The sequence below is a fragment of the Staphylococcus marylandisciuri genome, assembly GCF_025519785.1.
In the GTDB taxonomy this organism is placed as follows: domain Bacteria; phylum Bacillota; class Bacilli; order Staphylococcales; family Staphylococcaceae; genus Staphylococcus; species Staphylococcus marylandisciuri.
Genome location: NZ_JAOPKZ010000010.1, coordinates 57672 through 108446, shown reverse-complemented (window position 1 = coordinate 108446; position 50775 = coordinate 57672). Strand labels below are relative to the sequence as shown.

The window sequence follows — 50775 nt, the reverse complement described above, 5'->3', positions numbered from 1 at the left end:
AATTAGATTTCTGTCCCGCTCCCTCTTTCAGCATCTTGGCAGTAGATGACTGATTTAAAAATGCGCTTGTATCAAGCTTTTTTTAATTCTAGTCATCCTTGCCGGGGCGGGACTACGAAATCTTTTTATTCAAATTAGATTTCTGTCCCGCTCCCTCTTTCAGCATCTTGGCAGTAGATGACTGATTTGAAAATGCACTTGTATCAAGCTTTTTTAATTCTAGTCATCCTTGCCGGGGCGGGACTACGAAATCTTTTTGTTCAAATTAGATTTCTGTCCCGCTCCCTTCAACATCTCGGCAGTAGGTGACTGGTTTGAAAACGCGCTTGTATCAAGATTTTTCAATTCTAGTCATCTTTGCCGGGGGCGGGACTACGAAAATTTTTATTCAAATTAGATTTCTGTCCCGCTCCCGAATCGTGAGCGTTTCTGTTGAAAATCCTGCTTGTGGAACGTCGTTAATCGGTTTCCTATAGCACAGAAACTTTATGTCTCAATCTTAAATATACAATAGGTGGAGGGGTGTCATATTTATAATGCGTAAAAAGTTGAATGTTTACAGGATTGATACAATTGTTTTTAGGAAGAGTTGATAGGAAGAGACTGAGTGCAAGTGTATTTATCGCATCTTAATATTTACGATAAATCTATAGAGAAGTAAATGAGTAGGAGAGGGTAGTTATAATTTTCTACAGATGAGTCAGTTAAAATTCGTATTTAACTGGGAGTTAGATAATGAAACGCTGTTCGACTCCCAGTTTATTATTTATAAATTTTGTTGAGCAGATAAGAGGTTATCATAAACCGATTTAAATTGTTGTTCTGCTTTCGACGTAGTTTTCGGCTCATAATATATTCTGTTTTTAAGTTTAGTGGGTAAATATTGTTGAGGTACAAAGCCACCTTGATGATCGTGAGGATATTTATATCCCTGCGCACGTCCTAATTGTTTTGCACCGGTATAATGCCCATCACGAAGATAATTAGGAATTTGACCGACCTGGCCGTTTCGAATATCACTTAATGCAGCATCAACTGCTTTAATTCCTGAGTTAGATTTAGGAGATAAACTTAGTTCAATAACCGCTTGACTTAGAGGAATTCTAGCTTCAGGTAAACCTAATCTCTCTGCAGATTCGATAGCAGCAAGTGTCCGTTGGCCCGCACTGGGAGATGCTAAACCGATATCTTCGTAACTGATAACAAGAAGTCGTCTCGTTATTGTAGGCAAATCTCCAGCTTCGATTAAACGAGCAAGGTAGTGTAATGCAGCATTCACATCACTGCCCCGAATCGATTTTTGAAACGCACTCATAACATCGTAATGCATATCTCCATCCTTATCACTCAAGAATGCTCCTCTTTGTAAACAATCTTCAGCATCGTCAATAGTGATGTGGCGGTGGTCGTCTTTAACCTCACTACTGAGTACAGCTAATTCTAAAGCGTTTAGAGCGCTACGCACATCCCCTTGACTTTGGGTAGCAAAATAATCTAACGCTTCACTATCAACTTGTGGTTGGTACTCTTTAAGACCTCGCTCTGAATCCTCTAAAGCTCTTTCTAATGCCTGATAAATATGTTCATGATTTAATGGATAGAGTTCAAAAATTTGTGCTCGAGAACGTATTGCAGGGTTGATTGCATGATAAGGATTAGAAGTTGTAGCACCAATTAATACAATTTTACCATCCTCTAGATGAGGTAATAGGAAATCTTGTTTCGCCTTATCTAAACGATGGATTTCATCTAACAATAAGATGACTCGACCAGACATTTTTGCCTCATCGACGATCATTTGCATATCTTTCTTTGAATTTGTCACTGCATTTAATTGTCTAAATTTATAATTAGTGCTTCCCGCTATAGCTTTTGCGATACTCGTCTTGCCGATGCCTGGTGGGCCGTATAAGATCATCGATGATAGCTGCTTAGTATTGACCATGCGTCGAATAATACCTTTATCTCCAACAAGATGTTGTTGCGAAATGATCTCATCAATATTTTTTGGCCTCATTCTATAGGCTAGAGGTTCCCTTGCCATATTTCTCACACCTTTCTCGCTTAAATTCTAACATAATTGTTTCGGTTAAAGTGATCTCTTATTATCCAATTATCATTTGAGTATGATACAGAGATACACTATACTAGATGATTAAGAAACTTAATAGTATGTTTATTATTTTGATTTCACTGTTATTTTATAAAAATAGAAGCCACTTAAGGGATTGAAATGTTATAATAATTAGGAAATGGTAAAATAATAGTAATAAACAGTATTTGAATTAAGCGAGGTATAAATATGAAAATATCAACTAAGGGTAGATACGGGCTAACATTAATGATTTCCCTTGCTAAAAAAGAAGGTCAAGGGTGTGTTTCACTCAAGACAATAGCTGAGGAAAATAACTTGAGTGATCTTTATTTAGAACAACTTGTAGGGCCGTTAAGAAACGCTGGTTTAATTCGAAGTGTGCGTGGTGCCAAAGGCGGTTATCAATTACGTGTTGCAGCAGAAGAAATAACTGCTGGTGATATTATTCGTCTATTGGAAGGACCCATAACTTTTGTTGAAAGTATTGAATCTGAACCACCAGCTCAAAAACAACTGTGGATTCGCATGAGAGATGCAGTAAGAGATGTATTAGATAATACTACTTTAAAATATTTAGCAGAGTATAGAGAAACTAATAATTTAGATGGCTATATGTTCTATATTTAATCTTGCTTAAAAAATTTAATATAGATGTTTAAGGACAAGTAAAGGTGGTATAATTTAAATACATCATCTAAGGAGGAACATAATTATGGCCAATGAGAATAAATTCGAACAAGCTAAAGGTAACATCAAAGAAACTGTAGGCAACGCTACAGATAATAAAGATCTTGAGAATTCTGGCAAAGAAGATAAAGCATCTGGAAAGGCCAAAGAATTTGTCGAAAATGCTAAAGACAAAGTGAATGAAGCAATCGATAAATTGAAAAAATAACTTTTAATTTGAGGAAGGAGTTTTTTCCATGAGTGAAAATTTCTTAGATAAAGCAAAAGATGCAGCTAAAGATGTTTCTGACAAATTAAAAGACACTGATAATGATAAAGCTAAAGAAGTAAGCGATAAAATCGATTCAGTGACTGGCGAAGATAAAAAAGACGATAAATAAAGTCGTTAATATAAGGGAGCGGGACAGAAATCTAATTTGAAAAAAGATTTCTGCCCCGCTCCCTTCTTTTACATATTATGAACTAAAAATGTTATGCAGTCGGCGATAAGATTCATCTTGCGCGTTTCGATCATAGATATAACTTACAGCCATCAATTCATCGATTTCTCCATAATATGATTTAAATTGCTCGAATTGTTCTCTTACAGTTGCTTCAGAACCAATGAGCGAGTGTTTAAATCTTTCTTCTACCATAGCGTACTCTCTAGGTGTAAGTATCTCCTGTAAATTATCAGTTGGTGGTTGAACAGGTTGCATACGGCCCCGTAGGATACTAACCATCACTTGTGCTTGCGTTGAAGCTAAATACTTAGCTAAGTCATCTGTTTCTGCCACAATCGCATTTAAACAAACGATCACATACGGTTTATCAAGATAGTCTGAGGGTTCAAACAGCTCTTTATAAATTTCAAGCGCTTCTTTCATTTGTTGAGGTGCGAAGTGTCCGGCAAACACATATGGCAATCCTTTTCGTGCAGCAAGATGAGCAGAATCAGTTGAAGAACCTAATATATAAAGTGGGACTTTTTTACCGACAGCTGGATAAGCCCTTACATATGCTTGTTGCTTAGCAGGACCAAAGTACGTTTCAAGTTGAGCTACATCTTCTGGGAACTCATAAACACCGTTGTGCTGATCACGGCGGAGAGCGCTAGCTGTCATCATATCAGTACCTGGAGCTCTTCCTAGACCGAGGTCTACACGGTTAGGGAATAGAGTTTCCATCGTTCCAAACTGTTCAGCTACAACGAGGGGAGAATGGTTAGGTAACATGATACCACCAGAGCCAACACGTATCTTTTTAGTATGCTCTAACGTTCGTTGAATGAGTAGAGCTGTAGCAGAACTGACTAAATTAGGGGCGTTGTGATGCTCAGCGATCCAATAACGTTCATAATTGAGGTGATCGAGATGTTGTGCCAGTTCCACCATATCCTCTAAAGCATCTTTATCTGTTTGTCCTTCACGAATTGGAACTAGATTCAATGCCGACAGTTTCATATTAGACATACTTGTCCTCCTATACTTATATATGTACACATATTCTAACAGCTCAATTTTGACACTAGTAGAGAAACGCTCAAATGATTTACTTTTCATAAACAGGTAGGTAGAAATTTAAATTTTTAGGTGCTATCATTATAGCGTTAAGATTAATGATTGGAGTGTTACAGACATGGGAATTTATCTTGATTACGCCGCCACTACCCCAATAAAACCAGAAGTGCTAACTCAAATGATAGATATTTATGAAAATCATTATGGAAATCCTTCATCAATTCACAGTATTGGCAGGGACGCTAGAAAATTCTTAGATGAATCTCGTAGGACTGTAGCAACTTCATTAGGAGCACAGCCTAATGAAGTCATATTCACTAGTGGCGCAACAGAATCCAATAATACTGCTATCAAAGGTATCGCTTATGCTAATCAACACAGAGGTAGACATTTAATTACTACTAAAATAGAACATCATTCTGTCTTACATGTATTTGAACAACTTGAAAAAGAAGGGTTTGAAGTCACTTATCTCGATGTGAATAAAGCGGGCATCATCGATTTAGAGCAGTTGAAAAATGCTATTACAGACGAGACTATATTAGTTTCTATTATGTTTGTAAATAATGAAGTAGGTACTGTGCAACCTATGTATGATATCGATTATATTCTGCAAGATAAAAATATTCTTCTTCACGTGGATGCTGTTCAAGCCATAGGTCATTTACCTATTGATTTCCATGAACTAAACATCGACACGATGAGTATCACAGGTCATAAATTCGGTGGTCCTAAAGGGATAGGGGCTCTGCTAGTAAAGACTGACACTCCAATTCACTATAATCAGTTAGGTGGAGAACAAGAAGTCAAAAGAAGAGCAGGAACTGAAAATCTTCCTCAAATTATCGGCTTAGCCCAAGCTATTAAAAATGTATCAAGCCAGATAGATGAAAATAACCTTCATTTAATGACGCTAAAGAATCAACTTCTAGTATCTTTACAAGAACGGTCAATACCTTTTGAACTTAATGGTTCGATGACCGAAACCACTGGTCACATCGTCAATCTTTATTTTCCATTCATTGATGTGGAGACCATGCTTACACTTTTAGATTTAGCAAATATATATGTTTCATCAGGATCTGCTTGCACAGCTGGTTCAACGGATCCTTCACACGTAATAACTTCAATGTATGATAAGAACCGTGCGTTTCATTCAGTTCGTTTTAGTTTTAATGAGCAAACAACAGAGACAGAAGTTAAGCAGGTTGTAGCAGAAATTCACAAAATATATCACCGTTTTAAAAAGGAGGAAGCATAGTTGAACAGAAGTGATACAAGAGTAATAGTCGGTATGTCGGGTGGTGTTGACAGCTCTGTAACTGCTCATCTTCTCAAAGAACAAGGTTATGATGTAATAGGAATATTTATGAAAAACTGGGATGATACCGATGAGAATGGTGTATGTACAGCAACTGAAGATTATAATGATGTTATAGCAGTGTGTAATCAGATAGATATTCCTTATTACGCTGTGAATTTTGAGCAAGAATATTGGGATAAAGTATTCACTTATTTTCTTGATGAATATAAAAAAGGGCGCACGCCTAATCCAGATGTTATGTGTAATAAAGAAATTAAATTTAAAGCCTTTTTAGATCATGCGCTCAAACTAGGTGCTGATTATGTCGCCACGGGACATTACGCTCGAGTACGTAGAAATGACAATGGACGTGTAGAGATGCTTCGAGGCATTGATAACAATAAAGATCAAACATATTTTTTAAATCAACTTTCTCAAGAACAGCTCTCTCATGTTATGTTTCCGATTGGAAATATGGACAAAAAGGAAGTGCGACGTATCGCAGAAGAACAAGGCCTAGCTACAGCTAAAAAGAAAGACTCCACGGGAATATGCTTTATAGGTGAAAGAAACTTTAAAGACTTCCTATCTCAATACTTGCCCGCTCAAGCAGGAGACATGCGTACACTCGACGGAGAGTTAAAAGGGAAGCATAGTGGATTGATGTATTACACAATAGGACAGCGTCACGGTCTAGGTATTGGAGGTGACGGGGATCCATGGTTTGTAGTAGGTAAGAACTTACAAGATAATGTTCTCTACGTAGGTCAAGGGTTCCACAATGAAGCGCTATATAGTGATTATCTCATCGCTTCTGATGTCTCATTTGTTAACCCGGTTGATATCAAAAATGGTTTCAAATGTACAGCTAAATTTAGATATCGTCAAAAAGATACTGAAGTGTTTGTTCAGCAAGTATCGCCAAACAGCATTCGCGTGTCATTTAATGAGCCAGTGCGAGCGATTACACCAGGGCAAGCTGTAGTATTATATGAAGGCGAGGTTTGTCTAGGTGGTGCTACCATAGACGAGGTCTTTAAGGAAAGCGGTCAATTAAACTATGTTATTTAAATATCGAAACTAAACTTAAATAAAGGGAGCTAGGCTTGTACGCATATTAAAATAATAATGAGTCTTGTCTCCCTTTCTTTAGATTTATTAGTAAAATAATTATAATAATAGTGATAAGAAAAGAGGGTAGTTTAGTGGAACAAGAACAGATTTACGACTTGATTAAAAAGGGAGAAGTTGAACAAGCACTTCAGGCTTTATTTAACAATATTGAAAGACGTCCTAAAGAAGTAGAGAACTATATCAATGCAGGCATACTTATAGCTGAAGCAGGAGAAGTAGAAAAAGCTGAAAAATTCTTTCAACGGGCACTAACATTAGATTCTGAAAATAGTGCAGTCTTCTATAATTTAGCGAACATATATTATAACGAAGGGCGTTATAATGAAGCTATTAAATTATACCAACAAGCTTTGCAACTACCTCATGTCCATCAAGTTGATGTGAATTACATGATTGGTATGTCTTTCAACCAACTTAGTGCTCACAAAGAAGCATTACCCTATCTCATGCGTGCAGCAGAATTAGATGACGATAAAGATGTAGAGGTACATTTTCAATATGGTTTAGTGCTGTGTCATCTTGAAATGTATGAACAAGCAGTAAATCAATTAGATAAAGTGTTAAATGAACAATCTGATCACGTTGATGCTTTATATAACAAAGGGTTAGCACATTATATGTTAACTGAGAACAAAGAAGAAGCGATGAGGTATTTCAAGAAAGCAATAGATATAAGTCCTGATCATCATATGAGTCAACATGCGTTACAAACGTTTAAGCAATTATAACCTAGGGAGGAGGCGTAAATTTTGACCGACAACACACTTTTTAATTATTCGATGATTAAGGGTACAGTAGAAGCCATACTATTTCAAAATAAAGAAAATTTCTACACTGTCATAAAAGTTGAGACTATTGAAACTAACGAAGATTTAGAAGAAATGGCTACTGTAATAGGTTTCTTTCCAGATATCGTCGAAGGAGATATCTATACTTTTAAAGGTCAAATCGTCTCACATCCTAAATACGGTAAACAATTAAAAGCTGAAACTTTTCACAAAGAATTGCCTCAAACTAAAGAAGCAATTATAAATTATTTATCGAGTGAACTTTTTAAAGGGATTGGAAAGAAAACAGCTCAAAAAATAGTGAATAAACTCGGTGAAAATGCTATTAGTGATATTCTAGAGGATGCTACAGTGTTAGAAAAAGTCCCTAGTTTGTCTAAGAAGAAGCAAAAACAGATAGCAGATCAAGTATATGCTAACCAAGAAACTGAGCAAATCATTGTGCGCTTACATGATCTAGGTTTTGGACCTAAACTAGCTATGAATATTTATCAGACCTACAAAGGGGACACGTTAGAACAAATTGAAAAGCATCCCTATGACTTAGTTTATGATGTAAAAGGTATCGGTTTTAATAAAGCGGATACATTAGCGAGAAACCTAGGTATTTCATTTGATGATAACGAACGTTTAAAAGCCGGTATATTGTACGTGTTAGAAGAAGAATGTATTAAGCAAGGACACACGTACTTAACTGTCCCATTTGTAATAGAAACATCTATTTCAATGTTGTCAAAGCCACCCGAAGAAACTGTTAATGAGGATCAAATTATTCAGATGATGAGGGAACTTGTTGAAGAAGGTAAAGTCATAGAACAAGATAATGAAATTTCTGTCCCTAGTCTGTATTACTCTGAATTAAAAAGTGGCCAGAATTTGTTTCGCAATTATACATACGTCGAGCAACTACAACAATTTGAGAAATCAGACTTACAAATACACATAGGGGAAATAGAAGAAGCTCAAGGTGTTAATTATGCTTCCTCTCAAAAAGAAGCTCTGGAAACATTTATAAACTCCAAAACGATGCTCTTAACGGGGGGGCCTGGGACGGGTAAGACTACGGTGATAAAAGGTATTGTCGAACTTTATGCCAAGGTACATGGTCTATCGCTCGATTATGATGACTACGATGAAAGTGACTATCCCGTAGTTCTTGCTGCCCCTACAGGACGTGCTTCAAAGCGTCTCTCTGAAGCTACGCAGCTAGAAGCAATGACGATCCACCGCTTAATCGGGTGGAATCAAGAGACCAAACCTGAAGATCTACTAGATAATGAAATTAATGCTAGCCTGATTATAATTGATGAGATGTCCATGGTTGATACTTGGTTGTTTCATCAATTCATGAATGCGGTGCCTATCGATGCTCAAATACTTTTTGTAGGTGATGAAGACCAACTTCCATCAGTAGGACCAGGTCAGGTTTTCAAAGATCTAATTGAATCTAAAGTGCTTCCAAGAGTTAATTTAACTGAGGTTTACCGACAACAAGATGGTTCAAGCATTATCGAATTAGCACATCGGATTAAGTTAGGTCAACAAATTGATATTACTCAGAAGTATCATGACCGTAACTTTATACAATGCCATCCAGATCAAATTCCGTCGATTGTCGAAAAAGTAGCGCAAAGCGCAGTCACTAAAGGTTATGATATGAGTGATATTCAAGTCCTTGCACCTATGTATAAAGGTTCAGCAGGCATTAAAAAGTTAAATAAAGTTTTACAAGATATATTGAATCCGAAAGATGATGACAAACGCGAAATAGAATTTGGAGAGGTTAAATTTCGTAAAGGTGATAAAGTTCTTCAGCTCGTTAATCGACCGAATGATAATATATTTAATGGTGATATTGGAGTTATAGTGGGGGTCTTCTGGGCACGTGAAAATGAATTAGATAAAGATATTATAATAGTAGATTTTGACGGTAATGAAATAATTTTTACGCGTCAAGATTTAATTGAGTTGACACATGCTTATTGCACTTCTATTCATAAATCACAGGGCTCTGAGTTCCCGATTGTGATCATGCCGATGGTCAAACAATATTATCGTATGTTACAACGACCTATTTTGTATACTGGTCTGACAAGGGCTAAACAATCTCTCATATTTTTAGGAGATCCAGAAGCATTTGAGTTAGGTCTCAATACTCAAGGACAGAACAGAATGACCCATTTGTGTTCTATACTTAAAATTTATTTTGATAAAGATCATTCTTCTGAGGATGAACCATTTAATTCAAATGCGAGCGATCTAAATGCACAGAATGACAGCGCTTCAGCTCAGATGATTGAACTGAGCGAAGAGACTCTATTTAAAATAGATCCTATGATCAATATGGGAGAAGTTACGCCGTATGATTTTATAAAAGAGTGATTGACTTTAAAAATGAAAGTCAATACAATAAAGGTAAACGCATAAAGATAAGTAACACATGCTAATCTATAGAGATGTATCGGTTGCTGCAAGGTACAGCTAGCTTGTGCGAACGCTCCTTTATGTTAGATTGAATAACCTTGTTTGAGTGATAAAATGATTAAGTTGTCAATTGTCGATATATCATTTTATAACTAGGGTGGTACCGCGAAACGTTCGTCCCTTGAGGATGAACGTTTTTAACTTATTTAGCTTAATTATAGAAATAACTTTAATGGAGGAAATATAATGAAGAATTTAAAGGCGAGTGAAATTAGACAAAAGTTTCTTGATTACTTTGTGGAACAAGGCCATATGATAGAACCATCGGCGTCATTGGTTCCAATAGATGACGATTCATTGCTATGGATTAACTCTGGGGTAGCTACTTTAAAGAAATACTTTGATGGCCGTGAAATTCCTAAAAAACCACGAATAGTGAACTCTCAAAAAGCTATTCGTACGAACGATATTGAAAACGTAGGATTCACCGCTCGACACCATACTTTTTTTGAAATGCTTGGTAATTTCTCAATTGGTAATTATTTTAAAAAAGAAGCAATTGAATTCGCATGGGAATTTTTAACGAGCGATAAATGGATGGGAATGGAAAAAGAACGCTTGTATGTAACTATACATCCAGAAGATACCGAGGCGTATAGCTTGTGGCATGAGGATATAGGTTTAGAGGAAAGCCGTATTATTCGTATCGAAGGCAACTTCTGGGATATCGGAGAAGGTCCGTCTGGTCCTAATACAGAAATTTTCTATGATCGCGGCTCTGACTACGGTCAGAACGATCCTGCAGAAGAGATGTATCCTGGTGGAGAAAACGAACGATATCTCGAAGTCTGGAATTTAGTATTTAGCGAGTTTAACCATAACAAAGATCATACTTATACGCCTTTACCTAATAAAAATATTGATACTGGAATGGGGTTAGAACGTATGGCTTCCATTTCACAAAATGTTAGAACTAATTATGAAACAGATTTATTTATGCCGATTATTAAAGAAGTTGAAGTTATATCAGGTAAAAATTATTTAGAAAAAGATAACTATGATGTGGCTTTTAAAATTATAGCAGATCATATAAGAACGATATCCTTCGCTATAGCTGATGGAGCATTGCCTGCAAATGAGGGACGAGGTTACGTATTAAGACGTCTACTAAGAAGAGCCGTCCGCTTTAGTCAATCTCTAGAAATAAACGAACCATTTATGTTTAAATTAGTAGATATTGTTGCACAGATAATGGAACCTTACTACCCTAATGTCAAAGAAAAATCAGATTTTATTAAACGTGTGGTAAGATCAGAAGAAAAGAGATTCCATGAAACATTAGAAGAGGGCATGGCAATCCTAAATAACTTAGTCGATAAAGCGAAAGAGGATAATGATGAGATTAGTGGCGAAGATGCCTTTAAACTTTACGATACTTATGGGTTCCCTATTGAGTTAACAGAGGAGATAGCTTCACAACAATATTTAACAATAGATATGGATGGATTTGACCGCGAAATGAGTAAGCAACGTGATCGTGCTCGTCAAGCTCGGCAAAGTTCAGATTCAATGCAAGTACAAAGTGAAGTTCTTAAAAAAATAACTACACAGAGTGACTTTGTAGGATACGAAGTGGAAGATAAAATAACAACACTTACTGATATCGTACATAACGGTAAGGCTGTTAAGCGAGTTGAAGCTGGAGAAACTATATATTTCATCCTCAAAGAAACTCCATTCTACGCTGTTAGCGGTGGACAAGTAGCCGACGAAGGAATAGTAAGTAATGAGAACTTTGAAATTAAAGTTACTGAGGTTACTAAAGCTCCAAATGGCCAAAATTTACATCAAGGTGAAGTTCAATTTGGTACAGTCCAAGTTGGCGAAAAAGTATCCGCATCTATAAATCATAATGAGCGACAAGCTATTAAGAAAAATCACAGCGCTACACATCTATTGCACGCAGCACTTAAGGAAATATTAGGAGAACATGTTAATCAAGCAGGTTCTTTAGTAGCTTCAGATTATATGCGTTTTGATTTTTCTCATTTCGGGCCAATGAGTGATGAAGAAGTTAGAAAAGTTGAAAGCCTCGTTAATGAAAAAATATGGGAAAATATAAATGTTGTTATACAAGAAATGCCTCTTGAGGAAGCGAAGCAAATGGGGGCGATGGCCTTATTTGGTGAAAAATACGGCGATATCGTTAGAGTAGTGAATATGGCGCCTTTCTCAATAGAGTTGTGTGGAGGAATTCACGTAACTAATACCGCAGAAATTGGACTCTTTAAAATAATTAGTGAATCAGGTACAGGCGCAGGTGTACGTCGATTAGAGGCTGTCACAGGGAAGGCTGCATTTTTATATCTTCAAGATATTCAAGATAAATTTAATTCAGTAAAATCTAAAGTTAAAGTTAAAGATGACAATCAAATCGAAGATAAAGTAGACCAACTGATTCACGATGAAAAAGTCCTAACTAAAAGGGTTGATCAATTCAATAAGGAACTTACAAGACTTAAAATGGGTGATATTACAGAACAAGTAGAAGAAATTAACGGGTTCAAAGTGTTCGCAACTGAGGTTGAAGTATCTAATCCAAAAGCAATTCGAGAAGTTATGGATGATTTCAAATCTAAATTACAAGATACTATAATTATTTTAGTAAGTAATGTGAATGGTAAAGTGTCTCTTATTGCTACAGTTCCAAAAGACCTAACGAATCAAGTTAAAGCTGGTAATATTATCAAAGAAATGGCTCCAGTAGTAGGTGGTAATGGAGGAGGTCGTCCTGATATGGCTCAAGGTGGGGGGACTCAACCAGAAAACATAACAGAATCTTTACGTTTTATTAAAAATTATATTAAAGAGCTATAACTTATCTATAACCTCATGCTAGAATAGAGAATGTAATTAATCTCTATACTAATCTGAAGGAGTGTCTAAAAATGGAAAACTTCGACAAAACGATGAAATTTAGTTACGATGAAATTCCAAAAGAAGATGTTAAGTCTGTGTTGCAAAATGTATATACCACTTTACAAGAACGTGGTTATAACCCTGTCAACCAAATTGTCGGCTATTTGCTGTCAGGAGATCCTGCTTATATCCCCCGTCACAATGAAGCGAGAAATCAAATTCGACGCATCGATCGTGATGACATCATGGAAGAACTCGTTTCAAATTATTTACAAGAACATTCACAAGTTTAGTAAATGCTTAAGCAAAAAATCATAGGACTGGATGTTGGTAGTAAAACGGTTGGCGTTGCAATTAGTGATTTGATGGGTTGGACTGCCCAAGGCTTAGACACACTTCGTATAGATGAGGAAAATGAAGATTTAGGTATTGATAAGTTAGTAGATATAATTAATAGAGAAAATGTAGGTACTGTTATCATTGGCTTGCCCAAAAATATGAATAACTCAATTGGCTTTAGAGGTGAAGCTTCATTACATTACAAGGATAAGCTTCAAGAAGCGCTTCCTACGCTTGAAATTAAGATGTGGGATGAGCGTTTAAGTACAATGGCTGCTGAGAAATCTTTACTAGAAGCGGATCTTTCTAGACAAAAAAGAAAAAAAGTAATAGATAAAATGGCTGCAGTATTTATATTGCAAGGTTATTTAGATTCTATACAATGAAAAAGGAGAATAATTAATGGCTGATCATAATAAAGAAGCAGAATTACACGTAAATAGTGACGAAGAGCTATTAACTTTATATGATGAAGAAGGAAATGAAGTTTTATATCGCAAAATTTTAGAATTTTTCCATCCAGAGTATAAAAAAGAATATGTCATTTTAGCTGAAGAAGGCGCTGAATCTGATGATGACGATATGATTGAATTAATACCGATGATTAACGAACCAGATGAAGACGGTGAAGGTGGCAAGTTCTTACCGGTGGAAACAGAAGAAGAATGGAGCATGATTGAAGAGATAGTTAACACAGAAATGAATGATGAAGAATAATATATTGATCTCATTAAGTGTTTAATAATTATAGCTACTGTGAGGTAGTAAGAATTAAGATGAAATGTTTTTTCTACAGTTAATGATAGCAGGTATGATTTCTTAATAGCGCCCAATCCTATTATAAACAGGACTGCAAACCATTCAGCCAGCACTTCATAGTCGTTCAAGCCTGAGAAATTTACTTTAGGTCTTCGACTAGGTGCTGGCTTTTTAGTTATCACGCTTAAACTTTAAGCTAATTTATGGTAAACTATTTCAAGTTAAACTCGGTTATGCACTACTTTGCTCAGGGGTTCACTGATTATTATTGTGGTAAATATGACAATAAGGAAGAGATACTATGGACAAGAATCAAGATTATATCTTGAAATTGATGGAAAATAATAATATAACAATTGAAGAACTGCGCTCCTATGCTGAAAAACATCACGTTCCAATCGTTGATAAGATCTCTCTCGAAACTATCAAGCAACTTATTCGAATTCATCAGCCTAAATCGATCTTAGAAATAGGGACAGCCATAGGTTATAGCGCTATGCAGTTTGCTTCTTTATCTTCAAAAATACATGTTACTACTATCGAAAGAGATAAAGATATGCTGCAAGCCGCGAAGAATAATATTAAGTACTATGGTTATGAACATCAAATTACTCTAATTGATGGGGATGCACGAGAACAGTTTGATCGTTTAAAAAACTATAATTTTGATATGCTTTTCATAGATGCTGCTAAAGCACAAACTCGTAAGTTCTTTGAACTATATACTCCTCTCCTTGGCGAGAATGGTCTCGTAGTCACTGACAATATACTCTACCATGGACACGTAGCAAATATTGAAAATGTGCAATCTCGCAATCTAAGGCGAATGGTAAAAAAAATTCAAGATTATAATAAGTGGTTGATGAACAATAATAATTTTAATACACACTTTTTAAATATTGATGACGGCCTTGCAATTTCTATTAAAAAGGAGCAATTAGATGACTGAATTATTGGTTACACCTAAATCACTCTCTCACATCGAGGACCTTATAGACAGAGGTGCAGATGCTTTCGTGTTAGGCGAACAAAAATTTGGGCTAAGGGTTGCCGGGGAATTTAACCGTGAACAGTTGTCTCAAGCAGTCTCGCTTATACATAAACACAATAAAAAAGCATACGTAGCTGTAAATGGTATCTTTCACAATTATCACTTACCTGCTTTGAAGGATTATATTGATTTCTTACATGAATTACGTGTAGATCGAATTATTTTTGGAGATCCAGCAGTTGTAATGTATGTGAAAGAACAACAAGATCCTATTCCTTTAAACTGGGACGCAGAAACTTTAGTTACAAACTACTTTCAATGTAATTACTGGGGAGGTAAAGGTGCAAAACGAGCAGTGTTAGCTCGTGAACTTAACTTGGAAGAGATATTAAATATTAAGCGTAATGCAGATGTAGAGATTGAAGTACAAGTTCATGGTATGACTTGTATGTTTCAGTCGAAACGTATGCTGTTAGGAAATTATTATACTTTTCAAGATAGACAAATGAAAATTAAAAGAGACCACAACGATAAGGAATTATTACTTTATGATGAAGAACGTGATAATCTTTATCCTGTCTATGAGGATTATAATGGAACACATATTATGTCACCCAATGATATATGTTTACTGGAAGAGTTGACACCTTTATTGGAAGCCAAAATAGATTCAATTAAAATAGATGGACTATTACACTCTGAGACATATATTAATATTTGCACTGAACAATATAGACAAGCATTAGATTTATACAACCAAGACCCTGAAGTATATGAAGACGAAAAATTTATGCTCGTAGACCCTATAGAAGATATTCAGCCGGAACATCGTCCATTTGATGAAGGGTTCCTCTATAAACAGACAGTATATTAAAGGTGGAAAGTTATATGGAAGTACTTGAAAACATTCATTCTCCTTATAAAAAAAGTATAAAGAAGCCTGAACTTCTAGCTCCTGCTGGAAATTTAGAGAAGTTAAAAATAGCTGTGCATTATGGTGCGGATGCTGTATTCCTTGGAGGTCAAGAATATGGTCTTAGATCTAACGCCGATAACTTTACTATGGAAGAGATACGTGAGGGTGTAGAGTTCGCACAAGCATATGGTGCGAAAATTTATGTGACTACAAATATCATAGCTCACGATGAAAATATTGACGGCTTAGATGATTACTTAAAAGCTATTGAATCTACTGGAGCTACTGGTATTATTGTTGCCGATCCACTAATAATTGAAACTTGTAAAAAAGTAGCACCCAATCTCGAAATTCATTTATCAACGCAACAATCTCTATCCAACTACAAAGCAGTAGAATTTTGGAAAGAAGAAGGCTTGGATAGAGTGGTTTTAGCGCGTGAGACTGGCGCGGAAGAAATGCGCGAGATGAAAGAGAAGGTTGATATAGAGATTGAAGCCTTTATACATGGCGCTATGTGCATTGCTTATTCCGGTAGATGTACGTTGAGTAATCATATGACGGCTCGTGACTCTAACAGAGGAGGATGCTGTCAAAGTTGCCGATGGGATTATGATCTATTACAAGTTGATAGTGATGGCGAACTTGATCTTTATTATAAAGAAGGAGATATTACTCCTTTTGCTATGAGTCCTAAAGACTTGAAACTTATTGAGTCCATCCCTAAGATGATGGATATAGGTATAGATTCATTAAAAGTTGAAGGACGAATGAAATCGATCCATTACATCGCTACGGTAGTTTCAGTGTATCGTAAAGTCATTGATGCTTATGCAGAGAATCCAGAACAATTTAGAATTAACCCTGAGTGGTTAATTGAACTAGATAAATGTGCTAACCGCGATACAGCGCCTGCCTTTTTTGAAGGTACGCCAGGATATGAGGAGCAGATGTTTGGGTCTGAACAAAATAAAAAAGCTCCTTACGATTTTTGTGGTCTAGTATTGGCATATGATTCCGATTCACAATTAGCTACGATTCAACAAAGAAATCACTTTAAACCAGGCCAAGAGATAGAATTTTTTGGACCGGAAATTGATTCGTTTACTCAAAAGGTAGAGGCCATCTATGATGAAGAAGGTAACCAGCTGGATGCAGCTCGACATCCTTTACAGATTGTGCAAATTAAAGTCGACCATCCTATATACGCTAATAATATGATGCGAAAGGGTCTTGCTCAATGAATAATACAACCATCATAGGTATAGCTGGAGGTTCGGGGTCTGGAAAGACAAGTGTTACAACTGAAATTATGAAAAATTTACAGGGGCACAGTGTAGCGTTAATAGCGCAAGACTATTATTATAAAGATCAGTCCCATTTAAGTTTTGAAGAAAGGCTAGAAACAAATTACGATCACCCTTTCGCATTCGATAATGACTTGCTGATCGGAAACCTTCTTCAATTAAAGAATGGGGAAACAGTTGAGATCCCGACGTATGATTATACTCGACACACTAGAAGTAAAGAGACAATTACTTTTGAACCAAAAGATGTTATCATTGTGGAAGGCATTTTTGCGCTTGAAAATAAAGAGCTGCGCGACCTTATGGATGTTAAACTTTACGTTGATACAGACGCAGATTTACGAATACTAAGGCGCCTGATGAGAGATACGAAAGAACGAGGTAGAACTATGGATTCAGTTATTAATCAATATCTGAACGTGGTTCGACCGATGCATAATCAATTTATAGAACCAACAAAGAAATTTGCTGACGTAATTATACCTGAAGGTGGTAGTAATAAAGTAGCCATCGATATCATTACAACGAAGATTAAATCACACATTCGTAACCATTAGTATATTAGGAAAAGGAAGATGACATTATGGAAAACCAAAAACAGTATCCGATGACTCAGGAAGGTTTTGAAAAATTAGAACAAGAATTAGAAGAATTAAAAACGGTTAAAAGACCAGAGGTAGTAGAGAAAATTAAAGTAGCCAGATCCTTTGGCGATTTATCTGAGAACTCCGAGTACGACGCTGCTAAAGACGAACAAGGATTTATTGAACAAGATATTCAACGAATCGAGAATATGATTAGAAATGCTATTATTATCGAAGATACTGACGACAATGATGTAGTACAAATCGGTAAAACAGTTACTTTCGTTGAATTACCGGGTGATGAAGAAGAGAGTTATCAAATTGTAGGTTCTGCTGAAGCTGATGCATTTAACGGTAAAATATCTAACGAATCACCAATGGCACAAAGTTTGATAGGAAAACATCTTGATGATGAAGTCCGTGTACCTCTTCCAAACGGTGCTGAAATGAATGTTAAAATAGTTAATATCCAATAAATTATTTAGGGAGCGGGACAGAAATCTAATTTGAATAAAAAGATTTCGTAGTCCCGCCCCGGCAAAGATGACTAAAATTGAAAAAAGCTTGATACAAGCGCATTTCAAATCAGTCATCTACTGCCAAGATGCTGAAAGAGGGAGCGGGACAGAAATCTAATTTGAATAAAAAGATTTCGTAGTCCCGCCCCGGCAAGGATGACTAGAATTGAAAAAAGCTTGATACAAGCGCGTTTTCAAATCAGTCATCTACTGCCGAGATGCTGAAAGAGGGAGCGGGACAGAAATCTAATTTGAATAAAAAGATTTCGTAGCCCCGCCCCGGCAAGGATGACTAGAATTGAAAAAAGCTTGATACAAGTGCATTTTCAAATCAGTCATCTACTGCCAAGATGCTGAAAGAGGCTGGGATTTATGTCCCAGCCTCTTTCTCTCTAGTTAAAGACCTTTGTGTCCCAGCCTCTTTTTATTTATTTTACAATTATTTAACATAAAAATTATTAATTTGGTATTTACAGGCATTCCCTTATAATGCTGTAATAAAGGATACAGGTTTTATTTCTATGATATTCGAGTGATTAGAACACTCAAATTATTTACTAATATTAAATGTATTATACAATAATCATTAATAAAAAGGAGGCTTTTGTATAACCATGCTTTATAAAAATTGATAAAATTTCATTATTAAACAACTCTACGCTAAGGATGATATAATAGTTGTTAAGCATTCGTAAGCGTTTACTTATAATGTCTTAAAGGAGGTAAAACCCTCATGAAATACAAGATTATTAACGAACAAGCAATTATGGTTTACTTTGAAGATCACATTGCAGAGACAATATTTCAACAAGTACAACAACTCGTGCATTATATACATAGTCAAAAGGTAGAAGGCATTGAAGAAGTTATACCTTCTTATAGAGCGATATTAATTAACTTCGATCTTAAATTAATCACACCAACAGAGGTTATAAGACAGCTTAATTTAGACGATATTCAAGTTGAAGATCTAGAGAAAAAAGGTAATAATAATTCGACGATATATTTACCAGTATGGTATGGCGATTCAGCAGGACCCGATATTGAAGAAGTAGCTACTCATAATAATTTATCTATTGATGAAGTGATAGAACTACACACAAATGATGAGTATTTAATTTATATGCTAGGTTTTATGCCTGGCTTTCCGTTCTTAGGAGGGTTGAATGAGAAATTACACACTCCGCGTAGATCGGAACCTCGTACTAGTCTACCTGAAGGTTCTGTAGGGATTGCGAATCAGCAAACAGGATTATATCCAAGCAGTTCTCCGGGTGGTTGGCAAATTATAGGTCGTACTCCTATTAAAGTCTTCAGTTTGGAGAGAGATCCAATGTGTATATATCAACCAGGAGATAAGATTAAATTTTATGCTATAAGTCAAGCGCAATTCAATCAGATTGTTGAAGAGCAGTTATCGGAGAATTTTGATATAAGAAAGTGGGTGTCAAAAGAGCATGAGTATATTGATTAATAATCCCGGTTTATTTACAACTATTCAAGATGAAGGTCGTTTTGGCTACCAAGACCAAGGATTTTCAACTGCTGGCGTCCTTGATCTTTTTAGCTTCAAGCTTGGACAAAAATTAATTGGGAATAATGGTCCCGCTTTAGAATTTACTATCATAGGCCCTTCGATAACTTTTAAAAAGGCAAATACTTTTGTCATCACTGGAGGAGAGTTTGATAGTAAACTTAACGGTCAACCAATACATATGAAATGTGTATACCATGCTCAAGCGGGAGATGAGCTAAAGTTAGGTAAAGCTATAGAAGGGGCGCGCGGATATATATTATTCGGCTCACAAATTGATATACCAATGATAGCGAATAGCTATTCTACCCATACGAGAAGTGGTATTGGTGGCTTTAAGGGGCGTGCATTGAAGTCTGGAGATAACCTACCAACCACTTCACTTACCCCTCACGATAAATATATCGGACTAAGTACAAACGAAAGTGTCGTAGATCATACTCGCGAGGTTATCCATATCGTAGAAGGTCCTCAATATGAAAGCTTTTCGTCTGAGTCTATAGATAAAATTACAAAATCAGGTTATGAAATAAGTGAACAATCTGATCGTATGGGCTACCGTCTGAAAGGAGATCTCATACCGCCATCGTCATCAGCAGACATCACATCAGAACCTGTAGCTTTAGGTAGTATTCAGGTCCCTAATGATGGCAATCCAATTATTCTTTTAAATGATAAACAAACTGTGGGCGGGTATACTAAAATAGCAACAGTTACCCAAGCGGATCTACCGATTTTAGCTCAGAAAAAACCAGGCGATGTCATCTATTTCAAGTGGATATCAATTGAAGAGGCGATATCAAATTTAAGCGTTGCTGAAGAGTCCTTTAATAAAATAATAGAAGATGTTGAACGCAAACCTGTCTATGATATTAATCAACTTCGTTCTACATCTAAACGTGTTAATGCATTATTGAAAGGGGAAGCGAAATGAATTTTGAAAACATCGAGCAATTAATTAAATTAGTTAAAGAGAACGAATTAAAAAAATTTAAATATAAAGATTACGAACATGAAATTGAGTTAGATTTTACAGATGAACATGTAAGTCTACCAACTTCTCCGCTGACTGGAACTGGACAAACTGAGACTTCTAGTCAAGACAATTCTCAACCTAAAGATTCTGAGGGTCAAGGGGAAGATGCACAAACTGTAAACGCTCAAATGGTCGGAACATTTTATCTACAAGAAGAGAAAGAGTTGACTGATCCTATCGTTAAAGTTGGTGACAACATTAAAAAAGGTGATGTGATAGGCTTTATTGAAGCGATGAAAGTTATGAATGAAGTGACAAGTGATGTTGAAGGCGAAATCATTGATATCCTAGTAGATCACGGATCTAATGTAGAATACGATCAACCTATTATTAAAGTTAAATAAAGTTAAAGGGGGGGAAACCATTGTATCGTTGTTTAGTTGCTAACAGAGGAGAAATAGCAGTTCGTATTATTAGAGCATGCCGTGAATTAGGTATTGAAACTGTAGCAATATATGCTAAAGGGGACGAAACAAGTCTGCATGTCAGCTTAGCTGATCAAGCAGTATGTATTGGAGAAGCTAATGCATTGGATAGTTATCTCAATCAAGAACGTATTATTAGCGCGGCAGAAATGACAGGTGCCAACGCTATTCATCCTGGCTACGGATTTTTATCAGAAAGTCCTTCTTTTGCACAAAAAGTAGAAGAAAATGACATATATTTCATAGGACCAACGCATGAAACTATGAAGATGATGGGTGATAAGATTACTGCTCGGCAAACCGTCGATAATGCAGGGGTGCCTATTATTCCTGGATCGACTGATGCAGTTGAATCCGTTGAGGAAATTAAAGAAATTGCCAAAGATATAGGCTTCCCTCTTGTGTTAAAAGCTGCAAGTGGGGGCGGCGGTAAAGGAATACGCATCGTTAAGGAACCAGAGGCGCTTGATAAAGCATTTAAGGAAGCTAAAAGCGAAGGGAAAAAATATTTTGATGACGAGAGAGTTTACGTTGAAGCATTTATCCCTGTAGCTAAGCACGTTGAAGTTCAAGTATTAGGGGATGGCAAAGAGAATTATGTCCACCTCGGTGAAAGAGATTGCTCAGTTCAACGTAAGAATCAAAAATTAATTGAAGAGTCACCTTGTTCGGCTCTAACAGAAGAAAAGAGAACAAGTATTTGTGATGATGCTGTCAAAGTCGCTCAAGCTTCAGATTATCGAAGCGCTGGTACTATAGAGTTTCTCGTTACAGATGATGGCTATTACTTTATTGAAATGAATGCGCGAATACAAGTTGAGCATACTGTAACAGAAATGAGAGCAGGTAGAGATCTACTAGCTGCACAACTCTATTTATGGATGTATAATAAATTACCATTCAATCAAGAGGACGTTATTTTTGATGGCCATGTTATAGAAGCTCGGATTAATGCAGAGAATCCTGAAAAGAACTTTCAGCCTACACCAGGTAAAGTCAAGGCACTTCATTTACCTCAAGGTTTCAATGTCAGAGTTGATTCATTGCTTTATCATGGCTATAAAGTGTCGCCTTATTACGACTCATTAGTTGCTAAAGTCATTGTTAAAGCGCCTAACCGAACATTTGCGATCAATAAGCTCAAAAGCACATTAGATGAAATGGTAATAGATGGATTCACTACTACTGCAAACTTCTTATATGCTGTGCTGTCTTATCCAGCATATGCTGAGGGCGATGCAAGTGATGTCGATATTAAATTCTTAGAACGTCATCAAATCATTAAGGAGGTTTAAAGATGCAAATCGATTTAAACTGTGATTTAGGAGAAGCATTCGGTAATTATAGCTTCGGAGGGGACCAACACATCATACCTCTCATTACTTCAGCTAATGTAGCTTGCGGTTTTCACGCAGGTGATTGGAATGTTATGAATGAAACTATAAAAATTGCGAAAGAATCTAATATAGGTGTTGGGGCACATCCGGGTTTACCTGATTTACAAGGATTTGGTCGTCGAAATATGGATATATCACCTCAGGAGATCTATAATATTGTTACTTACCAATTAGGTGCTTTACAAGGTTTTTGTAACCTACATAATAAGCGTATTAACCACGTTAAACCTCACGGAGCGCTGTATCAGATGGGAGCGAGAGACGAAAATATTGCTAAAGCGATAGCTCAAGCGGTCTTTGATTTCGATTCAAGCTTAATTTTTGTTGGTTTATCTAATACAGTTTTAATTTCAGAAGCTGAAAAAACAGGTTTAACAGCAGCATCAGAAGTATTTGCTGACCGTCGATATGAAGATGATGGACAGCTTGTCAGCCGTAAAGAAGATAACGCGGTGCTCACAGATAAAGACGAAGCAATCGAACAAGTACTTAAAATGGTAACTGAACAAAAAGTAGTTACTAAAACGGGTAAAGAAATTGACTTGAAAGCTGATACAATTTGTGTTCATGGCGATAGTGCGCAAGCGCTTGAATTCGTCAAGAGTATCAGAGACACATTAAATAAAGAAGGTGTTTCAATTAAACAATTAGGGGGTTAACATATGGGGAATAGAGAACTTCATTCAAAGGAGAAAGATTTCGAATTCACTAAAGGTCATAAGAGGTTGTTATTAGGATCAGTATTCTTAATGGCGACTTCAGCTATTGGACCAGCTTTTCTAACTCAGACAGCGGTATTTACTGCTCAATTTACAGCGAGTTTCGCATTTGCAATTCTGTTATCAATACTTATTGATATTGCAGCACAAGTAAATATTTGGCGCATACTTGTTGTAACTGGTAAACGTGGTCAAGAGGTTGCAAATGAAGTAGTAAAAGGACTAGGGACATTTATATCTATACTCATTGCTATTGGTGGTCTTGCTTTTAACATAGGTAATATTGCTGGAGCCGGTTTAGGTTTAAATGCTATTTTTGGTATCGATGTTAAAATTGGTGCTGCGATTACAGCTATCTTATCTATAGCTATATTCATATCTAAAAGTGGTCAAAAAATCATGGACGTCGTCTCTATGGTGCTTGGAGCTTTAATGATCGTAGTTGTAGCTATAGTTATGTTTAAAGCGAATCCACCATATGGGGAAGCTGCTACACATGTCTTCTTACCAGAACATCCTGTAGCATTAGTTCTACCTATCATCACACTTGTTGGAGGTACGGTAGGCGGTTACATTACGTTTGCCGGAGCGCATCGTATTTTAGATTCAGGTATTAAAGGAAAGCACTATTTACCATTTGTTAATAAAGCTGCAATCTCTGGTATTTTAACTACTGGTGTGCTTAGAACGTTACTATTTTTAGCAGTGCTTGGCGTGGTAGTCACTGGTGTCACTTTAAGTCAAGACAATCCACCAGCATCTGTATTTGAACACGTGCTAGGCCCAATAGGTAAAAATATTTTTGGTGTCGTATTATTCTCAGCAGCTATGTCATCAGTTATAGGCTCTGCTTATACAAGTGCAACATTTTTAAAAACGATGAGTAAGTCTTTATACAATAGAACAAACCTAATAGTGATTGTCTTTATAGTTACTTCAACACTTGTCTTCCTATTGCTTGGTAAACCAGTAGCTTTATTAATTATTGCGGGCGCACTCAATGGACTTGTTCTGCCAATCACTTTAGGAACAATCTTGGTAGCAAGCACTCGTAAATCGATCGTTGGAGACTATAGACATCCTACATGGATGATGGTACTTGGAATAATTGCAGTACTCATTACTATAATCACAGGAGTTCTTTCTCTACAAAGTTTAGGCCAACTTTGGAATGGTTAGACAGTCGATAGTAATATACATTGAAATTCGATTGTAAATATATAAAGTTTGTTCGCGATTGATAGGTATGTTTAATAAATAGTTGGAGAGAGCGGGACAGAAATCTAATTTGAATAAAAAGATTTCGTAGTCCCGCCGCGGCAAGGATGGCTAGAATTGAAAAAAGCTTGATACAAGCGTGTTTTCAAATCAGCCATCTACTGCCGTGATGTTGAAGAGGGAGCGGGACAGAAATCTCATTTGAAAAAAAAAGATTTCGTAGTCCCGCCCCGGCAAGGATGACTAGAATTGAAAAAAGCTTGATACAAGCGCGTTTTCAAATCAGTCATCTACTGCCGAGATGTTGAAGAGGCTGAGACATTACATTATGTCCCAGCCTCTTTCTCTCTAGTCAAAGACCTTTATGTCCTGACTCTCTTTTTATATTGCGTTTAGTATAACTAAAGAGATGCGCCAGCCTTATGTCACTTACTGACGCATCTCATTGAAAAAGCAGTAATTTGAAATGGGATCTTTATAAACCTCTCTAGACTGATAGATCTATTATATGATATGTGTTACTTAATGTGTCTATTTTAGTCAACTTGTTAACACAACGTTAGTTTTTTGTATCGGGATTAATTCCCTTTGGAATAAAGAAACTGATGACTAATGCAACTAATGCGATTAATGCTAACAAGCTAAACGCTAAAAAGTAATGAGGAAGATTTTCTAAATAAATGGATAAAATAGGTGCAATAGCGGTACCTAAGAAAAGTATAAAAGTATTTACAGATAGGAAAAATCCTCTATTCTTAGCTGCTAACATTCCAACTTTAGATATGAGTGAAGGAATTAAGAAAGCGATGGCAGCCACAAAAATAATACTAAAGAAAGTAATAATTACTATATTAGTCGTAGCACCAATAAATAGAAGTGAAATAACTTCAACCGTTAAAGCAATTTTAATAACATTGATAACACTAATCTTATCGCTAACTCTACCCGCTAGTAAAGAGAGTAACATACCTAGGACACCTAAGAGTTTCACTACAAAATTAGTGGTTAAATCTCCGTGGACAAGCGATGAGGTTATATATTCATTTAAAATAGTATACATACTTATGAAATTAGTGAGTAAGGTCAGAGAGACAAAGAAACAAGCAATCACTGATTTGTAAAGCAATATATCCTTGAAATGACTTAGAAATTGAGACAATTTAATTTCAGGCTTACGATAAGGACTTTCGGGTACTGCTTTCATAACACCAAAAGTAAGTATAATATATAATATACTAAGAACAATGTACGTGACTCTCCAGCCGTAAGCATTTGAGATGACTTCACTCAAGTTCTGTCCTATAACACCAGATAACATAAAGCTAGTACTGATGAAACTAATAGCAGTAACTCGTTTGACTGGTGGATACATTTCAGTAGTATAAGCTAGGGAAACTGGAGAAAAAGCAGCAGCAAAAATACCTTGGAAAACACGTAAGAGCAATAATATTGTAAATGAATGGACAAAACCTATACACATTGAGACAACAACCAAACCGATAAGTCCAGTTAGAATAGTTTTGACTCTCCCAAACTTGTCTGAAATAACACCATACAATAGGCAGCTAATAGAGTAAGCTAATGAAAACACGACTCCATTCAAAGTTGCAGTAGCTTTAGAAATGCCAAAATCTTTAGCTATTAAAGGTAACATAGGAATAGCTGCATATAAGCTACACATAACTATTATGCCTGTAATAAAGAAAATAGTTGTAATTCTGTTGTATTTAATATTACTATCCATAACATCTACCTTTCTTTTTTTTGCCAGAAATATTATGACATGGAAAAACTTATATTTAAACAGCAATCTAATATTTTTCACAAAATGATAACAAATAGAATCTTTATAAAATATTATTAAATCATCCCTTAACCGATTAAACCTGTGAAGTCTGTAATTTAATCGAGACTTTAATTAGATTATGATAAAATGACTAAGGTTAGGATATATGAAGAGGTGAAAGTAATGATAGGCATTATAGGAGCCATGGAAGAAGAAGTTAATATATTAAAAAGTAAGATAAAAAATTTAGAACAACTCAATATTGCGCACGTAAAATTCTTTAGAGGAGAATTAAATGGGCGAGAAATAGTATTAAGTCAAAGTGGAATAGGTAAGGTTAACGTAGCTATTTCTACTACTTTACTCATCAAAGAGTTCCAACCGGATTTAATCATTAATACGGGTTCTGCGGGAGCATTAGATTCATCTTTGAATATTGGTGATGTCGTAGTAAGTGAGAACGTAACATATCACGATGCAGATGCGCGAGCGTTTGGGTATGAACTAGGACAAATTCCGCAAATGCCAGCTCTCTACAAAGCTAATGAAATGTTATTAGATTACACTATAGAAACAATCAAAGAAGAAAAACAAATTGCTAAGCAAGGTCTTATCGTTAGTGGTGATAGCTTTATAGGTACGAATGAGCAAAGACAAGCTATTAAATCATCCTTCCCCAATGCTTTAGCAGTGGAGATGGAAGCAACCGCTATTGCACAGACCTGTTATCAGTTCGATATTCCATTTATTATAACGCGAGCTATTTCTGATTTAGCTAATGGGGAAGCTGAATTGTCCTTTGAGGCTTTCTTAGAAAAAGCTGCAGTAGTTTCGAGCAAAATAGTTGAAAATTTAATTGGTAAAATAAATTAAAGGGGATAAGACATGGGATTACTTCGTAAATATTTCTTGCCAAATGCGTATGTTTCATCTATACACAACTTAGATTGGAACTTACTAGCTCAAAGTGGTGTTAAAGGCGTTATTACAGATTTAGATAATACTTTAGTAGGTTGGGATGAAAGCGAGCCAACCGAAGAAGTGCGTAACTGGTTTAGGAAACTAAACGAGTTAAATATAACCGTTACAATTGTTTCTAATAATAATGAGGCACGTGTCGCACGATTCTGTGAATCACTAGATGTCGATTATATCTTTCAAGCACAAAAACCTCGTGGCAAATCTTTTCAAAAAGCAATAGATCAGATGAAAATATCATCGAATGATATCGTGGTAATAGGCGACCAAATGCTTACAGATGTATTTGGTGGTAATCGTCGAGATTTATATACAATTATGGTGGTACCAGTTAAACAAACTGATGGTTTAATAACCAAATTTAATCGAATGATTGAACGACGTCTATTAAATTATTTTAAACGTAAAGGATACATTAAATGGGAGGAATAACTTTTGACTGAAATAGAAATGCTGAGATGTATAGGTTGTGGAGCACCCTTACAATCAGATAATCCACGAGCACCTGGCTACGTTCCAGAACATAATTTATTTAGAGATGATGTAGTATGTAAACGGTGCTTTCGTTTGAAGAACTATAATGAAGTTCAAGATGTAGGTATGGATAGCGATGATTTTCTAAATCTATTAAATGGCTTAGCAGATAAGCCAGGTATTGTAGTCAATGTCGTAGATATCTTCGACTTCGAAGGTTCTTTTATCAACGCCGTGAAACGTATTGTGGGTAATAAAAAGATCATATTAGCTGCTAACAAGATAGATCTATTACCTAAACAAATCAATAAACGTAGAGTTAAAGAATGGTTGAGAAGAAGCGCACGTAAGTATGGGCTCGATGCTGAGTCAGTTGTATTGCTATCTGCACGAAAAAAACAAGGTATTGAAGATTTAATAGAAGCGATTAATAAGATACGAAATAAGGAAGATGTATACGTAGTTGGCACGACTAATGTGGGTAAATCTACCTTAATCAATCGGTTAATCGAACAGAGTGTCGGTGAAAAAGATGTCGTTACAACCTCACGCTTTCCAGGCACAACGCTTGATATGATAGATATACCTTTAGATGAGAATTCGTACATGTATGATACACCAGGAATTATTCAAGAGCATCAAATGACGAATTTCGTAACAGCTAAAGAATTAAAAACGATTATTCCTACTAACGAAATTAAACAACGTGTCTATCAGTTAAACGAAGGGCAAACATTGTTTTTTGGTGGCTTAGCTAGAATAGACTATGTTAAAGGTGGAAGACGCTCATTAGTTTGCTATTTCTCTAATCAACTTAATATACACCGGACCAAGACTATCAAAGCAGACGACTTATGGAAGAACCGTATAGGTGATTTATTGAAACCACCACATAATGCCGCAGACTTTGATTTTACTAAGGTTAAACGCGTTCGTCTTGAAACTGGTAAAGAAAAACGCGATGTGATGATTTCTGGCTTAGGCTTCATTACGATTGAAGCAGGTGCAAAAGTAATATTACACGTACCTAAAAGTGTAGATGTCGTTCTAAGAAAATCAATAATGTAAGGTGGTCTGAAATGAATTTTGCTGTTATTGGTCATCCTATTGACCACTCTTTATCCCCGATCATGCACAATGAAAATTTTAAAATAAATGGCGAAGATAGCACTTATAAAGCCATAGATATACCCGAGGAGCAGTTTCATTTAATAAAAGAAATCGTTCGTAAAGAAAGTTTGGATGGATTTAATGTAACGATTCCACATAAAGAAAGAATTATACCTTATCTGGATGAAATAGATGAGCAATCACGACATCTAGGAGCAGTCAATACCGTAAAGATAACTAACGGAAAGTGGATAGGTCACAATACAGATGGTATAGGTTATGTAAAAGGTTTAAAAGCTATTTATCCTGATTTAGAAAATGCTTATATTCTTATGATCGGTGCTGGAGGTGCAAGTAAAGGTATAGCGAATGAACTGTACCCGCATCTCAATAACAAGTTAACGATTGCTAATCGTACCTTAGATCGCTTTAAAAATTGGTCGATAGATATTAATGCTATTAGTTTAAAGGAAGCTGAACGCTCATTAAGTGAATTTGATATTGTGATAAATACAACACCTATAGGTATGAAGAGTGAGAGTGAACTAATTATAAATTTAAGTAATCTTGACCCTGATACATTAGTGAGTGATATTATCTATACACCGCTGAAGACCGCTTTCCTTTCAAAAGCGGAAGAAAACGGGAATACGATCTTAAACGGGTTAGATATGTTTATCAATCAAGGCGCTGAAAGTTATAAGATTTGGACAGGTAAAGAACCTAATATTAAACATATGAAAAAGGTAGTTTTAAAATATTTATGAGGAGTGGAAAGATGTTAAAAGGGAAGCAGAAACGTTATCTTAGAAGTTTAGCACATCATATTGATCCAACATTTCAAATAGGAAAAACAGGGATTAATGAGAATATGGTTGCTCAATTAAAAGATATCTTAGAAAAAAGAGAACTGATCAAAATACATGTCTTACAAAATAATTTGGATGATAAAAATGAATTAGCTGAACAATTAAGTCAAGCTACAGCTAGTGAGGTAGTGCAAGTCATTGGGTCTATGATCATACTTTATAAAGAATCTCAAGAAAATAAAGAGATTCATTTACCATCTTAATGAGTAAAACGATAGTCATTTATGGCGGACAGTTTAATCCCATACACACAGCACACCTTCTCGTAGCTAGTGAAGTTTATCATCAAATCAATCCAGATTTATTTTACTTTTTACCTAGTTATAAATCGCCATTGAAAGCACATTCACGCTCATTAAATACTGAACATAGACTTAATATGCTTAAATTAGCTATTCGTGAGTTAGGCTTTGGTGAAATTAATTATTTAGACATTGAACGTGAGGGAGAAAGTTATACCTATAACACGATCAAGACAATCAGAAATCAATTCCCGCACAGTAAAATTTATTTTATTATTGGTACAGATCAATATGTAAATTTAGGTAAGTGGTATAAAATAAAGCAATTAAAGCAGATGATGACGTTTATTGTCGTGAATAGAGATAAGAATCAGCAGTTAGTCGATGACGATTCGCTCGCTATAAACATTCCTCGAATGGATGTGAGTTCCTCTTTAATTAGAGATCGTGTCTCTAATAATGAGAGTATACAAATTTTAGTTCCTTCGTCAGTTGAGAACTATATAAAGGAGGAATCTCTGTATGAATAAACAGCAAGCTAGAGATTTAATTGAAAATAAGTTACCCGAAAAAAGATTTAAACATTCTCTCAGAGTGGCGGATACAGCTATAAAGCTAGCACAAATATATGGTGGTGACGTGGATAAAGCAGAATATGCGGGTATCTTACATGATTTTTGCAAATATGATGATTTAGGTTCAATGTATCAAATCGTGCAGCAGCATGAGCTAGATACTTCATTGCTAAGCTTTGGATCTGAAATTCTACATGGGCCCGTATGTGCGGCTTTGATGAGAACTGAATATGGAATTGATGATCCTGAAATTTTATCTGCAATTGCATATCATACAACCGGGCGTGCTCAAATGACAAAAACTGAAAAAATAGTTTTTATAGCTGACTACATTGAACCAGCTCGTCAAATTCCTGGCGTTGAAGAAATTAGAGAAATGGCCTACAATCAAGGTAGCTTAGACCGTACAGTTTATGAAATATCTAAACGAACAGTGCTACATTTAATTAGTAACGATATTACTGTTTTCAACTCAACTATAGAATGTTTAAATTATTATAATTACAGTGAAGAAAGAATAGAGGATGATTAAATGAAATCTAATGAATTACTCGACATCGTAGTTAATACTATTGAGAATAAAAAAGCTGAAGATATTATTTCGCTTAAAATGAATGAAATAAGTGATATGACAGATTATTTTGTAGTGTGTCATGGTAATAATGAACGTCAAGTTCAATCCATTGCTAGAGCGGTTAAAGAAGCTGCTCATGAAAATGGACTAAACATTAAAAGAATGGAAGGATTTAATGAAGCAAGATGGATTCTCATAGATCTTGCGGATGTCGTTATCCATGTATTTCATAAAGACGAACGAAATTACTATAACCTTGAAAAACTTTATCAAGATGCACCATCAAAAAATTACGGTCAGGCAGTTCATTAATATGAATCAATACGTAGATTTTAGTTATTACTATGATTTTTTAACTCAAGATCAACCCTATAGTAAATGGAAAGAATTAATTAAATATTATACTAATCACTCTAATTCTATGCTTGACATAGGTTGTGGGACTGGTAATTTAACCTCCATTATCGAACATTTTGATCAAGTTTACGGGATGGATTTAAGCATTGATATGTTAACAGTTGCTGCGCAAAAATCGGATAAAGTGCGTTGGTTAGAAGGTGATATGACAGATTTTAGTTTAAATCAGGAATTTGATTTAATCACTATTCTCTGTGACGCATTAAATTACTTACCTGATTTAAATGATGTCGCGGTATCTTTTAAGAATGTATATGAACACTTATCAAATGACGGTATATTTATTTTTGATGTCCACACAGAGTATAAAATGAATACTTGGTTTAATAATAGAAGTTATATCGAAGACTATGATGAATTATTTTTAGCTTGGGAAGCTATTAAAGGTGAGGAAGAACTTAGCGTATGGCACGAGCTATCGTTTTTCATAAAAGATGATAAAGATTCGTATCAGCGAGTAGATGAATCTCATTACCAACGTACCTTTAGTAAAGAGACTTATCAGTACTTATTGGAGCAACAAGGGTTTTCTATTCTAAAAGTTTTTACTGATTTCGAACCGTGCTCATTAAATTTAAAAGGGGATCGTTTATTTTTTGTCGCTAAAAAATAGAGCAATATCACTCTAATATACGTGTATATAGTAAAAGGAGTGATTTTTCTCTATGTTACTAAACTGGCAATCGGCAAGACAATTCATATTAAAGTATAAAATAGTCATTATAGTAACTATGCTTATTATAGGATTGATAGCTTTTTTTATGGTTTCTCACAGACCTGACGATCCTTCAGTGATGAATAGAGCGCACAGTGATGACTCGTTCACAATGTTAGAAAATAACGTTAATTCGACCGGTGAGAATGGCTCTGTTAAGAGTAAGCATAAAAGTAATACCAATGACCCTAATGCACCTATTTATGTTGACATAAAAGGGGCAGTTAAATATCCAAATGTATATAAAATGCGGTCCTCCGACAGAATCAAGCAATTATTAGATCAGGCCAAGCCGACTAAAGACGCTAATTTGACTAACATAAACCTTTCAGAAAAACTCGTGGATCAAAAATTAATTATAATACCTAACAAGGACGATGTGCATCAGACTGCACTCGAAGAAAAAGACAAATTAAATGTTAATAATCCCAATGTTGTAGCGACAAATCAATTGAATCGTAGTACGATTAAAGTGAATATTAATACTGCTACCGAAGAGGAGCTTCAAACTATACCAGGCATTGGTCCTTCTAAAGCTAAGTCCATTATAGAGTATAGAGATAGTGCTGGAAGTTTTGATTCTGTCGAGAAACTAAAAGAAGTAAATGGTATTGGAGATAAGACGTATGAAAAATTGCAAGACTATCTCACTGTGTCACGGTGAATTAGAGTTGAGTTAGAGTCTATTTTCTAAATAATATTAATCTTTTGAGGAGGTTATTTTGTGGAACGTCTCAGATGGGATGAATATTTTATGGCCCAAAGTCACTTATTAGCATTAAGATCCACGTGCCAAAGATTATCTGTTGGGGCAACTATAGTTAAAGATAATCGTATCATAGCAGGTGGTTATAATGGTTCAGTTGCAGGAGAAGTTCATTGTATAGACGAAGGTTGCCTGATCGAAGACGGCCATTGTATAAGAACGATTCATGCTGAAATGAATGCGTTACTACAATGCGCAAAACAAGGAGTTTCAACCACAAATTCTACGATCTATGTAACTCATTTTCCTTGCCTTAATTGTACTAAATCAATCATTCAAGCAGGTGTTGCTAAAATATATTATGCTGAAGATTACCACAATCATGAATACGCTTTAAAGTTACTCGACCAATCTGGTATTGAATATAAAAAGATTCCATTTAATAGACAACGTGTAGCTCAATACTTGCTTAATTAAATGTTCTATTTATCACTCGCTTTCCTCAGTGGTATTTTGTTAATACATCATCCTTTAATAGCAGTTTGTCTGTACATTTTACTTTTCTTGACACTTGTGCGTAAAGGTACTAATTATTTTATAGTTATATTAAGTATTATTTTCTTAACTGTTGGCTACTTATATTTTACGAATCAAATTTCTAAACAAGAAAAATTATATAGTTATTTACTTAACCATTCGCAATTTGCTGGAAAAGTTTTATTCACTCATACCCCATATTATAAAGACAATGTCCTGAAAGGAACGTTAGAGTTCAATGACAAAACATATCGCTATTTTTATTATTTAAAGAAAAACTCTGCTGAGCTTGTAACTTCTAATTATCCTCAATATTGTTATGTAAAAGGGGAACTCAAACCTCTCAGTAGTAATATTTATTCTCCCTTTAGACTTAGTATTAAGCAGATAGACTTTAACTCGTGTAAACCAATAAACAACTTCTCTCTTTCTCCTCTAACTATTCACAAAGACTTTATACAAAATAAATTAAGAAACTCTAATTTACTATACCCGGAAAGAATAATGGCTTTGATCGCGGGTGATACTTATAATTTAGATAGTATAGAACTAGATAATATGAAAAAGATAGGCATCTATCATTTAATAGCAGTCAGTGGTTCTCATATTGCTATTATATGCAGTATAGTCTATCTAATACTTCTGCGTTTAAATGTGCCAGTATTGTTCATTAAATTATCTTTATTGGGTATTCTTCCTATATATAGTTTATACACAGAGCTAGCTCCTAGTGCCTTAAGGGCGATAATAACTGCTATGTTAGTTCTAATATTACCTCGTAGTGCTTATCGGCAACCTCTAAATTTACTCGGTGTATCTTTTGTAACGTTATCAATTATATTTCCTGAATTCATATTTGATATCGGGTTTCAATTTTCGTATATGATTACTCTCTTCATCTTACTCTCTCGCCCGTTATTACAGAACAATAATAAGTTTGTAAATCTTCTATATTTAACCCTATTAGCTCAGATAGGTTCATTTGTAATTAGTGCTGTACATTTTAACGAGATACAATGGGTAGGTGTTTTAGCAAATTTATTTTTTGTCCCTTTGTACTCATTCTTATTATTCCCTTTAACTTTAATCTATTTTTTTATCATTCACATAAGTACCCATCATCAAATTTTGGATTTGATATTAAATAAAGTTTATATTCTACATGATAAATCTATCAATATTTTCTTAAATCTCACTCACATTAAATGGTTCATTCCCACTCTAAATGAATACATTTTACTAATAACAATTATATTAAACTTTTTAGTACTCCATTTTTTAGTTAAAAGAAGAATTGTAGAAACCTTTACTTTATGCCTTTTTTTATTACTCTTTTTGAACTATATTCCACAAACTCATGAAAATCGATTGACAATGCTTGATGTAGGACAAGGAGATTCATTTTTAATTGAGACGAAAAAGGGGAGGACCTTAATGATAGACACAGGAGGGAAAAGAGCTCAAAAAGAAATAAAAGACAATCATAATATTAGTAAGTACCACATTTTACCCACATTCAAAAAAAGAAATATAAAATCTATCGATTATTTAATCATCACTCATCCACATGAGGATCACATCGGTGAGTTCTCGTATTTAACGAAAGAAATTCGCTTTAAAAATGTAATAATCAACAGTGAGAGTTATACGAAAATGCAGTTAAAAAAATTAGATGAACTCAGCAACAAGTATAATATTAATATTTATGATTTCCATATGATGAAGACTTTAATGCTAGATGACTACCGAGTGAATTTAATTGACGCAACCATTAAAGATAGTAGTGATTTAAACGAGCAATGCATCATTACTTATATCATCTATAAGTCTACTCATATGCTCTTTATGGGTGATGCTACTATAAACAATGAACGATTGTTATTGAAAAACTATTCTTTTCCACGTATAGATATCTTTAAAGTTGGTCATCATGGAAGTAAAACAAGTTCTGATCCACATTTTATAAATAGTATTCATCCTAGAATAAGTCTCATATCTGCTGGTAAAAATAATCTGTACCATTTACCTAGTAAAGAAGTAGAATCTCGACTTAAAGAAGAAGGGAGTATGTTATTAGAAACCAGTAAATTGGGAGAGGTTTCTATCAATCTCGATTCGAAAAACATAACATATGAGAAAAATTGAAAGACCTGTACTTAACTTTTCATCACAATTTTATCCGATCATAGCACGTGCTATAATAGTTAAGTGTAGAAGTATGAGAAGGGACGATTTTGAATGAGCGAAAATATATATGCAATTTACGGAGAAGTTCCAGAACTGATAGAGAAAAAATGTGATGATTTGATCGCTCAATATTTAAATGAACCAAAAAATGAGTTCAACTTTATTCGTTTTAACCTTTATGAAACAGATTTAAATCAGATTATTGAAGAAACGCTTACTATGCCTTTTTTGTCAGATAAAAAAGTAGTATTAGTACAAAATGCGTTTGTTTTTACTGGAGAGAGACCACCGAAAGACGCTCAAGTTGATAATGAAGCGCTAATTAAATTTCTTGAACAATATGAGAGTGAAACTTTACTTATATTTGAAGTTCAAAATGCTAAACTTGATGAGCGAAAAAAAGTTGTTAAGACATTAAAAAAATTCGCTAACTTAAAAAAAGTAGAGCAGATGTCTGAAGAAGATATGAAGCAGTGGATAAAAAGGACATTAAATGAAGATTACAAAGATATTAAAGAAGATGCGCTTAATTTACTAATTGAATTAACCGGAATCAATTTCAATATTATTAAAAGAGAGCTAGAAAAACTAAAGTTGTTTCTAGGTGATAGAACAACGATTAATAAAATAGATGTGCAAGAGATTGTAAATCGCAGTCTAGAACAAAATGTTTTCCTTCTTACTGATCTTATTCAAAAAGGGAAGAAACGCGAAGCTATAAATTTAGTTAGAGATTTAATTGCTCTTAAAGAAGAGCCGATTAAATTGTTGGCTTTAATAACTAGTAACTACCGACTATATTATCAAAGTAAAATTCTTAACAATAAAGGCTATAGTAGTAATCAAATCGCTAAAACAGTTAACGCCCATCCCTATAGGGTTAAATTAGCTTTACAGCAAGCTCGTTACTATCAATTAAACCAGCTGTTAAATATCATTGATAACTGTGCAGAAGCAGACTATAACTTGAAATCTTCATATATGGAAAGACTGTTAATTCTAGAATTATTTATACTATCACTGTAACTTACTTCATAAATAATGGTTTAACTTTTTGTAGCATTGCAAGCAGTGGTATAAGGAGTTAGTGATTTTAATAGAATAAAAAAGAAGAAGGGAGCGGGACAGAAATCTTTTTATTCAAATTAGATTTCTGTCCCGCTCCCTTCTCAAAACACAATGTCTTATTTTTTACTTACTAGTTGACATTAATGAGGATTTAATTCTGTCAGCTTTGTTAGAATGAATTAAGTTACGTTGAGCAGCTTTGTCTATTTTTTTAAGAGCAAAGCGAATTAATTCATCTTTTTCACTTGCATCAGTTTTAATTGCTGTTTTAGCGCGTTTAATAGCTGTACGCATCGCATTTTTTTGAGAAATATTACGATGTTCAGCTTCTTCAGTCTTTCTTACACGTTTAACTGCTGATTTAATGTTTGGCATATGTGTCACCTCCTAGGTTAGGCTTGACTATCAAAATGATATTTGATTACAACAAGAAATATTTTATCAAAACAGTTCTCATTCTGCAATCATTTATTTATAGTTACTTAAGGAACTCATCTAGCTCTCTAAAGTGATTGGAAATTAACTGTTCAATATTTATAATAATAAAAAAGGGACACATAAGTAAAGTTGTATAAATGAGATGTTTGCATAAAAAGTGTTAAAACAGTCGTTTTGTAAACTCTAAATCGACTAGTCAATTTCTGAGGGATTACTCCTTGTTGATGAGGGAGAGCGACTGAGCCTGGGATATAAAGGTCTTTGACTAGAGAGAAAGAGAAACTGGGACATAATGTAATGTCCTAGACCCTTTTAGCATCTTGGCAGTAGATGACTGATTTGAAAATGCGCTTGTATCAAGCTTTTTTCAATTCTAGTCATCCTTGCCGGGGCGGGACTACGAAATCTTTTTATTCAAATTAGACTCTGTCCCGCTCCCCCCCTTAAATTAAATCATTTCGACAGTTGTATTAGGTTGTTAATAAGCTGTAATTGGTTCTAGATTAGTTAACCTATAATTTACCATAACTTATAGTTGTTCTAGTAAACTAATCAGCTAGGTATACTTATATAGAACGCTTCACATGTTGCAAATATGGAATAAAAACGTTAATATAGCAAAGATGTAATATAAGTGGGTAAAATGAAAGTGAGAAGGATTTGACATGGATAAACAAGAAAGATTAAATAGACGGAAATATATAAGAAACTTTTCAATAATAGCTCATATAGATCATGGTAAGTCAACACTAGCGGATCGTATTTTGGAGAATACTAAATCGGTTGAATCTAGAGAAATGCAAGAGCAACTGTTAGATTCAATGGACTTGGAAAGAGAACGTGGGATAACGATTAAATTGAACGCTGTCCGTTTAAAATACGAAGCTAAAGATGGTAATACATATACATTTCATTTGATAGATACACCAGGACATGTCGACTTCACATATGAGGTTTCTCGCTCGTTAGCCGCTTGTGAAGGGGCTATTTTGGTTGTTGATGCCGCTCAAGGTATCGAGGCGCAGACTTTAGCAAACGTTTATCTAGCGTTAGATAATGATTTAGAACTATTACCAGTAGTAAACAAAATCGATTTACCAGCTGCAGAGCCTGAACGTGTAAAGCAAGAATTAGAAGATGTAATTGGTCTAGATCAAGAGGACGTAGTGTTAGCAAGTGCTAAATCAAATATAGGGATTGAAGATATACTTGAACAAATTGTTGATATGGTGCCACCGCCAGAAGGTGATCCAGATAACCCTCTAAAAGCGTTAATCTTTGATTCTGAATATGATACGTATCGTGGAGTTATTTCTGCCATCCGTGTGATGGAAGGTGTAGTCAAAGCCGGGGATCGAATTAAAATGATGGCTACAGGGAAAGAATTTGAAGTTACCGAAGTAGGTATTAATACTCCTAAAGAATTACCAGTTGAAGAGCTAACAGTTGGAGATGTTGGTTATATCATCGCGAATATTAAAAATGTTGATGATTCACGTGTGGGAGATACTATCACTCATGCGAACAGACCTGCAACAGCTCCTCTAAAAGGCTACAAGAAGATGAATCCTATGGTTTTTTGTGGTCTATTCCCTATAGATAATAAAGACTATAACGACTTACGGGAAGCTTTAGAAAAATTACAACTTAATGATGCTTCACTTGAATTTGAACCAGAATCTTCTCAAGCTCTAGGTTTTGGTTACCGTACTGGTTTTCTAGGCATGCTACATATGGAAATTGTTCAAGAACGAATAGAACGTGAATTTGGAATAGGATTAATTGCCACAGCTCCATCAGTAATATACCAATGTATTCTTAAGACTGGTGATGAAGTCTCAGTTGATAACCCAGCACAAATGCCTGAACGTGATCAAATTGAGAAAGTATATGAACCTTTCGTAAGAGCAACTATGATGGTTCCTAATGACTATGTAGGTCCAGTTATGGAACTTTGCCAAAGTAAACGTGGTCAATTTGTTAATATGGATTATCTTGATGATATTCGTGTAAACATCATTTATGAAATACCACTTGCTGAAGTAGTTTTCGACTTTTTTGACCAATTAAAATCTCAAACTAAAGGCTATGCTTCTTTCGACTATGAGTTCATCGATAATAAAGAAAGTAATTTGGTCAAAATGGATATACTTCTTAATAGAGATAAGATAGATGCGCTCAGCTTTATAGTTCACCGAGATTTTGCTTACGAACGAGGCAAAGCTCTAGTAGAAAAGTTAAAAACGCTAATACCAAGACAACAATTTGAAGTGCCCGTCCAGGCTGCTATAGGTCAAAAGATTATAGCCAGAACAAACATCAAATCAATGGGTAAAAATGTATTGTCTAAATGCTATGGCGGAGACATTAGTAGAAAGCGTAAACTATTAGAAAAGCAAAAAGCAGGTAAAGCTAAGATGAAAGCGGTTGGTAACGTTGAAATACCGCAAGACGCCTTTTTAGCAGTGTTAAAAATGGATGATGAGTAAAGGTAAACCTGTTTAGGTTAATAAGGTGAATTCCATTGCATTTTTTGGTGGAATTCACCTTTATTTATAGCGACAAGGAAGGGGAGTTGCTGAGATGGAAATAAAAAGTGCTTATATCCATATACCATTTTGTGTTCATATTTGTACTTATTGCGATTTCAATAAATATTTCATCCAAAACCAACCAGTAGACCGCTACTTAGATTGTTTAATTACAGAAATGTCTACAGTTGAGGAGAACAATTTAAATACACTGTTTGTCGGTGGTGGTACTCCTACAGCCTTGAATTATGATCAACTTGAAAAACTGCTAAAAGCTATAACCCAAAACTTTACTATTCGTAAAGAGTTTAGTTTTGAAGCTAACCCGGATGAACTTACTTACGACAAAGTTAAATTATTGAAGAGTTATGGTGTAAATCGATTGTCTATGGGTGTACAAACTTTTAATGAAGAATTACTTAAACTTTTAGGTCGTACTCACCATCCTGAAGATATTTATAAAGCTATAACATACGCAAGAGAAGTTGGGATTAATTCAATAAGCTTAGATTTAATGTACCATCTTCCGCAACAAACTTTAAAAGACTTTGAAGATAGCTTAGACATAGCATTAACTTTAGATATTGATCATATATCGGGTTATGGTCTTATACTTGAACCACAAACTCAATTTTATAATATGTACCGTAAAGGAAAGCTTAAATTACCCTCTGAAGATATTGGAGAAGAAATGTATCAATTGCTTCAAAACAAGCTGAAACAAACTTCTTTTCATCAATATGAAATATCTAATTTTGCTAAGCAACACCATGAATCAGAGCATAATAAAGTATATTGGAGAAATGAAGGATATTATGGGTTTGGTGCGGGAGCCAGTGGATATGTAGAAGGTCGAAGGTATTCAAATGTAAATCCAGTAAATCATTATATTAAAAAGATAGAAAATAACGAGTCACCCATTCTTAATTCTTCGAAACTAACTTTGAATGAGCAAATAGAAGAAGAGATGTTTCTTGGTTTGAGGATGAATGAAGGGGTTAATATAGAACGCTTTTATCATAAATTCGGAATAGACATTTACCATATCTACGGACACCAGATTGAAGAACTTCTTAAGAAAGGATTAATTAAAACAAACGCCAATTATATGAGATTAACCGAGCGCGGTAAGATAATTGGAAATGAAGTGTTTGAAACCTTTTTACTCAGTGTCTAAACTTTTTTTAGAAAAATAGTACGTTAACATTGACTTACTTTGACCAATTTGATAAATTATAATTAGCACTTGAAAGAGAAGAGTGCTAATGAGGTGAAAACATGATAACACAACGGCAATTGAGCATCTTAAATGCAATTGTTGAAGATTATGTTGACTTAGGACAACCAGTCGGTTCTAAAACTTTAATTGAAAGACACAACTTAAATGTAAGTGCAGCGACGATACGCAATGAGATGAAGGTTTTAGAATCTATTCAACTGATTGAAAAAACGCATTTATCGTCTGGCAGATGTCCCTCTCAACTAGGTTTTAGATATCATGTTAATTATCTATTGAACGAAGCATCTCAACAACAACACAGTAAAAGTCAACGACTAAAGACTTTAATGGCTTCAAATCATTATAATGTCGCCTCTGCACTAAGCGAATTTGCAGAGGAGCTGTCTAAAGCCTCTCAGTACACTACATTAGTAATGAGGCCAGATTTTAAGCAGGATATAATTAATGATATTCAATTGGTTCGAGCTAACGCATTCCTTGTAATTATGATTGTTGTTTTCACTTCAGGGCATGTTGAACATTTACATTTAGCTTCCCAAGCACCTTTGACCAACGAGGAGCTTACTAAAATTGCTAATTTCGTAAGTGCTCAATTTAAATATCAACGTGATGTAAGCTTTGAAAATGAAATCAACACGTTTACCAATTCTCCAGTAGAGCGAGATTTTATCAAAAATTTAGTCTCCTCATTGGAAGTTCACATCAATGAACAGAGCAATGGGATTTTTACGGGTGGAAAGTTTAAACTCATAGACGCACTAGATGAAACCAATGTTTCTTCAATCCAACCCATTCTACAATATATTGAGTCTCATCGAATTATTAACCTATTAGAGAATATGTCTGACAAAGCTACGGATGTAAAAATAGGTGATGAGATAGACAATAATTTAAGTGATATATCTATAATTACAAGCGACTATCACATTGATAACAATTTGAGAGGACGAATAGCTGTAATCGGACCAACTGCAATGAGATATCAAAATGTTATTCAACTGCTCAATGCAATTTGGTAATGAATACGAAAAAATGGAGGGCAGAAAATGACAGAAAAAAACGAATCAGTCAACAGTCAAACTGATAATGAAGAACAGGTAAACTCTTATAATGAAGAGGAACACGAAGATAAAATTACGGAAGACCAAGAATCTCAAGAGCAATCATCAGAAGATTTAAATGAGAGCTCAGACGAGTTAAACGACGATCAAGAGCATGAAAATGATGAACCTAGCAAAGATATTGATCCTAAAGACGAAGAAATTCAAAAATTAAAAGACGAAGTAAAAGAAAATGAGGATAAATATCTTAGACTATATGCTGAGTTTGAAAATTATAAACGTCGTTTACAAAAAGAAAATCAAACTATGAAAAAATACCAATCGCAAAGTGTTTTAACTGATATTCTTCCAACTATCGACAACATTGAGCGTGCTCTTCAAATAGAAGGTGAGGATGAACAATTTAAATCACTTCAAAAAGGTGTGAAAATGGTTCATGAGAGCTTGCTAAAAGCACTTGAAGATAATGGCTTGGAAGTTATAAAAACTGAAGGTGAAAATTTCGATCCTAATTACCACCAAGCGGTAATGCAAGATGATAACCCTGAATTTGAGGCGAACCAGATCACTCAAGAATTACAGACGGGTTATAAATTGAAAGATCGTGTCTTAAGACCTTCAATGGTTAAAGTTAATCAATAAATGGTAAATAATTAGGGTATTCAACATATATATCTAGGAGGAATTTATAATTATGAGTAAAGTAATAGGTATTGATTTAGGTACTACAAATAGTTGTGTAGCTATTCTAGAAGGTGACGAACCAAAAGTAATTCAAAACCCAGAAGGCGCAAGAACAACTCCTTCTGTAGTTTCATTTAAAAATGGAGAAACTCAAGTAGGGGAAGTCGCTAAACGTCAAGCAATTACTAATCCAAATACAGTTCAATCTATTAAACGTCATATGGGAACAGACTATAAAGTTGACATAGAAGGTAAATCTTATACTCCTCAAGAATTATCAGCTATGATTCTTCAAAACTTGAAAAAAACAGCTGAAGATTACTTAGGAGAAAAAGTAGAAAAAGCTGTCATCACCGTACCTGCATACTTCAATGATGGAGAAAGACAAGCAACTAAAGATGCAGGTAAAATCGCTGGTTTAGAAGTAGAGCGTATTATTAACGAGCCAACTGCTGCAGCTCTTGCTTATGGACTAGATAAGACAGAACAAGATCAAAAAGTATTAGTGTTTGACCTTGGTGGCGGAACTTTTGACGTTTCTATCTTAGAACTAGGCGATGGCGTATTCGAAGTGCTTGCAACAGCTGGTGATAATAAACTTGGCGGTGATGATTTCGACCAAGTTATCATCGACTATCTAGTAGATGAATTTAAAAAAGAAAATGGCATCGACTTATCTCAAGATAAAATGGCACTTCAACGCTTAAAAGATGCTGCCGAGAAAGCTAAAAAGGATTTATCTGGCGTATCTCAAACACAAATTTCACTTCCGTTTATTTCAGCTGGGGAAAGCGGTCCACTTCACTTAGAAATTAACCTAACACGTTCTAAGTTTGAAGAATTAGCAGACTCTTTAATTCAAAAAACTATGGAACCTACACGCCAAGCATTAAAAGATGCTGGTTTATCAAACAACGACATTGATGAAGTTATCTTAGTAGGTGGTTCTACTCGTATTCCTGCTGTTCAAGAAGCAGTTAAGAAAGAAGTAGGCAAAGACCCTCACAAAGGTGTAAACCCTGATGAAGTAGTAGCTATGGGTGCAGCTATCCAAGGTGGCGTGTTAACAGGTGATGTTAAAGACGTAGTATTACTTGACGTGACTCCACTTTCATTAGGTATTGAAATTATGGGCGGTCGTATGAATACACTTATTGAACGTAACACAACTATCCCGACATCTAAATCTCAAGTGTATTCAACAGCAGCAGACAATCAACCAGCCGTTGATATTCACGTACTACAAGGTGAGCGCCCAATGGCTTCTGACAACAAGACATTAGGTAGATTCCAATTAACTGATATTCCACCAGCTCCACGTGGTGTACCTCAAATCGAAGTTACTTTTGATATAGATAAAAATGGTATCGTAAACGTTACAGCAAAAGACCTAGGTACAAATAAAGAGCAAAACATCACTATTCAGTCAAGCTCATCATTATCAGACGAAGAAATTGATAGAATGGTAAAAGATGCTGAAGAAAATGCTGAAGCCGATCAAAAACGCCGTGAAGAAAGTGACTTACGCAACGAAGCTGATAGCTTAGTCTTCCAAGTTGAGAAAACAATTTCTGATTTAGGTGATAACATTAGTGAAGAAGATAAATCTAATGCTGAAGAGAAAAAAGAAGCGCTTAAATCTTCACTTGAAGGCGAAGACTTAGAAGATATCAAAGCTAAGAAAGAAGAACTTGAAAAAGTAGTTCAAGATCTTTCAGCAAAAGTATATCAGCAAGCTCAAGAACAAGCTCAAGCGCAACAAGGTCAACAAGAACAAGGATCTGAATCTAAAGATAGCAACGTTGAAGATGCTGACTTTAAAGAAGTCAAAGACGATGACAACCAAAATAAATAATGCTTCTTAATTAAATAGCGTTACTATTTCATAGCCAAAACAAGTCAAAGTCAATTGAACATTGGCTTTGACTTTTTCCTTTTTATTTCAGTACACACATTATTAAAAGGAGAGAGATAAAGTGGCCAAGAGAGATTATTATGAGGTACTTGGAGTTAGTAAAGATGCCTCTAAATCAGATATCAAAAAGGCTTATCGAAAGTTATCAAAAAAATATCATCCTGATATCAATCAAGAAGAAGGCGCTGATGAAAAATTTAAAGAAATATCCGAAGCCTATGAAGTGTTAAGTGACGACAATAAACGTGCTAATTATGATCAATTCGGACACGATGGACCTCAAGGTGGATTCGGAAACCAAGGTTTCGGCGGTCAAGACTTTAGTGGTTTCGGTGGTGGCTTCGAAGATATATTTAGTTCCTTCTTTGGAGGAAGTCGTCAAAGAGATCCTAATGCACCCAAAAAGGGTGATGACTTGCAATATAATATGACAATTACATTTGAAGAAGCTGTATTTGGCGCAGAAAAAGAAATATCTATCAGAAAAGATGTAACTTGTCATACTTGTAATGGCGAAGGCGCTAAACCAGGTACGAAGAAAAAAACATGTCACTATTGTGATGGTGCTGGTCATGTAGCAGTTGAACAAAATACTATTTTAGGTCGAGTACGAACTGAAAAAGTTTGTCCAGTTTGTAATGGTGCTGGTCAAGAATTTGAAGAAAAATGCTCTACTTGTCACGGCAAAGGCACAGAAAATAAAAATGTGAAAATTAATGTCAAAATACCTGAGGGTGTAGATAATGAACAACAAATTAGATTAGCTGGAGAGGGTGCTCCAGGAGAAAATGGTGGCCCACAAGGTGACTTATTCATAGTATTTAGAGTTAAGCCTTCTTCAAAGTTTGAGCGGGAAGGCGACGATATATTCTACAATCTTAAGTTAACTTTCCCTCAAGCTGCACTGGGTGATGAAATAAAAGTACCTACGCTTAAAAATACGGTAATGCTTACGATTCCTGCGGGTACTCAAACAGGTAAGCAGTTCCGTCTCAAAGATAAGGGCGTTAAGAATGTACACGGATTCGGTTACGGTGATTTATTCGTCAATGTTGAGGTACAAACACCGACTAAACTAAGCGAACGCCAAAAAGACTTGCTTCGTGAATTTGCAGAAGAAAGTGGAGAATCAGTAGAAGAACAACCGTCAAACTTTAAAGATAAAGCTAGACGTTTCTTCAAAGGAGAGTAGTCAATGAAATGGACCGAGGTATCTATCACTGTAAATCATGAAGTTATGGATAATATAAGCCAAAAGCTTGAAACTATGGGGTCAAACGGCGTAGTTATTGAAGATTCAAATGACCTCAATCGAGAGTTTGAAGACCGCTACGGTGAAATCTATGATTTGAACCCTAACGATTATCCTCTTCAAGGTGTGCGTCTCAAAGCCTACTTTAATCAAGTAGATTATAATTCTCACGTTGAAGAAGAAATTAACACCTACTTAGAGAATTTACAGCAGCTCGATAAGCATATTTATCAGTTGAGCACGAACACAATAGACGAGACAGATTGGGAAAACGAATGGAAAAATTATTTTCATCCTTATCGTGCATCTGAGCACTTTACTATTGTTCCAAGTTGGGAGACTTATAAAAAAGTCGAGGAAAACGAATTATGTATTAAACTAGATCCAGGAATGGCATTTGGGACTGGAGATCATCCTACTACTAGAATGTGTCTTGAAGCTATAGAGACATATGTCACACCTAATGCTTCAGTGATAGATGTCGGTACGGGTTCAGGTATTCTAAGTGTTGCTGCTCATTTAATTGGAGCTCACCCCATAAAAGCAATTGATGTAGATGAAATGGCTATAAATATAGCTAAAGATAATTTTAAGCAAAACTATTGTGATGACTGTATAGAGACAGAAACAACCCATTTACTATCGACTGAAAATAAACGTTATGACATAGTTATTGCAAATATTTTAGCCCATATCATTGAAGAAATGATTGATGATGCTTATAATACTTTAAATGAAGAAGGATACTTTATTACTTCTGGAATTATTGATGATAAGGAATCATCAATAGTTACTCAGATGAAGCGTATTGGGTTTAAGATCATTTCTATTAATCACGATAATGGTTGGGTATGTATTGTGGGGCAGAAAGTGAGCGAATAGATATGCAAAGATATTTTATTCACCAAAACGCTGATGAAAATCAGCGTTTTTTTATTAAAGATGAAAATGATGTACATCATATTAAAAATGTAATGCGAAATTCCGTGGGTAATCAGATAATTGTTACTTTTAATGATGAAAAAGTATATGAGTGTCAGATTACTCAAATAGAAGAAGGTTTGATTGAGGTTAGTTTGACTAAACAGTTAGAGACCGAAACAGAATTACCGCTAGATATCACTGTATGTAGTGGTCTAATTAAAGCGGATAAATACGAGTGGTTAGTTCAAAAAGCAACAGAGCTAGGAGCAAACCATTTTATAGCTACGGAGATGGAAAGATCAGTCGTTAAATTGAACTCGAACAAAGTCACTAAGAAGCTTCAACGGTGGGAGAAAATAATCAAAGAAGCCGCTGAACAAAGTTATCGTCTTACCATACCTACTATCGATTATGTATCGAATTTAAAACAAATTTATGATAGAATAAATGAATATGACTATGTACTGATTGCATATGAAGATGCTGCTAAACGTGGGGAAAAGAGCACTCTTAAGCAATTAATAAAGCAATTCAATAACTACGATCGTGTATTAGTCATATTTGGGCCTGAAGGTGGCCTATCTGAAAAGGAAATTAATATGTTTACAAATAAAGCTTATCAAGTAGGTTTAGGTCCTCGAATTTTACGGGCTGAAACCGCACCACTTTATTTTCTTAGTGCTGTGAGTTTTGAAAAAGATTTAACGGGGTGATTATATGTCTACTGTTGCATTTCATACTCTAGGTTGCAAAGTTAACCACTATGAAACTGAAGCAATATGGCAATTATTTAAAGAAGCTAATTACGAGAGAGTCGATTTTGATACAAATGCAGACGTCTTCGTTATCAATACATGTACTGTAACTAATACGGGTGATAAAAAAAGCCGCCAAATTATTAGGAGAGCGATTCGTAAAAATCCTGAAGCAGTCGTTTGCGTTACGGGTTGTTACGCTCAAACTTCATCTGCAGAAATCATGGAAATACCTGGTGTTGATGTAGTTGTTGGTACACAAGATCGCACTAAGTTACTAGACTACATAAAACAGTATAAGAGTGAACGCGAACCGATCAACGGTGTGAGTAATATAATGAAAAACCGTACATATGAGGAGTTAGAGGTTCCTTACTTTACTGATAGAACTCGCGCCTCTTTAAAAATTCAAGAAGGCTGTAACAACTTTTGTACATTTTGTATTATCCCTTGGGCAAGAGGTCTCATGCGTTCTAGAGAACCTGAAAAAGTCATTGAGCAAGCGGCGCAACTCGTTAACTCTGGTTATAAAGAAATCGTACTAACTGGTATTCACACTGGTGGGTACGGTCAGGATTTGAAAAACTATAATTTAGCGCAGCTTTTAAGAGACTTGGAAACGGTTGATGGTTTAGAAAGAATCCGTATCTCATCTATAGAAGCGAGCCAGTTAACTGATGAAGTTATCGATGTTATAGCTAAATCATCCAAAGTAGTTAGACACTTGCACATACCTTTACAATCTGGGTCAGATAGTGTACTTAAACGCATGCGTCGTAAATATTCTATGGCTCATTTTTCTGAACGTTTAACTAAATTACACAGCGTCCTTCCAGGTCTAGCGGTTACGAGCGATGTGATAGTTGGATTCCCTGGAGAAACAGAGGAAGAATTTCAAGAGACTTATGATTTTATAATTAATCATCAATTTTCTGAATTACATGTCTTCCCATATTCACCAAGAATTGGTACCCCTGCAGCACGTATGGATGATCAAGTAGATGAAGAAATAAAAAACGAACGTGTACACCGTTTAATTAACTTGAGCGACCAACTTGCTAAATCTTATGCTTCTCGCTTTGATCAAGAAGTATTAGAAGTTATACCTGAAGAATCTGGAGATGAACCAGGAACGTTAATAGGCTATGCAGATAATTATATGAAAATACAATTTGAAGGCGACGAATCCTTAGTAGGAGAATTAGTAAAAGTTAAAATTACACAAGCTGATTATCCTATGAATAAAGGTAAGCTCTTAAGAGTGGTTCAACATGCTACTAATCGAAGTGAGGAAGCTGTTACAGTTTAATTGCTTAGAATGTAAATTTTTCTAATTGACCAGTTTTATAAGATATATTATACTGTTCTATGAATAGTCTAAGGCTTAACACAGCCTGTGAGTATGTTTTATTTGGTTATTAAAGCTAGTATTTTTATTAACTAATTGAAGTTATGCTCAACTGACTATTAATGAGAATAAAGTTTCGTTGATATTTGGAGGGAGGGAAATACAGATGTCTAAAACAGTAGTCCGTAAAAACGAATCACTTGAAGATGCGTTACGTCGTTTCAAACGTTCTGTTTCTAAAAGCGGTACAATCCAAGAAGTGCGTAAACGTGAATTTTACGAAAAACCAAGCGTTAAACGCAAGAAAAAATCTGAAGCTGCACGTAAACGCAAATTCAAATAATTAATTGTTCGTTGACTCCCTCAACATTAACATTAATTATAGATGAGCCTAGGCGAGATGACGTCTAGGTTTTTTCTTCTCTTTATATCTGATTTTATAGCTCAACTCCTATAACATTTAACCAAAGACTATTTACTAGTTCACTTTGAATATAGGCCTCTTTTCACTTCATCATTAGTTTCACAGTCTAATGAGAATGGTAGTTTGTTCAACCTCTTTCTACCCAACTGTTTAATACTCCTAAATACTACTTCTTTACGTATATCTAATTCCTAATTGCTCACTTTATTAACAATTCTACAATAACTTTCTATATCAATTTATTTTTGAATAATATTACAATTAATTTAAATTATATAATATAATTTGAACTTTCTAATTATAAGTATAAAAAGCTATAACCTAGGTGCTATTTCATGTATAATCAAATAGGGGAGCGAGGTGAATTTATGACTAGAATAGGTGATATACATAACATTTTTCCAACAATGCTAACTCAAGAGGATAACTGGGTAACTCAAATATCTCATATTATAGTTCATCCTTTCGTGACGTTAATACTAACTTGTTTTATTTTTTGTGGTTTTTTATTCCAATTGTATTCAAGGCGAATCAATGGGATAGGTATCCTTTCAACAATTATACTTCTCATATTTTTCCTTGGTTTCTTTGTTGTCGGCGAAGTTAACTTGCTTTCAGTCATTTTATTTATTCTTGGAGTCATCTTAGTTGTGATTGAGCTTTTCGTAGTTGGGGCTGTTATAGGAATTTTAGGTCTCACCTTAATTGTCTTTAGTATTGTTACTTTAGGCAGTAACCTAGTTTATATGGTCGGTAATGTCACTGTTGCATTCATTTTATCTATTATTGAATGGGTCATATTAACTAAGATCTTCAAGCGTAATATACCGTTACTAGACAATGTTGTTCTGAAAGCTTCAACGAGTAGAGAAGCCGGTTATACCTCACATGATGATCGTTCACATTTAATTGGCCAACACGGTGAAACTGTGACTGATTTAAGACCAGCAGGAATTATAACTATCAATGATGAGCGTATAGATGCAGTATCTGACGGTTCCTTTATCCTTAGAAACAAGAAAGTAGAAGTATTAGAGGTTGAAGGAACGCGTGTGGTAGTTAGAGAATTTAATCTTTAGGAGTGAATTAAATGCCAGATTTATTTAGCTTTATTATTATTGCTGTAATAATTTTAGTAGTAATTTTTATATTTTTCTCATTTGTACCCGTAGGATTGTGGATTTCCGCAATTGCAGCAGGGGTAAAGGTAAGTATAGGTACACTTGTAGGTATGCGTTTCCGTCGAGTGTCTCCTAGAAAGGTCATTGAACCGTTAATCAAGGCGCATAAAGCAGGCTTACAACTTGAAACAGTTCAGCTGGAATCGCATTATTTAGCTGGGGGTAACGTCGATAGAGTGGTAGATGCTAATA

General features: G+C 35.1%; 51 protein-coding genes (1 of these 51 cut by a window edge). 47 read left to right on the top strand and 4 right to left on the bottom strand.

The genetic code is table 11. The features are described 5' to 3' along the window. Window positions 1–766 precede the first annotated feature (766 nt). Window positions 767–2044 carry a replication-associated recombination protein A gene (locus N9R04_RS07185; protein ID WP_262856029.1) on the bottom strand — a complete coding sequence of 426 codons (1278 nt, stop codon included), beginning with the start codon at window positions 2042–2044 and terminating at the stop codon, window positions 767–769. Window positions 2045–2302: 258 nt separating this feature from the next. Here N9R04_RS07185 and cymR point away from each other — a divergent pair, with 258 nt between their 5' ends. From cymR to N9R04_RS07170, 3 genes are all read left to right on the top strand, one after another. Beyond that, window positions 2303–2722 carry a cysteine metabolism transcriptional regulator CymR gene (gene cymR, locus N9R04_RS07180; RefSeq protein WP_262856028.1) on the top strand — a complete coding sequence of 140 codons (420 nt, stop codon included), beginning with the start codon at window positions 2303–2305 and terminating at the stop codon, window positions 2720–2722. Window positions 2723–2807: 85 nt separating this feature from the next. After that, window positions 2808–2990 carry a CsbD family protein gene (locus N9R04_RS07175; RefSeq protein WP_262856027.1) on the top strand — a complete coding sequence of 61 codons (183 nt, stop codon included), beginning with the start codon at window positions 2808–2810 and terminating at the stop codon, window positions 2988–2990. A gap of 28 nt (window positions 2991–3018) precedes the next feature. Next, a complete protein-coding gene (locus N9R04_RS07170; protein WP_262856025.1) occupies window positions 3019–3162 on the top strand; it encodes a hypothetical protein in 144 nt (47 codons plus the stop codon). 75 nt (window positions 3163–3237) lie between these two features. Here N9R04_RS07170 and N9R04_RS07165 read toward each other — a convergent pair whose 3' ends face one another. After that, the gene (locus N9R04_RS07165) at window positions 3238–4233 is read right to left on the bottom strand and encodes an LLM class flavin-dependent oxidoreductase (protein ID WP_262856024.1); all 996 of its coding nucleotides are present in this window, start codon (window positions 4231–4233) and stop codon (window positions 3238–3240) included. Window positions 4234–4399: 166 nt separating this feature from the next. Between N9R04_RS07165 and N9R04_RS07160 the strand changes: the two genes are divergently transcribed. The 19 genes from N9R04_RS07160 (at window position 4400) to N9R04_RS07070 (ending at window position 24553) form a co-directional block, all read left to right on the top strand. Continuing rightward, complete coding sequence (locus N9R04_RS07160; protein WP_262856023.1) at window positions 4400–5542, top strand: cysteine desulfurase family protein; 1143 nt, start codon at window positions 4400–4402, stop codon at window positions 5540–5542. Then, window positions 5543–6655, top strand: a complete 1113-nt coding sequence (gene mnmA, locus N9R04_RS07155) for a tRNA 2-thiouridine(34) synthase MnmA (protein ID WP_262856022.1) — start codon at window positions 5543–5545, stop codon at window positions 6653–6655. It abuts the gene before it with no gap. Window positions 6656–6789: 134 nt separating this feature from the next. Further along, on the top strand, window positions 6790–7446 hold the full coding sequence (locus N9R04_RS07150) for a tetratricopeptide repeat protein (RefSeq protein ID WP_262856021.1): 657 nt from the start codon (window positions 6790–6792) through the stop codon (window positions 7444–7446). 21 nt (window positions 7447–7467) lie between these two features. After that, on the top strand, window positions 7468–9888 hold the full coding sequence (gene recD2 / locus N9R04_RS07145; RefSeq protein ID WP_262856020.1) for an SF1B family DNA helicase RecD2: 2421 nt from the start codon (window positions 7468–7470) through the stop codon (window positions 9886–9888). 288 nt (window positions 9889–10176) lie between these two features. After that, a complete protein-coding gene (gene alaS / locus N9R04_RS07140; RefSeq protein ID WP_262856019.1) occupies window positions 10177–12807 on the top strand; it encodes an alanine--tRNA ligase in 2631 nt (876 codons plus the stop codon). Window positions 12808–12878: 71 nt separating this feature from the next. After that, window positions 12879–13142 carry an IreB family regulatory phosphoprotein gene (locus N9R04_RS07135; protein ID WP_262856018.1) on the top strand — a complete coding sequence of 88 codons (264 nt, stop codon included), beginning with the start codon at window positions 12879–12881 and terminating at the stop codon, window positions 13140–13142. Between the two features lie 3 nt (window positions 13143–13145). Next, window positions 13146–13574, top strand: coding sequence for a Holliday junction resolvase RuvX (gene ruvX, locus N9R04_RS07130; protein WP_262856017.1), 429 nt, complete (start codon window positions 13146–13148; stop codon window positions 13572–13574). Between the two features lie 16 nt (window positions 13575–13590). Beyond that, a complete protein-coding gene (locus tag N9R04_RS07125) occupies window positions 13591–13905 on the top strand; it encodes a DUF1292 domain-containing protein (protein ID WP_262856016.1) in 315 nt (104 codons plus the stop codon). 343 nt (window positions 13906–14248) lie between these two features. Further along, window positions 14249–14896, top strand: a complete 648-nt coding sequence (locus tag N9R04_RS07120; protein WP_262856015.1) for an O-methyltransferase — start codon at window positions 14249–14251, stop codon at window positions 14894–14896. Continuing rightward, window positions 14889–15812: a peptidase U32 family protein gene (locus N9R04_RS07115; RefSeq protein WP_262856014.1), complete on the top strand. Its 924-nt coding sequence runs from the start codon at window positions 14889–14891 to the stop codon at window positions 15810–15812. Before N9R04_RS07120 ends, N9R04_RS07115 begins: the two co-directional genes overlap by 8 nt. 14 nt (window positions 15813–15826) lie before the next feature. Next, a complete protein-coding gene (locus tag N9R04_RS07110; protein WP_262856013.1) occupies window positions 15827–17098 on the top strand; it encodes a peptidase U32 family protein in 1272 nt (423 codons plus the stop codon). Next, window positions 17095–17718 carry a uridine kinase gene (gene udk / locus N9R04_RS07105; protein ID WP_262856012.1) on the top strand — a complete coding sequence of 208 codons (624 nt, stop codon included), beginning with the start codon at window positions 17095–17097 and terminating at the stop codon, window positions 17716–17718. Before N9R04_RS07110 ends, udk begins: the two co-directional genes overlap by 4 nt. Before the next feature lie 26 nt (window positions 17719–17744). Further along, complete coding sequence (greA, locus tag N9R04_RS07100) at window positions 17745–18221, top strand: transcription elongation factor GreA (RefSeq protein ID WP_262856011.1); 477 nt, start codon at window positions 17745–17747, stop codon at window positions 18219–18221. A 775-nt stretch (window positions 18222–18996) separates the two neighbouring features. Then, complete coding sequence (gene pxpB, locus N9R04_RS07095; protein ID WP_262856009.1) at window positions 18997–19737, top strand: 5-oxoprolinase subunit PxpB; 741 nt, start codon at window positions 18997–18999, stop codon at window positions 19735–19737. Continuing rightward, the gene (locus tag N9R04_RS07090) at window positions 19721–20731 is read left to right on the top strand and encodes a 5-oxoprolinase subunit C family protein (protein ID WP_262856008.1); all 1011 of its coding nucleotides are present in this window, start codon (window positions 19721–19723) and stop codon (window positions 20729–20731) included. Before pxpB ends, N9R04_RS07090 begins: the two co-directional genes overlap by 17 nt. After that, complete coding sequence (locus N9R04_RS07085; protein ID WP_262856007.1) at window positions 20728–21177, top strand: acetyl-CoA carboxylase biotin carboxyl carrier protein; 450 nt, start codon at window positions 20728–20730, stop codon at window positions 21175–21177. The genes N9R04_RS07090 and N9R04_RS07085 overlap by 4 nt, the downstream gene beginning before the upstream one ends. Before the next feature lie 20 nt (window positions 21178–21197). After that, window positions 21198–22553, top strand: a complete 1356-nt coding sequence (locus N9R04_RS07080) for an acetyl-CoA carboxylase biotin carboxylase subunit (protein ID WP_262856006.1) — start codon at window positions 21198–21200, stop codon at window positions 22551–22553. Window positions 22554–22555: 2 nt separating this feature from the next. Continuing rightward, on the top strand, window positions 22556–23314 hold the full coding sequence (gene pxpA, locus N9R04_RS07075; protein WP_262856005.1) for a 5-oxoprolinase subunit PxpA: 759 nt from the start codon (window positions 22556–22558) through the stop codon (window positions 23312–23314). Window positions 23315–23317: 3 nt separating this feature from the next. Continuing rightward, the gene (locus N9R04_RS07070; RefSeq protein WP_262856003.1) at window positions 23318–24553 is read left to right on the top strand and encodes an NRAMP family divalent metal transporter; all 1236 of its coding nucleotides are present in this window, start codon (window positions 23318–23320) and stop codon (window positions 24551–24553) included. A gap of 598 nt (window positions 24554–25151) precedes the next feature. Here N9R04_RS07070 and N9R04_RS07065 read toward each other — a convergent pair. Then, complete coding sequence (locus N9R04_RS07065; protein ID WP_262856002.1) at window positions 25152–26336, bottom strand: MFS transporter; 1185 nt, start codon at window positions 26334–26336, stop codon at window positions 25152–25154. Window positions 26337–26561: 225 nt separating this feature from the next. On the opposite strand from N9R04_RS07065, the gene mtnN reads away from it, so the two are divergent. From mtnN to holA, 13 genes are all read left to right on the top strand, one after another. Beyond that, entirely contained in the window at window positions 26562–27251 is a 690-nt protein-coding gene (mtnN, locus tag N9R04_RS07060) for a 5'-methylthioadenosine/S-adenosylhomocysteine nucleosidase (RefSeq protein ID WP_262856001.1), read from the top strand. A 12-nt stretch (window positions 27252–27263) separates the two neighbouring features. Further along, window positions 27264–27788, top strand: coding sequence for a YqeG family HAD IIIA-type phosphatase (locus N9R04_RS07055; RefSeq protein WP_262856000.1), 525 nt, complete (start codon window positions 27264–27266; stop codon window positions 27786–27788). A gap of 18 nt (window positions 27789–27806) precedes the next feature. Next, the gene (yqeH, locus tag N9R04_RS07050) at window positions 27807–28898 is read left to right on the top strand and encodes a ribosome biogenesis GTPase YqeH (RefSeq protein WP_262856039.1); all 1092 of its coding nucleotides are present in this window, start codon (window positions 27807–27809) and stop codon (window positions 28896–28898) included. A gap of 11 nt (window positions 28899–28909) precedes the next feature. Further along, window positions 28910–29707: a shikimate dehydrogenase gene (gene aroE, locus N9R04_RS07045; RefSeq protein ID WP_262855998.1), complete on the top strand. Its 798-nt coding sequence runs from the start codon at window positions 28910–28912 to the stop codon at window positions 29705–29707. An 11-nt stretch (window positions 29708–29718) separates the two neighbouring features. Further along, on the top strand, window positions 29719–30012 hold the full coding sequence (yhbY, locus tag N9R04_RS07040; RefSeq protein ID WP_262855997.1) for a ribosome assembly RNA-binding protein YhbY: 294 nt from the start codon (window positions 29719–29721) through the stop codon (window positions 30010–30012). Further along, window positions 30006–30581 carry a nicotinate (nicotinamide) nucleotide adenylyltransferase gene (nadD, locus tag N9R04_RS07035; protein ID WP_262856038.1) on the top strand — a complete coding sequence of 192 codons (576 nt, stop codon included), beginning with the start codon at window positions 30006–30008 and terminating at the stop codon, window positions 30579–30581. The genes yhbY and nadD overlap by 7 nt, the downstream gene beginning before the upstream one ends. Then, complete coding sequence (gene yqeK / locus N9R04_RS07030) at window positions 30574–31158, top strand: bis(5'-nucleosyl)-tetraphosphatase (symmetrical) YqeK (RefSeq protein ID WP_262855996.1); 585 nt, start codon at window positions 30574–30576, stop codon at window positions 31156–31158. The genes nadD and yqeK overlap by 8 nt, the downstream gene beginning before the upstream one ends. Beyond that, entirely contained in the window at window positions 31159–31512 is a 354-nt protein-coding gene (gene rsfS, locus N9R04_RS07025) for a ribosome silencing factor (RefSeq protein ID WP_262855995.1), read from the top strand. 1 nt (window position 31513) lies between these two features. Next, window positions 31514–32230, top strand: a complete 717-nt coding sequence (locus tag N9R04_RS07020) for a class I SAM-dependent DNA methyltransferase (RefSeq protein WP_262855994.1) — start codon at window positions 31514–31516, stop codon at window positions 32228–32230. A 52-nt stretch (window positions 32231–32282) separates the two neighbouring features. Beyond that, complete coding sequence (locus tag N9R04_RS07015; RefSeq protein ID WP_262855993.1) at window positions 32283–32996, top strand: ComEA family DNA-binding protein; 714 nt, start codon at window positions 32283–32285, stop codon at window positions 32994–32996. 60 nt (window positions 32997–33056) lie between these two features. Beyond that, on the top strand, window positions 33057–33515 hold the full coding sequence (locus N9R04_RS07010) for a ComE operon protein 2 (protein WP_262855992.1): 459 nt from the start codon (window positions 33057–33059) through the stop codon (window positions 33513–33515). A gap of 96 nt (window positions 33516–33611) precedes the next feature. Beyond that, window positions 33612–35720, top strand: a complete 2109-nt coding sequence (locus tag N9R04_RS07005) for a DNA internalization-related competence protein ComEC/Rec2 (protein WP_262855991.1) — start codon at window positions 33612–33614, stop codon at window positions 35718–35720. Window positions 35721–35813: 93 nt separating this feature from the next. Further along, window positions 35814–36788, top strand: coding sequence for a DNA polymerase III subunit delta (gene holA, locus N9R04_RS07000; protein WP_262855990.1), 975 nt, complete (start codon window positions 35814–35816; stop codon window positions 36786–36788). Between the two features lie 165 nt (window positions 36789–36953). Here the strand turns inward: holA and rpsT are convergent, their stop codons facing one another. Further along, window positions 36954–37205, bottom strand: a complete 252-nt coding sequence (gene rpsT / locus N9R04_RS06995) for a 30S ribosomal protein S20 (protein ID WP_262855989.1) — start codon at window positions 37203–37205, stop codon at window positions 36954–36956. A 728-nt stretch (window positions 37206–37933) separates the two neighbouring features. On the opposite strand from rpsT, the gene lepA reads away from it, so the two are divergent. The 12 genes from lepA to floA form a co-directional block, all read left to right on the top strand. After that, window positions 37934–39757, top strand: a complete 1824-nt coding sequence (gene lepA / locus N9R04_RS06990) for a translation elongation factor 4 (protein ID WP_262855988.1) — start codon at window positions 37934–37936, stop codon at window positions 39755–39757. Window positions 39758–39851: 94 nt separating this feature from the next. Continuing rightward, entirely contained in the window at window positions 39852–40976 is a 1125-nt protein-coding gene (gene hemW, locus N9R04_RS06985; RefSeq protein ID WP_262855987.1) for a radical SAM family heme chaperone HemW, read from the top strand. A gap of 101 nt (window positions 40977–41077) precedes the next feature. Continuing rightward, window positions 41078–42058 carry a heat-inducible transcriptional repressor HrcA gene (gene hrcA, locus N9R04_RS06980; protein ID WP_262855986.1) on the top strand — a complete coding sequence of 327 codons (981 nt, stop codon included), beginning with the start codon at window positions 41078–41080 and terminating at the stop codon, window positions 42056–42058. 27 nt (window positions 42059–42085) lie between these two features. Next, window positions 42086–42742, top strand: coding sequence for a nucleotide exchange factor GrpE (gene grpE, locus N9R04_RS06975; protein ID WP_262855985.1), 657 nt, complete (start codon window positions 42086–42088; stop codon window positions 42740–42742). Between the two features lie 52 nt (window positions 42743–42794). Next, window positions 42795–44639, top strand: coding sequence for a molecular chaperone DnaK (gene dnaK, locus N9R04_RS06970; protein WP_262855984.1), 1845 nt, complete (start codon window positions 42795–42797; stop codon window positions 44637–44639). A gap of 121 nt (window positions 44640–44760) precedes the next feature. Further along, on the top strand, window positions 44761–45891 hold the full coding sequence (gene dnaJ / locus N9R04_RS06965) for a molecular chaperone DnaJ (RefSeq protein WP_262855983.1): 1131 nt from the start codon (window positions 44761–44763) through the stop codon (window positions 45889–45891). 3 nt (window positions 45892–45894) lie between these two features. Then, window positions 45895–46833 carry a 50S ribosomal protein L11 methyltransferase gene (gene prmA / locus N9R04_RS06960; RefSeq protein WP_262855982.1) on the top strand — a complete coding sequence of 313 codons (939 nt, stop codon included), beginning with the start codon at window positions 45895–45897 and terminating at the stop codon, window positions 46831–46833. Window positions 46834–46835: 2 nt separating this feature from the next. Next, the gene (locus tag N9R04_RS06955; protein ID WP_262856037.1) at window positions 46836–47588 is read left to right on the top strand and encodes a 16S rRNA (uracil(1498)-N(3))-methyltransferase; all 753 of its coding nucleotides are present in this window, start codon (window positions 46836–46838) and stop codon (window positions 47586–47588) included. Between the two features lie 4 nt (window positions 47589–47592). Beyond that, entirely contained in the window at window positions 47593–48939 is a 1347-nt protein-coding gene (gene mtaB / locus N9R04_RS06950; RefSeq protein ID WP_262855981.1) for a tRNA (N(6)-L-threonylcarbamoyladenosine(37)-C(2))-methylthiotransferase MtaB, read from the top strand. A 205-nt stretch (window positions 48940–49144) separates the two neighbouring features. Beyond that, a complete protein-coding gene (gene rpsU, locus N9R04_RS06945; RefSeq protein WP_000048060.1) occupies window positions 49145–49321 on the top strand; it encodes a 30S ribosomal protein S21 in 177 nt (58 codons plus the stop codon). 449 nt (window positions 49322–49770) lie between these two features. Then, the gene (locus N9R04_RS06940) at window positions 49771–50481 is read left to right on the top strand and encodes an NfeD family protein (protein ID WP_262856034.1); all 711 of its coding nucleotides are present in this window, start codon (window positions 49771–49773) and stop codon (window positions 50479–50481) included. Between the two features lie 11 nt (window positions 50482–50492). After that, window positions 50493–50775, top strand: the 5' portion of a protein-coding gene (gene floA, locus N9R04_RS06935; RefSeq protein WP_262855980.1) for a flotillin-like protein FloA. 710 nt of this gene lie beyond the right edge of the window; only the first 283 of its 993 coding nucleotides appear in the window; it begins with the start codon at window positions 50493–50495; the stop codon falls past the right edge of the window.

Coding starts and splice junctions, on each gene's coding strand:
- N9R04_RS07065 (WP_262856002.1), bottom strand. CDS start 26,336: ATGGATAGTAATATTAAATACAACAGAATTACAACTATTTTCTTTATT.
- pxpB (WP_262856009.1), top strand. CDS start 18,997: ATGAAATACAAGATTATTAACGAACAAGCAATTATGGTTTACTTTGAA.
- mtnN (WP_262856001.1), top strand. CDS start 26,562: ATGATAGGCATTATAGGAGCCATGGAAGAAGAAGTTAATATATTAAAA.
- yhbY (WP_262855997.1), top strand. CDS start 29,719: ATGTTAAAAGGGAAGCAGAAACGTTATCTTAGAAGTTTAGCACATCAT.
- rpsU (WP_000048060.1), top strand. CDS start 49,145: ATGTCTAAAACAGTAGTCCGTAAAAACGAATCACTTGAAGATGCGTTA.
- hemW (WP_262855987.1), top strand. CDS start 39,852: ATGGAAATAAAAAGTGCTTATATCCATATACCATTTTGTGTTCATATT.
- dnaK (WP_262855984.1), top strand. CDS start 42,795: ATGAGTAAAGTAATAGGTATTGATTTAGGTACTACAAATAGTTGTGTA.
- cymR (WP_262856028.1), top strand. CDS start 2,303: ATGAAAATATCAACTAAGGGTAGATACGGGCTAACATTAATGATTTCC.
- N9R04_RS07125 (WP_262856016.1), top strand. CDS start 13,591: ATGGCTGATCATAATAAAGAAGCAGAATTACACGTAAATAGTGACGAA.
- hrcA (WP_262855986.1), top strand. CDS start 41,078: ATGATAACACAACGGCAATTGAGCATCTTAAATGCAATTGTTGAAGAT.
- N9R04_RS06955 (WP_262856037.1), top strand. CDS start 46,836: ATGCAAAGATATTTTATTCACCAAAACGCTGATGAAAATCAGCGTTTT.
- N9R04_RS07015 (WP_262855993.1), top strand. CDS start 32,283: ATGTTACTAAACTGGCAATCGGCAAGACAATTCATATTAAAGTATAAA.
- alaS (WP_262856019.1), top strand. CDS start 10,177: ATGAAGAATTTAAAGGCGAGTGAAATTAGACAAAAGTTTCTTGATTAC.
- ruvX (WP_262856017.1), top strand. CDS start 13,146: ATGCTTAAGCAAAAAATCATAGGACTGGATGTTGGTAGTAAAACGGTT.
- N9R04_RS07110 (WP_262856013.1), top strand. CDS start 15,827: ATGGAAGTACTTGAAAACATTCATTCTCCTTATAAAAAAAGTATAAAG.
- yqeH (WP_262856039.1), top strand. CDS start 27,807: ATGCTGAGATGTATAGGTTGTGGAGCACCCTTACAATCAGATAATCCA.
- prmA (WP_262855982.1), top strand. CDS start 45,895: ATGAAATGGACCGAGGTATCTATCACTGTAAATCATGAAGTTATGGAT.
- rpsT (WP_262855989.1), bottom strand. CDS start 37,205: ATGCCAAACATTAAATCAGCAGTTAAACGTGTAAGAAAGACTGAAGAA.
- N9R04_RS07020 (WP_262855994.1), top strand. CDS start 31,514: ATGAATCAATACGTAGATTTTAGTTATTACTATGATTTTTTAACTCAA.
- grpE (WP_262855985.1), top strand. CDS start 42,086: ATGACAGAAAAAAACGAATCAGTCAACAGTCAAACTGATAATGAAGAA.
- udk (WP_262856012.1), top strand. CDS start 17,095: ATGAATAATACAACCATCATAGGTATAGCTGGAGGTTCGGGGTCTGGA.
- greA (WP_262856011.1), top strand. CDS start 17,745: ATGGAAAACCAAAAACAGTATCCGATGACTCAGGAAGGTTTTGAAAAA.
- N9R04_RS07070 (WP_262856003.1), top strand. CDS start 23,318: ATGGGGAATAGAGAACTTCATTCAAAGGAGAAAGATTTCGAATTCACT.
- N9R04_RS07170 (WP_262856025.1), top strand. CDS start 3,019: ATGAGTGAAAATTTCTTAGATAAAGCAAAAGATGCAGCTAAAGATGTT.
- rsfS (WP_262855995.1), top strand. CDS start 31,159: ATGAAATCTAATGAATTACTCGACATCGTAGTTAATACTATTGAGAAT.
- holA (WP_262855990.1), top strand. CDS start 35,814: ATGAGCGAAAATATATATGCAATTTACGGAGAAGTTCCAGAACTGATA.
- lepA (WP_262855988.1), top strand. CDS start 37,934: ATGGATAAACAAGAAAGATTAAATAGACGGAAATATATAAGAAACTTT.
- N9R04_RS07090 (WP_262856008.1), top strand. CDS start 19,721: ATGAGTATATTGATTAATAATCCCGGTTTATTTACAACTATTCAAGAT.
- N9R04_RS07135 (WP_262856018.1), top strand. CDS start 12,879: ATGGAAAACTTCGACAAAACGATGAAATTTAGTTACGATGAAATTCCA.
- N9R04_RS07175 (WP_262856027.1), top strand. CDS start 2,808: ATGGCCAATGAGAATAAATTCGAACAAGCTAAAGGTAACATCAAAGAA.
- pxpA (WP_262856005.1), top strand. CDS start 22,556: ATGCAAATCGATTTAAACTGTGATTTAGGAGAAGCATTCGGTAATTAT.
- N9R04_RS07160 (WP_262856023.1), top strand. CDS start 4,400: ATGGGAATTTATCTTGATTACGCCGCCACTACCCCAATAAAACCAGAA.
- N9R04_RS06940 (WP_262856034.1), top strand. CDS start 49,771: ATGACTAGAATAGGTGATATACATAACATTTTTCCAACAATGCTAACT.
- N9R04_RS07085 (WP_262856007.1), top strand. CDS start 20,728: ATGAATTTTGAAAACATCGAGCAATTAATTAAATTAGTTAAAGAGAAC.
- N9R04_RS07165 (WP_262856024.1), bottom strand. CDS start 4,233: ATGTCTAATATGAAACTGTCGGCATTGAATCTAGTTCCAATTCGTGAA.
- mtaB (WP_262855981.1), top strand. CDS start 47,593: ATGTCTACTGTTGCATTTCATACTCTAGGTTGCAAAGTTAACCACTAT.
- N9R04_RS07185 (WP_262856029.1), bottom strand. CDS start 2,044: ATGGCAAGGGAACCTCTAGCCTATAGAATGAGGCCAAAAAATATTGAT.
- N9R04_RS07120 (WP_262856015.1), top strand. CDS start 14,249: ATGGACAAGAATCAAGATTATATCTTGAAATTGATGGAAAATAATAAT.
- N9R04_RS07115 (WP_262856014.1), top strand. CDS start 14,889: ATGACTGAATTATTGGTTACACCTAAATCACTCTCTCACATCGAGGAC.
- yqeK (WP_262855996.1), top strand. CDS start 30,574: ATGAATAAACAGCAAGCTAGAGATTTAATTGAAAATAAGTTACCCGAA.
- aroE (WP_262855998.1), top strand. CDS start 28,910: ATGAATTTTGCTGTTATTGGTCATCCTATTGACCACTCTTTATCCCCG.
- N9R04_RS07055 (WP_262856000.1), top strand. CDS start 27,264: ATGGGATTACTTCGTAAATATTTCTTGCCAAATGCGTATGTTTCATCT.